This is a genomic window from Pseudomonas savastanoi (genome assembly GCF_020917325.1).
Lineage (GTDB): Bacteria > Pseudomonadota > Gammaproteobacteria > Pseudomonadales > Pseudomonadaceae > Aquipseudomonas > Aquipseudomonas amygdali.
This window is the reverse complement of sequence record NZ_CP076652.1, coordinates 1,092,931-1,150,601: the sequence shown is the minus strand read 5'-3', so window position 1 is coordinate 1,150,601 and position 57,671 is coordinate 1,092,931. Positions and strand designations below refer to the sequence as shown.

General features: G+C 58.4%; 53 protein-coding genes and 1 riboswitch. Of the genes, 32 read left to right on the top strand and 21 right to left on the bottom strand.

Translation table 11 applies throughout. From position 1 onward, the window contains the following. Positions 1-155 precede the first annotated feature (155 nt). The 4 genes from fecA (at position 156) to KP808_RS05080 (ending at position 5,139) form a co-directional block, all read left to right on the top strand. Entirely contained in the window at positions 156-2,504 is a 2,349-nt protein-coding gene (gene fecA / locus KP808_RS05095; RefSeq protein WP_230017575.1) for a TonB-dependent Fe(3+) dicitrate receptor FecA, read from the top strand. Between the two features lie 274 nt (positions 2,505-2,778). Further along, complete coding sequence (locus KP808_RS05090; protein ID WP_002552231.1) at positions 2,779-3,207, top strand: HPF/RaiA family ribosome-associated protein; 429 nt, start codon at positions 2,779-2,781, stop codon at positions 3,205-3,207. 928 nt (positions 3,208-4,135) lie between these two features. Beyond that, positions 4,136-4,468, top strand: coding sequence for a DUF3509 domain-containing protein (locus KP808_RS05085; RefSeq protein ID WP_004663953.1), 333 nt, complete (start codon positions 4,136-4,138; stop codon positions 4,466-4,468). A 338-nt stretch (positions 4,469-4,806) separates the two neighbouring features. Next, positions 4,807-5,139 (top strand): YXWGXW repeat-containing protein, encoded by a 333-nt coding sequence (locus KP808_RS05080; protein ID WP_011167889.1) that lies wholly within the window; start codon positions 4,807-4,809, stop codon positions 5,137-5,139. A 60-nt stretch (positions 5,140-5,199) separates the two neighbouring features. Here KP808_RS05080 and KP808_RS05075 read toward each other — a convergent pair whose 3' ends face one another. Further along, positions 5,200-5,688 (bottom strand): phosphate-starvation-inducible protein PsiE, encoded by a 489-nt coding sequence (locus KP808_RS05075; RefSeq protein WP_054077840.1) that lies wholly within the window; start codon positions 5,686-5,688, stop codon positions 5,200-5,202. 427 nt (positions 5,689-6,115) lie between these two features. Between KP808_RS05075 and KP808_RS05070 the strand changes: the two genes are divergently transcribed. The 7 genes from KP808_RS05070 (at position 6,116) to KP808_RS05040 (ending at position 16,600) form a co-directional block, all read left to right on the top strand. Further along, positions 6,116-6,382, top strand: a complete 267-nt coding sequence (locus tag KP808_RS05070) for a YebG family protein (protein ID WP_005615333.1) — start codon at positions 6,116-6,118, stop codon at positions 6,380-6,382. Between the two features lie 698 nt (positions 6,383-7,080). Continuing rightward, the gene (gene wecB, locus KP808_RS05065; RefSeq protein WP_058400600.1) at positions 7,081-8,337 is read left to right on the top strand and encodes a non-hydrolyzing UDP-N-acetylglucosamine 2-epimerase; all 1,257 of its coding nucleotides are present in this window, start codon (positions 7,081-7,083) and stop codon (positions 8,335-8,337) included. Positions 8,338-8,503: 166 nt separating this feature from the next. Beyond that, a complete protein-coding gene (locus KP808_RS05060; RefSeq protein WP_230017569.1) occupies positions 8,504-10,717 on the top strand; it encodes a cellulose biosynthesis cyclic di-GMP-binding regulatory protein BcsB in 2,214 nt (737 codons plus the stop codon). 12 nt (positions 10,718-10,729) lie between these two features. Further along, positions 10,730-12,850, top strand: coding sequence for a glycosyl transferase family protein (locus KP808_RS05055; protein WP_058400598.1), 2,121 nt, complete (start codon positions 10,730-10,732; stop codon positions 12,848-12,850). Continuing rightward, entirely contained in the window at positions 12,847-14,811 is a 1,965-nt protein-coding gene (locus tag KP808_RS05050) for an NfrA family protein (protein ID WP_230017562.1), read from the top strand. Before KP808_RS05055 ends, KP808_RS05050 begins: the two co-directional genes overlap by 4 nt. Before the next feature lie 31 nt (positions 14,812-14,842). Beyond that, on the top strand, positions 14,843-15,715 hold the full coding sequence (locus KP808_RS05045; protein ID WP_058400596.1) for an alpha-amylase family protein: 873 nt from the start codon (positions 14,843-14,845) through the stop codon (positions 15,713-15,715). A gap of 81 nt (positions 15,716-15,796) precedes the next feature. Further along, positions 15,797-16,600: a SirB1 family protein gene (locus KP808_RS05040; RefSeq protein ID WP_122258153.1), complete on the top strand. Its 804-nt coding sequence runs from the start codon at positions 15,797-15,799 to the stop codon at positions 16,598-16,600. 212 nt (positions 16,601-16,812) lie between these two features. Here KP808_RS05040 and KP808_RS05035 read toward each other — a convergent pair whose 3' ends face one another. From KP808_RS05035 to KP808_RS05025, 3 genes are all read right to left on the bottom strand, one after another. Further along, the gene (locus KP808_RS05035; protein ID WP_005733202.1) at positions 16,813-17,358 is read right to left on the bottom strand and encodes a hypothetical protein; all 546 of its coding nucleotides are present in this window, start codon (positions 17,356-17,358) and stop codon (positions 16,813-16,815) included. A 223-nt stretch (positions 17,359-17,581) separates the two neighbouring features. Continuing rightward, positions 17,582-18,493, bottom strand: coding sequence for an SDR family oxidoreductase (locus tag KP808_RS05030; RefSeq protein ID WP_058400593.1), 912 nt, complete (start codon positions 18,491-18,493; stop codon positions 17,582-17,584). A gap of 111 nt (positions 18,494-18,604) precedes the next feature. Then, positions 18,605-19,057, bottom strand: a complete 453-nt coding sequence (locus KP808_RS05025) for a flavodoxin (protein ID WP_230017561.1) — start codon at positions 19,055-19,057, stop codon at positions 18,605-18,607. Positions 19,058-19,266: 209 nt separating this feature from the next. Between KP808_RS05025 and KP808_RS05020 the strand changes: the two genes are divergently transcribed. The 7 genes from KP808_RS05020 to KP808_RS04990 all read left to right on the top strand — a co-directional run bounded on the left by KP808_RS05020 (position 19,267) and on the right by KP808_RS04990 (position 23,164). Then, positions 19,267-19,872 carry a hypothetical protein gene (locus tag KP808_RS05020; RefSeq protein ID WP_002552218.1) on the top strand — a complete coding sequence of 202 codons (606 nt, stop codon included), beginning with the start codon at positions 19,267-19,269 and terminating at the stop codon, positions 19,870-19,872. 151 nt (positions 19,873-20,023) lie between these two features. Further along, on the top strand, positions 20,024-20,590 hold the full coding sequence (locus KP808_RS05015) for an antibiotic biosynthesis monooxygenase (protein WP_003346204.1): 567 nt from the start codon (positions 20,024-20,026) through the stop codon (positions 20,588-20,590). A 233-nt stretch (positions 20,591-20,823) separates the two neighbouring features. Then, entirely contained in the window at positions 20,824-21,534 is a 711-nt protein-coding gene (folM, locus tag KP808_RS05010; RefSeq protein ID WP_058408870.1) for a dihydromonapterin reductase, read from the top strand. Positions 21,535-21,555: 21 nt separating this feature from the next. Continuing rightward, entirely contained in the window at positions 21,556-22,119 is a 564-nt protein-coding gene (folE, locus tag KP808_RS05005) for a GTP cyclohydrolase I FolE (RefSeq protein ID WP_058400591.1), read from the top strand. Then, positions 22,119-22,490, top strand: a complete 372-nt coding sequence (gene folX / locus KP808_RS05000) for a dihydroneopterin triphosphate 2'-epimerase (protein ID WP_002552214.1) — start codon at positions 22,119-22,121, stop codon at positions 22,488-22,490. The genes folE and folX overlap by 1 nt, the downstream gene beginning before the upstream one ends. 43 nt (positions 22,491-22,533) lie before the next feature. Then, positions 22,534-22,830 carry a DUF1244 domain-containing protein gene (locus KP808_RS04995; protein WP_122281315.1) on the top strand — a complete coding sequence of 99 codons (297 nt, stop codon included), beginning with the start codon at positions 22,534-22,536 and terminating at the stop codon, positions 22,828-22,830. Then, positions 22,823-23,164, top strand: coding sequence for a HopJ type III effector protein (locus KP808_RS04990; RefSeq protein WP_230017560.1), 342 nt, complete (start codon positions 22,823-22,825; stop codon positions 23,162-23,164). Before KP808_RS04995 ends, KP808_RS04990 begins: the two co-directional genes overlap by 8 nt. A gap of 67 nt (positions 23,165-23,231) precedes the next feature. Here the strand turns inward: KP808_RS04990 and trxB are convergent, their stop codons facing one another. Continuing rightward, complete coding sequence (gene trxB / locus KP808_RS04985) at positions 23,232-24,194, bottom strand: thioredoxin-disulfide reductase (RefSeq protein WP_004659967.1); 963 nt, start codon at positions 24,192-24,194, stop codon at positions 23,232-23,234. A gap of 367 nt (positions 24,195-24,561) precedes the next feature. On the opposite strand from trxB, the gene cysZ reads away from it, so the two are divergent. Together cysZ and KP808_RS04975 are read left to right on the top strand one after the other, a co-directional pair. Continuing rightward, a complete protein-coding gene (cysZ, locus tag KP808_RS04980) occupies positions 24,562-25,323 on the top strand; it encodes a sulfate transporter CysZ (protein WP_029240951.1) in 762 nt (253 codons plus the stop codon). A 182-nt stretch (positions 25,324-25,505) separates the two neighbouring features. Beyond that, positions 25,506-25,850, top strand: a complete 345-nt coding sequence (locus KP808_RS04975; RefSeq protein ID WP_230017559.1) for a hypothetical protein — start codon at positions 25,506-25,508, stop codon at positions 25,848-25,850. A 97-nt stretch (positions 25,851-25,947) separates the two neighbouring features. On the opposite strand, the gene KP808_RS04970 is transcribed toward KP808_RS04975, so the two are convergent. Continuing rightward, complete coding sequence (locus tag KP808_RS04970) at positions 25,948-26,544, bottom strand: hypothetical protein (protein WP_122281313.1); 597 nt, start codon at positions 26,542-26,544, stop codon at positions 25,948-25,950. Positions 26,545-26,891: 347 nt separating this feature from the next. Here KP808_RS04970 and KP808_RS04965 point away from each other — a divergent pair, with 347 nt between their 5' ends. Beyond that, positions 26,892-27,380, top strand: a complete 489-nt coding sequence (locus KP808_RS04965) for a hypothetical protein (RefSeq protein ID WP_230017558.1) — start codon at positions 26,892-26,894, stop codon at positions 27,378-27,380. A gap of 41 nt (positions 27,381-27,421) precedes the next feature. Here the strand turns inward: KP808_RS04965 and KP808_RS04960 are convergent, their stop codons facing one another. Then, on the bottom strand, positions 27,422-27,844 hold the full coding sequence (locus KP808_RS04960; protein WP_230017557.1) for a flagellar protein FlhE: 423 nt from the start codon (positions 27,842-27,844) through the stop codon (positions 27,422-27,424). A gap of 341 nt (positions 27,845-28,185) precedes the next feature. Here KP808_RS04960 and KP808_RS04955 point away from each other — a divergent pair, with 341 nt between their 5' ends. Beyond that, positions 28,186-29,406, top strand: a complete 1,221-nt coding sequence (locus KP808_RS04955) for a glycosyltransferase family 4 protein (protein ID WP_230017556.1) — start codon at positions 28,186-28,188, stop codon at positions 29,404-29,406. Here KP808_RS04955 and KP808_RS04950 read toward each other — a convergent pair. From KP808_RS04950 to KP808_RS04940, 3 genes are all read right to left on the bottom strand, one after another. Beyond that, positions 29,375-30,478, bottom strand: coding sequence for an NADH:flavin oxidoreductase (locus KP808_RS04950; RefSeq protein WP_230017555.1), 1,104 nt, complete (start codon positions 30,476-30,478; stop codon positions 29,375-29,377). The two genes, KP808_RS04955 and KP808_RS04950, sit on opposite strands and share 32 nt — an antisense overlap. Positions 30,479-30,662: 184 nt before the next feature. Continuing rightward, positions 30,663-31,151 (bottom strand): glutathione peroxidase, encoded by a 489-nt coding sequence (locus KP808_RS04945; RefSeq protein ID WP_002552206.1) that lies wholly within the window; start codon positions 31,149-31,151, stop codon positions 30,663-30,665. A 132-nt stretch (positions 31,152-31,283) separates the two neighbouring features. Then, a complete protein-coding gene (locus KP808_RS04940; protein WP_002552205.1) occupies positions 31,284-31,769 on the bottom strand; it encodes an FKBP-type peptidyl-prolyl cis-trans isomerase in 486 nt (161 codons plus the stop codon). 14 nt (positions 31,770-31,783) lie between these two features. Here KP808_RS04940 and KP808_RS04935 point away from each other — a divergent pair, with 14 nt between their 5' ends. From KP808_RS04935 to KP808_RS04925, 3 genes are all read left to right on the top strand, one after another. Continuing rightward, the gene (locus KP808_RS04935; RefSeq protein WP_005733216.1) at positions 31,784-32,089 is read left to right on the top strand and encodes a DUF3565 domain-containing protein; all 306 of its coding nucleotides are present in this window, start codon (positions 31,784-31,786) and stop codon (positions 32,087-32,089) included. Positions 32,090-32,166: 77 nt separating this feature from the next. Then, entirely contained in the window at positions 32,167-34,257 is a 2,091-nt protein-coding gene (pta, locus tag KP808_RS04930; RefSeq protein ID WP_058400583.1) for a phosphate acetyltransferase, read from the top strand. A gap of 63 nt (positions 34,258-34,320) precedes the next feature. Continuing rightward, positions 34,321-35,226: an acyltransferase gene (locus KP808_RS04925; protein ID WP_230017554.1), complete on the top strand. Its 906-nt coding sequence runs from the start codon at positions 34,321-34,323 to the stop codon at positions 35,224-35,226. Between the two features lie 143 nt (positions 35,227-35,369). Here the strand turns inward: KP808_RS04925 and KP808_RS04920 are convergent, their stop codons facing one another. The 6 genes from KP808_RS04920 to rutR form a co-directional block, all read right to left on the bottom strand. Further along, positions 35,370-36,059, bottom strand: coding sequence for an OmpA family protein (locus KP808_RS04920; RefSeq protein WP_005733218.1), 690 nt, complete (start codon positions 36,057-36,059; stop codon positions 35,370-35,372). A gap of 113 nt (positions 36,060-36,172) precedes the next feature. Beyond that, positions 36,173-37,099 (bottom strand): ABC transporter permease, encoded by a 927-nt coding sequence (locus tag KP808_RS04915; protein WP_057401703.1) that lies wholly within the window; start codon positions 37,097-37,099, stop codon positions 36,173-36,175. Next, the gene (locus KP808_RS04910) at positions 37,099-38,214 is read right to left on the bottom strand and encodes an ABC transporter permease (protein ID WP_122258143.1); all 1,116 of its coding nucleotides are present in this window, start codon (positions 38,212-38,214) and stop codon (positions 37,099-37,101) included. The genes KP808_RS04915 and KP808_RS04910 overlap by 1 nt, the downstream gene beginning before the upstream one ends. Further along, on the bottom strand, positions 38,207-39,715 hold the full coding sequence (locus tag KP808_RS04905; protein WP_230017553.1) for an ABC transporter ATP-binding protein: 1,509 nt from the start codon (positions 39,713-39,715) through the stop codon (positions 38,207-38,209). The genes KP808_RS04910 and KP808_RS04905 overlap by 8 nt, the downstream gene beginning before the upstream one ends. Further along, positions 39,712-40,803 (bottom strand): BMP family ABC transporter substrate-binding protein, encoded by a 1,092-nt coding sequence (locus tag KP808_RS04900; protein WP_230017552.1) that lies wholly within the window; start codon positions 40,801-40,803, stop codon positions 39,712-39,714. Before KP808_RS04900 ends, KP808_RS04905 begins: the two co-directional genes overlap by 4 nt. 221 nt (positions 40,804-41,024) lie before the next feature. Next, positions 41,025-41,753 carry a pyrimidine utilization regulatory protein R gene (gene rutR / locus KP808_RS04895; protein WP_230018813.1) on the bottom strand — a complete coding sequence of 243 codons (729 nt, stop codon included), beginning with the start codon at positions 41,751-41,753 and terminating at the stop codon, positions 41,025-41,027. A 270-nt stretch (positions 41,754-42,023) separates the two neighbouring features. Here rutR and rutA point away from each other — a divergent pair, with 270 nt between their 5' ends. From rutA to KP808_RS04865, 6 genes are all read left to right on the top strand, one after another. Continuing rightward, complete coding sequence (gene rutA / locus KP808_RS04890; protein ID WP_058400631.1) at positions 42,024-43,106, top strand: pyrimidine utilization protein A; 1,083 nt, start codon at positions 42,024-42,026, stop codon at positions 43,104-43,106. Next, positions 43,106-43,843 (top strand): pyrimidine utilization protein B, encoded by a 738-nt coding sequence (gene rutB / locus KP808_RS04885; RefSeq protein WP_230017551.1) that lies wholly within the window; start codon positions 43,106-43,108, stop codon positions 43,841-43,843. Before rutA ends, rutB begins: the two co-directional genes overlap by 1 nt. Before the next feature lie 10 nt (positions 43,844-43,853). Beyond that, positions 43,854-44,237, top strand: coding sequence for a pyrimidine utilization protein C (gene rutC / locus KP808_RS04880; protein WP_002552194.1), 384 nt, complete (start codon positions 43,854-43,856; stop codon positions 44,235-44,237). Positions 44,238-44,281: 44 nt separating this feature from the next. Continuing rightward, on the top strand, positions 44,282-45,061 hold the full coding sequence (gene rutD, locus KP808_RS04875; RefSeq protein WP_230017550.1) for a pyrimidine utilization protein D: 780 nt from the start codon (positions 44,282-44,284) through the stop codon (positions 45,059-45,061). 13 nt (positions 45,062-45,074) lie between these two features. Beyond that, positions 45,075-45,611 carry an NADH-dependent FMN reductase RutF gene (gene rutF / locus KP808_RS04870; protein ID WP_230017549.1) on the top strand — a complete coding sequence of 179 codons (537 nt, stop codon included), beginning with the start codon at positions 45,075-45,077 and terminating at the stop codon, positions 45,609-45,611. A 287-nt stretch (positions 45,612-45,898) separates the two neighbouring features. Then, positions 45,899-47,086, top strand: a complete 1,188-nt coding sequence (locus tag KP808_RS04865; protein ID WP_230017548.1) for an HD-GYP domain-containing protein — start codon at positions 45,899-45,901, stop codon at positions 47,084-47,086. A 24-nt stretch (positions 47,087-47,110) separates the two neighbouring features. Here KP808_RS04865 and KP808_RS04860 read toward each other — a convergent pair whose 3' ends face one another. From KP808_RS04860 to KP808_RS04840, 5 genes are all read right to left on the bottom strand, one after another. Then, complete coding sequence (locus KP808_RS04860; protein WP_230017547.1) at positions 47,111-49,840, bottom strand: LuxR C-terminal-related transcriptional regulator; 2,730 nt, start codon at positions 49,838-49,840, stop codon at positions 47,111-47,113. 209 nt (positions 49,841-50,049) lie between these two features. Continuing rightward, positions 50,050-51,414: a DUF1329 domain-containing protein gene (locus KP808_RS04855; RefSeq protein WP_005746200.1), complete on the bottom strand. Its 1,365-nt coding sequence runs from the start codon at positions 51,412-51,414 to the stop codon at positions 50,050-50,052. Between the two features lie 28 nt (positions 51,415-51,442). Then, complete coding sequence (locus KP808_RS04850; RefSeq protein WP_005778004.1) at positions 51,443-53,380, bottom strand: DUF1302 domain-containing protein; 1,938 nt, start codon at positions 53,378-53,380, stop codon at positions 51,443-51,445. Positions 53,381-53,693: 313 nt separating this feature from the next. Beyond that, complete coding sequence (locus KP808_RS04845; RefSeq protein WP_122281305.1) at positions 53,694-55,376, bottom strand: fatty acid--CoA ligase; 1,683 nt, start codon at positions 55,374-55,376, stop codon at positions 53,694-53,696. 168 nt (positions 55,377-55,544) lie between these two features. Then, entirely contained in the window at positions 55,545-56,177 is a 633-nt protein-coding gene (locus KP808_RS04840) for a LysE family translocator (protein WP_230017546.1), read from the bottom strand. A 318-nt stretch (positions 56,178-56,495) separates the two neighbouring features. Between KP808_RS04840 and KP808_RS04835 the strand changes: the two genes are divergently transcribed. Then, positions 56,496-57,494, top strand: a complete 999-nt coding sequence (locus tag KP808_RS04835) for a class I SAM-dependent methyltransferase (RefSeq protein WP_230017545.1) — start codon at positions 56,496-56,498, stop codon at positions 57,492-57,494. Between the two features lie 38 nt (positions 57,495-57,532). Continuing rightward, a riboswitch (yybP-ykoY riboswitch) is annotated at positions 57,533-57,671 on the top strand.

Genomic DNA, 57,671 nt, shown 5'->3' with positions numbered 1-57,671 from the left:
CCGTTCGTGACGCTCCGCGTCACACAGCGGTTTTTGGATGTCAGCTGGATTTACGCTAGCCGGCAAAAATTTTTCAAAAAGAGTGAGCCGTTTTTCGATCCTCGCGTGACAGACAGGGAAAGCCTCTCTCAACCTTCCGGTCAAAGGACTCCTGCATGTCAGCCCGCCCTACTCAACTTTCACCGCTGGTGCGTACGTTGCGCCATGTCATTTTCGGTGCCAGCCTTTCGGTCGGCAGTCTGTCGATGGCGCAGGCTGCCGAGGTGGCACCCAAGGCGTATCACATTGCGCCAAGCGAGCTTGAAGCTGCGCTGAGCCAGTTCGGTCGAGAGTCCGGCGTGTTGATTTCCTACGGTTCGCAAATCACCAGCGGTCTGAAGAGCCGTGGTCTGGAAGGTCAATACACGCCCGAGCAAGGCCTCAATGCGTTACTCGAAGGGACGGGGCTGCAGGCCTTGGCCGACGGCAATAACGGCTTCACCCTGCAGCAGGCCAATGCTGCTGGCGCGCCGATCGAGCTGGGTGTGTCCACAGTGGTCGGCGACTGGCTGGGCGCCGCGCAGCAAACCAACGTTTTCGAACACCCCGGCGCGCGTGATGTGATCCGCCGTGAAGAATTCGAGCGTGTCGGCGCAACCTCGGCGCGTGAAGTGCTCAATCGCATTCCGGGCGTCAATGCCCCGGACAACAATGGCACCGGCAGCCACGACATGGCGCTGAACTTCGGCATTCGTGGTCTCAACCCGCGTCTGGCGTCACGCTCCACAGTATTGATGGACGGCATCCCGGTGCCGTTCGCACCTTATGGTCAACCGCAGCTGTCCTTCGCGCCGATCAGCATGGGCAACATGGACGCGGTCGACGTGGTGCGTGGCGGTGGTGCAGTGCGTTACGGTCCGCAGAACGTGGGCGGTATCGTCAACTTCGTGACCCGTGCCATCCCCGACGCACCTACCCTCAAAGGCGGCATACAGACCGAAACCAGCCCGTCGTCCAGCCACGATGGTTTCAAGACCACCGGCAACCTGCTGGCAGGTGGTACGGCGGACAATGGTCTGGGCGGCGCGATTCTGTATTCCGGCGTACGCGGCGGTGACTGGCGCGAGCACAGCGATACCCAGATCGACGACTTGATCCTCAAGGGCAAATACCAGATCGACGAAGCCAACAGCCTCAATGCCATGGCGCAGTATTACGATGGCGAAGCGCAGATGCCCGGCGGCCTGAACGTCAGGGATTACGATGCCGATCCGTACCAGTCGACTCGTCTGAAGGACAAGTTCTGGGGCCGTCGCACCATGTTCAACTTCGGCTACCGCTATGAAAAGGATGCGCGCGTCTTCACCGCCAACACGTTCTTCACCAAAACCCTGCGCAGCGGCTATCTGGATCAGGGCAGCTTCGTTTCCCTGTCGCCCCGCGAATATTGGGTACGCGGTCTGGAAACGCGCTTCTCGCAAGGCTTTGCACTGGGCGAAACCTGGCATGAAGTCGGTGTTGGCTACCGCTACGTCAACGAAGCCGGTCACGAACTGCGCTATCGCGAACCGGTGACCGGTAACCTGCCGACCACCGCCAGCCGCAACGACCGTGACACCCGCGGCGCGACTGAAGCGCATGCGTTCTACATTGATGACCGTATCGACATCGGCAAGTGGACCATCACGCCCGGCGTTCGCTACGAGATGATCGACACCGCGCAGAACAACAACCTGACCAACGCCCGCTATCAAGGCGACTACAGCACCGCACTGCCAGCGCTGAATGTGCTTTATCACCTGACCGACACCTGGAACCTGTACGCCAACACCGAAGGCTCGTTCGGCAGCGTGCAGTACAGCCAGATGCCCAACCGCGTTACCGGCGATGAAGTCAAACCGGAAAAAGCCCGCACCTGGGAACTGGGTACGCGCTACGACAACGGCAACCTGCGAGCCGAGATCGGTGCATTCCTGATCAACTTCGATAACCAGTACGACAGCAATCAGACCAACGACACCGTGATCGCACGCGGCGAGACGCGTCATCAGGGGATCGAGACCAGCGTCAACTATGCGCTGGAAGGCCTGAGCCCGGTATTGGCCGGTTACGATGTCTACGCGAGCTACGCTTTCGTTGACGCGACAATCCGTGAAGACGGCCCGAATAAAGGCAACCGCGTGCCGTTCTCGTCAAAGCACAAGGGAACGATGGGCGTCAGCTACACCGAAGGGCCGTGGAAGCTGAATTTTGACAGCTCTTTCCAGAGCGACCAGTTCGCCGACAACGCCAACACAGCGGCCGAAAGCGCCGACGGCAGCACTGGCAAGATCCCTGGTTACATGCTGTTCAGCACCCGCGCCAACTACGACTTCGGCCCGCAACTGTCGGACCTCAACGTAGCGGTCGGGATGAAGAATATCTTCAACCGCCAGTACTACACCCGCTCGTTCGACGACAACAACCGCGGCAAATACGTCGGCGAACCGCGCACCGTGTACGTACAAACGTCGGTCGCATTCTAGTTCCCGGACGCCAGAGCGTGAGAGAAGTGTTCTCCCGGACACCTCTCGTTCCTCACGCTCCGCGTGGGGGTGCCGTTCTGGACGCTCTGCGTCCGCTCCTGATTCTCAGCCTTGAATCAGGGCGGCCATTTTTTGCTGCGAAATATTTCTTACACATTGGGGTTGAATTGTCAGGCCATTGCCGCCAACACTGTGAATGAGCGCAAACGAAATCGATTCCGCAAGGAATCACGTAGTCCAGCCTCGCACGAGCAAGCCCTAATAAGGATTAACTATGCAAATCCAGGTCAATAGCGATAATCACATCGAAAGCAGTATCCGACTGGAGGAGTGGGTTCGTACCACCGTTGAAAGCACGCTCGAACACTACGATGAAAACCTGACCCGCGTGGAAGTCCACATCCGCGACGAAAACGGCGACAAGCCTGGCCCGCACGACATCAAGTGCCAGATGGAAGCTCGCCCCAAAGGACACCAACCTATTTCTGTTTCCCACAAGGCCGATACGGTAGATCAGGCTGTGGATGGCGCTGCTGTAAAACTCGATCACGCGCTCGAGCATCTGTTTGGCAAACTGCGCGGCAAACGAGGTGCCGCACCGATCATCGCCGAGCAGGATGAAGATCCGGTCAGCCCGGACGCGCTGCTCGAAGAAGAATTTCTGGAAAAAGAGCAGGAGAAAGAAGCCGCTCGTCTGACCTGATGTTCCACTGACACGTTTTGCAAAAAAAGGGCGAACCGGCAACGGTTCGCCCTTTTTGTTTGCCATGGATTGTTCCCCATGAGCAGGCAAGCGCAGCGCTCCACGCACGCCGACAATCTGTCGACCAGCGTGCCCTACACACGGTTGTGCCCCAATCAGTGCGCACCACAAACGCTCGCTGCACAGCTTTGGCCACCTTGCCCCATCGCTCGCCTCGCAGCGATCTCGATCGCCGGTTGCCGTCTATCGAATTTAACATTCAGCACCGGGCAGTCCGAGCACGGCACCTGACAGCCATAGGCGAGCAAAAAATCATGCCCCTTGCCTACATGAGCAGGCGGGTCAGCCCTTCAAACCGACAAGCGTTCAACACTCACCCTGCCGCTCTGCAGCAAGACGCTCAACGTCAGGACCTGGGCAGCAGGCGAGTACGGTTTTGACCCGTCTTTACGAATCTCTGACGCCAGAATTCGGTTGTCGGAGTGTCAGACAATCACTCAAAAAGTCGTACGCAAACTGCATTCGCGAAAGGAGCAGGCCATATCCGGGAAGTGTTCTCCTCCCCTTTTCGAGAGCACGTTTGCCGACCGGATCGACCGGTTCGCATTGCAGCAGAGTAAGCCGTGAAGCAACTGCAATGGGCTCCCGTTCAGCGGCGTCTCGCGCATCACCCCTGCAATATGGCCCGAACCATGCAGTGTCCTGTAGTACGCGCCACGAGGCCGGCCATCAGGACGGCCACCTCCAGGCGCGGACTCCCGCCGTGGGTGCGTTAAAGCGTCTTAAACGAAACCTCTCATCAACGCGAAAGACGACAGCAAACCTGTCAGCAGCAAGCGAAGGAGTAACGCAACCGCTGATCAGTCGTCGAGAACCAAAAGGACTATTACCCGGTCAACTTATGCAGACCATTTAGCAGGTGAATGATATGGACAATCCTTTTCAGATGATCACGGACACTTTTCACCCCGACTATCGGGTGAATCTGAGCATTCAAGGGCTGGACGGCAGCATCATGCTGACCCTGTCCAACGAATGCGGAGTCGTTGCCAAACGCCTGATCAGCGCCGCGCAACGCAATGACCCACAACGCCTGCGCAAGCTTATCGAAAGCGTGCAATTCGGCATCGCCATCGAGCGTGGCGAAAGCGCGATCAAGATTCTTGCAGCGATGACTGATGGTGCCACGCTCAAAAAGACACCCGGCCCGGCCAATGGTCTGTGGTCGCAGAATCAGGCCGCGGTGAATGCCGGGGTTTGACGGGCGCTTTCTTCTTCCGATTCAGTGCCTTTGATGGCGCTGAATCGGGATGGAATTCATTGATGCCGTTTTTCATCAGTTACGTTAACTGAATATCTTCAGCGGCGTGTATCGCGGCCGATTGGTCATCAACTTCAAGAAAAAACCCATACTCGCCATGCCCCCTTGTGCAGCCTGCAAGGCCTGAAAAATCAGGCAGTTCGCCATCAAACTCCCTCCCGCCTCTTCAGCAAAAGTACAGATACATCCTGCTACAACAATCCTTGCGCAGAAACATTCGAGCGACTGGGCACTGCGTTCAGCGCCACTGCACCTGCGGATGATTCCGAGGAGGCAACATGTTCTTAAGGTATGGGGTATTGATCGCATCACTTGCGATAGCGTCAGGCTGTGTCGAAGAGCGGGTAGTCCATGAGCGACCACACGTACATCATGAATACGTCGAAGAAGTCATCGCGCCACAACCACCCCCTGAGCGAGTAATTGAAGTAGAACCGGCGCCTCGTCCCGGCTACATCTGGGCACGCGGTTACTGGCACTGGAACGGGCAGCGGTTCGTACCGGTTCATGGTCACTGGGAGGCGGAACGACCTGGCTACCACTATGTGCATCCGCACTGGGAAAGCGCCGGAGACGGCTGGCACTGGCGTGCCGGTGTGTGGCTTAACTGACAGGCGACTTCCATAGCAACGTACTGGCGGCATCGATCACGGATGCCGCCAGTGTCTCGATCAGACCTCGCCTTTCTCTTCGGTCACAGCGCCTTTGACCGAACTGGACGAATCAGGAATCTTCGCCGACGGGTATTTGTACGACGCGTAGCGCACCACCAGAATTGCAAACGCCAGCAACAGAATGCCGCCACACAGGTAGATGATGCCAATGTCCGGCGGGTTGTGGTGGGATACGTCGGAAATCAGCAGACGGGTCAGTGCAGTGATCGCAACGTAGATCAGGAAGCGCACGGGCATGTGGTTGGTCTTGAAATAAATCCCGGTCATCGCCCCCAGTTCCAGGTAGATGAACAGCAGCAGGATGTCATCGACCGTGACGTTGCCTTTCTCGACCATGCCCAGGAACGCAACCACTGACGCCCAGGCAGTGATCGCGCCAATCGCGAACAGCGCCAGAAAGTGAAAGCTCTCGACGCAGAGATTACCCAGTGACTCGGCCTGGCCATGCACGCGGTGTCTTATCTTTACTGCCCATTTGTTTCCCATGACGCTCTACCTCTGAACCTTCGTTTATGCCGACCGGATAATGCCGGGTGCTGGTGACACCTTTGTGGCCTGCTTTTTAAAGCAGGAACAGGGCCATAGGCTATGGTTGAGAGCGCGACGGGTTGTCGCAAGGCACATTTGCAGCGCAAAAAAGATGCTTAAACGCCACTATTCAGCGAGGGGTTGATTGGTACAGGCTTTTTACTGTATAAAAACACAGTAATCAAGAAATCACCTTCAACGCCGATGCGTCGGAGAGCGGGCTTCATGCAGACCCTCATATGGATATGCATGCAGCGCCCCGCTACACCTGACCGGCATGCTGGTCTTGCAGGATCAATGCTTTTGCATACCCGCTGGTCAGAGCGTGAAGCGCTGAACGTCCGGGTCTAGCCCTTTCAACACTGGATAACACGACGAGGCCAAAATGGCTGTTGAAACCCTTTACCGCAGTACCCGCGATCTGGAGACTACTTTCGTGGACCGTAAACTCGCCGATGCGCACGATCAAATGCTCGAGCTGGCCGAGCTTCTCACCGACGTCCTGATCAAGAACGTGCCGGGGATCTCGGAGAAGCATGCAGAGGATGCGAGTATCTACATGGCGAAAAATCGCGCCGTCTTTGCCGCCGCCTTCAAAAACAACGCGACTGCACTCAGCGAGCTGTCGGAGCCTGCCGAGTCGGAAGGCTGATTGCGTTCTGCACCGCGACCCCCTCATTCGGAGGGGTTCGCTAATCATTCTCATTTAATAACTGGGCAACTGCCCGCATTGCTGCTACAACTCAATAGTGCAGCTCACTTAACTTTAGCGGTATGTAAGCTATTCCTTAACATCTCGTTCACCTGCAGCGAATCAAACTCGATACAAAAGCAAAGTTCCACACTGTCATTATATCAGCGCCATTTTTGTGAACCCCTTCGCTTTTCCTGTCATTAATCAGGCGTCAGTATTCTGCTGTAGTGATGCACGCCACAGCACGGCTATTTTTGTTGGAACTTTTTGCCATCATGGCGACTTTCAGCACATTAGCGACCTTTGAAAACAGCCTGACCGACGCTATCATCCCCCCATAAAACCCCCGCAGCCATTGGGCGAAACGGTTTTTTAAAAAGTTTTAACCTTGAACTGACCACCCCGAAAAACCAAAGTTCCTGAAAACTATTACTTTGAAAAATACTTAATAAAACATTTTGCTTTATTATTTTGTTCTGCTAATAATCCCGACAATTCCGGGTAACAAGGCACATTGCTACATCACATTGAAGTGAATATCGAGCTACGCACTCCGATCTTCCCCGCCCGAGAAACTCATTAACTCGCCAGCTGGCCACGCTGCTCTCAGCCTGGCTTTGCTATTGCGCGGCGCGCTCAAAGCGCGGGAGGAAATAATGGCTGGTCAGCAACCGAGGATGAAGGTCCTTTCCATATTCGGCACTCGCCCAGAGGCCATCAAGATGGCTCCGTTGGTCAGAGCACTGGCCGCAGAGCCGGGTATCGATTCGAGAATCTGCATCACCGGACAGCATCAGAGCATGCTGCAACAGGTGCTGGACATGTTCGAGCTCAAGGCCGATTACAGCCTTGATGTGATGCGCCCCGATCAGACGCTGAACTCCCTGACCGCGGCGCTTTACGCGGCGATCGATCCGATTCTGGACGAGATGAAACCGGACAAGGTGCTGGTTCATGGCGACACCACCTCGGCAATGGTGGCGGCCATGTCGGCCTTTCATCGCCGCATTCCCATCGGCCACGTCGAAGCGGGCCTGCGCACTGGCGATATCCGCCAGCCGTGGCCTGAGGAGATGAACCGCCGCTGCATCGATCTGATTTCCGATCATCTCTTTGCACCGACGGCCGAGTCGCGCCGCAACGTGCTGGGCGAGCGCCTGCAAGGTATCTCGTTCGTGACCGGTAATACCGTGATCGACGCCCTGCACCTGACCGCTCAGCGGATCGACAGCAACCGCCAGTTGCGCCACGCACTGGATCGCCAGTTTTCGTTTCTGGTACCTGAACGCAGGGTGTTGGTGGTGACCGGGCATCGTCGCGAGAATTTTGGCGACGGCTTCCTGAATATCTGCAAGGCGCTGGGCGAACTGGCCCGACGCGACGACATACAAATCGTCTACCCGGTGCATCTGAACCCCAACGTTCTGGGGCCGGTCACCGAGCACCTGGGCGACTTGCCCAACGTGCACCTGATCAAGCCTCTGGATTACCTGTCGTTCGTGCGCCTGATGCAACGCGCCCACGTCATCCTTACTGACTCCGGCGGCGTGCAGGAAGAAGCGCCGTCGCTGGGCAAGCCGGTGCTGGTCATGCGTGATGTCACCGAGCGTCCCGAGGCAGTCGCAGCGGGTACTGTACGTTTGGTAGGCACCGAGACCGACGCGATCATTAGTGGCGTGAACGCCCTGTTTGATGACGACGCCTTGTGGCAGAGAGCCTCCCATGCCGCCAACCCTTACGGCGACGGCAAGGCCAGTGCGCGCATCGTCGATGCCCTGATGGGTCGTCCGGTGGATGAATTTGTCGCCGAGCTGCCGCGTTATCGCACCGACCCGGTCGATGTGCAGCTCGACACGCTTATCCAGCCTCAGCCTCAGCACCAGCATAACCAGATGCGCTCGATGGCAGGTTAGCGAGAACACGCGCAGGTAGCGCAAAAGAACACCAAACATATCCGCAGGAAGCAGTCCGCAGACGATACGGGCACCCGGTTCACACCGAGTGCCCGAAAAACGTTGTAGCAGACCGGCAGCCTGTATCAAGACCCAATGGCCTTGAGCCTTTACCGAGATCTGCACGATGAAATCTTCCGTTGCCGTAAACATGGGCGCGTTTAACGTCCTTGCCTGCGGGATGAGCCTGCTGGCTCTGATGCCTGCATTTGCCCTGGCTGCCGAAAGCCCGTTGACCCAGGCGATCAACCGAATCACTGCCGACAGCCGTCAGGAGCGAGTGATCGAGCTGCGGGAACTGGGCATCGATCGCCCGATCATTCTCAGTGCCACTGATGCACGCCGTGAGCTTTACCTGCCGGTGCCCGCCAATGTGCCGCTGACGGATGCGACGCTGAATTTTGACGCCAGCTATCTGAATGGCGAAGCAGGCCGCAACACGCTGCTACTGTCGCTGGATGGTTATCCGGTGCGCGCGCTGGGCCTCAACGAAGAACAGGGTAATGCCAGCGCCGTACTGGGCGTCGACAAGGCAGCCCGGGAAAGCGGCTCAGTGCGCCTGGGCATTGCCTGGTCCTCTGTGATCTCGAAAGTGCTCTGCGAAGACGAACGCGCCATCGGCAATGTGCTGCGCATCGATCCGCACACGCGCCTGACTTACGGCTATGACGCCAGCCAGTTACAGGATGTGGGTGCAGCGTGGAACGCGCTGCCCGGCAAACCTAGCCTGTTGGTCGCACCCGGCACCTTGTCGAGCGCCAGCTACGACGCCGCCTGGCGTCTGGGCGTAGCGCTGGAACGCATCGGTAAACAAGCGCGTATCCTGCCGTTTCCTGCCGTGCAGGACAGTGTGGACCTGAGCGGCCTGAATATTCCGGCAGAACTCAAGCAGATTCCGGCATTCGCCAGCCTTGACGGCAAAGGCCAATACACCTTGCTCGACCCGGCGCAGATCGGCGCATTGCTGATGCTTGGCCAGACCCCGGCATTGCAGGGCGATCTTGCGATCAGCGATCCGCAACTGCTCAAGGCAATCGACGACGCTCTGAACGCCCTTCAGGCACAGGTACAAGGACTTGACGCAACCGCCGCCGCAGCACTGGGCCAGTGGCGCGAACGTCATATCAAGCAACCGCTCGCCAATAGCACCGAGGACGTGAGTCTGGCCCTGCTGGGCAATCGCGCGCTGCTGATGATCAAGCCGGAGTCGGCGAACAAGGCCATCGGCCTGTTCAGTTCGGCTTGGAACAAACTGGCGCGCAATCGCCAGTTGACCATCGGTGAAGAAACCGCGATGCCGCTCAGCGAAGACGGTCGCGTTGCGCTGACGCGCCTGGGCGGCAAGCCCGGCACGGTGGATGTGCTGGCTAAAACCGATTGGAGCGCCTCGTTCCCGCTGGGCAGCGTGGCCTATGACGGGCGCGTACCGGTAACCGCGATGATTGATGTTGCTGCGGCCCCCGGCGCATCCGGAACGCCACCGGTTGCGACACTGTTTCTCAACGACTACCTGATCGGTGCGATGCAACTGACTGCCGATGGCAAGAAAGAGCGCATCGAAGCAAGAATTCCGCAATATGCACTGGCAGCGCAGAACACCTTGCGCGTCTCGTTCCAGCGTCAGCCGGTCAGCAACCAGTGCCTGGAGACGCCGCAGGCGTTCCCGATCTCGGTATTGCCGACCAGCCATGTGGTACTGGACAAGGTCACGCCTGACGAAAACTTTTCGGGCATGGCAGCACGCTTCGCTACGGACACTCAGATAATGGTGCCCAAGGCCTATCTCGAGCGCCCGGCCAGCAGCCTGCCGCAAGTGATCCGCGTCGCCAGCGCTTCCGGTGTCTCGCCGCTGCGTGCGCAACTCAGCGTCAGCGATGACGCCAGCGTAGCCGTGACGCCCGCCAAAGCGTTTCTGGCGTTCGAACTGCCAGTCAAGGATGGCGCCGAGTCGGTCAAGGCCAGCAACGACGGGCATCTGCTGATCAATCACAAAGAGCAGACGCTGCTCGACCTCAAATCCCTCAACCACCTGGCCTCGTTGCAAGTGATCGACGCGGGCGGCCAGCACGGCATGATCTATCGCACGCTTGGCGGTCAGGCCCCGGTTTTCGAGCGCCCGCTACTGCTGGAGCGCGGCAACGCCACGCTGTTGGCTGACAACGGCCCGATCGCCACCTTTGACGCCAAGGATCCGACCGGCAGCCAGATGATCGAAGACGAGCAAAGCACTGGCCTCGACGCCTGGCGCAAACCGTCGCTGCTGTGGCTGATTCCGGCTGGCATCGTACTCTTTCTCATCCTGTTGCTGGCTGGCCGTAGCGCCCGTCGCAATCGCTCGTAACGGGCCGCCGCAATGACGTCGCTCTATTGGCCTTACTGGCTGGCCCATTACTACAGCGTGCTGGAAGTCGCGACGATCGTTGTCGGGCTGATTATCCTGGTATCGAGTATCGATGACCTGTTCATCGATATCTGGTACTGGGCCAGGCGGCTGTACCGCAAGTTCACCGCCGAACGCCGCTACCGGCCACTGACCGCCGAGCAGTTGATTGCCCGCGACGAGCAGCCGCTGGCAATCATGGTCCCGGCCTGGCTGGAATACGACGTCATCGCGCCGATGATCGAAAACATGGTGTCGACGCTCGATTACCAGAACTACGTTGTGTTCGTCGGCACCTACATCAACGACCAGCGCACCATCGATGAAGTGGAGCGCATGCGTCGCCGTTACAAGCAATTGCATCGCGTGGAGGTGCCGCACGCCGGCCCGACCTGCAAGGCCGACTGCCTGAACTGGGTCATCCAGGCGATTTTTCTGTACGAAAAGACTCACGCCGTACAGTTTGCCGGGACCATCCTGCACGACAGCGAAGACGTGCTGCACCCGCTTGAACTGCGCCTGTTCAATTACCTGCTGCCACGCAAGGACATGATCCAGTTGCCGGTCGTGTCACTGGAGCGCAACTGGTACGAATGGGTTGCAGGCACCTACATGGACGAGTTTGCCGAATGGCACGGCAAGGATTTGGTCGTGCGCGAAAGCATGACTGATACCGTGCCTTCGGCTGGCGTCGGCACCTGCTTCTCGCGACGTGCACTGATGGTGCTGGCCGATGAAAACCAGAACCAGCCTTTCAATACCGAAAGCCTGACGGAAGACTACGACGTAGGCGCTCGGCTGGCGAAATACGGTATGCAGGCGATCTTTGTGCGCTTCCCGGTGCAATTTCGGGTGTTGCGCAAATCGTGGTTCCGCAAGCCGTATGAGTCGACGCTGGAAATGCCGCTGTGTGTGCGTGAATTTTTCCCGGACACCTTCCGTACCGCCTTTCGCCAGAAAGCGCGCTGGACTCTGGGCATCGGCCTGCAGGGCTGGGAGCAAATGGGCTGGACCGGGTCGCTGGCCAACCGTTACCTGCTGTTTCGGGATCGTAAGGGCGTGGTGACATCGTTCGTCAGCATCCTCGCTTACTTTATCCTCATTCAATTGCTGGCCTTGATTGTGCTGCGCTCCAGCGGACTGTGGAACACCAGCTTTCCGACCCCGTTTGAAACCACAGGTCTGATTCAGTACCTGCTGGTGGCCAACGGCATCGCGTTGCTGTGGCGGATCCTGCACCGCTGCTACTTCACTACGGTGCTTTACGGTTGGCAGCACGGCTTGTTGTCCATACCGCGCATGGTGGTGGGCAACTTCGTCAACTTCATGGCTGCGGCACGCGCCTGGCGGATGTTTCTGGTGGGCAAAGTGCTCAACCGCAAGCTGGTCTGGGACAAGACCATGCATGACTTTCCGTCTACCGATCTGGTCGCCGTCGCGCCACGTCGTCTGGGCAGCGTGCTGATCTCATGGCAGGCCATCAACGACGAAAAACTGCAGACCGCGCTGACTGAGCAACAGACTCGCCAAGTGCCACTGGGCCGGATTCTGTTGAGCCATGGCTGGCTCGATGACGAGACCCTGGCTGAGGCCATCGCCTTCCAGAACGACCTGCCGCGGGTCTTCGACGTCGCTGGCAAACGTTCGGCAACCAGTGTCCTGGCCGATGAGTTCTGCCTGCGCTGGCGCGTTGTACCGTTGCAAATGAATGCGCTGGGCCGTCAGGAAATTGCCGTGGCCAGCCCGTTGACGGATGAAGGTCTGCAACAGATTACCGAGCAACTGGGTGCCGAGCCGGTGCAGTTGATTGCGCGTGAAAGCGACATCGTCGCGCAGTTGCGTCAGCTTCAGGTAGTCGAGGGCCAACCATTGCCAGCCACTGCCCCGCTGCTGGGCGACCTGCTGATCGAGCAAGGCCTGTTGGACCGCGAAGTATTCCAGAAAGCCATGCTCGGCTACCGCCCGCATGTGCATGGCCGGATCGGCGATTACCTGGTCGACATCGGCGTGCTGCCCCGAGAAACCATCGAGCAGGCAGTGGCGCGTCAACACAACCATTACCGATCTGACGATCATACGGAGCAGCCACTATGAAGCGCCCCTTCATCCTGTCGCTGCTGGTGAGCGGCCTGAGTCTTGTTGCACCACTCAGCCAGGCAGAAACACTGCCTTTGCCGTTGACCGGTCCTGCGTATGCCATCGCCAACGAAGCCTACATGGCCTACAACCGCAAAGACTACGACCTCGCTATTGCCAAAGCGCGAGAGGCATTGCGCCAGCGTGCGGATGCCGATCAGTTGCGTGATCTGATTGCCCTGGCCGAACGCGACAAATACCGACGCGATCACCCTCAGCGCTTCCCCAAGGCTCGCCCAAAACCGGGCTACCTGGAGGGAAATCAGGCGCTGCGCGCGTATGCCAATCGCGACTACGACGGCTCGGCAAACCATGCGCGCAAGGCCATCGCACAGGCACCGAAAAATCTTGATTACCGCATGATGCTGATCGAGGCGCTGCAACGTCAGCAGCGTCTGGACGAAGCACAGCTGGCCATCAACGATGCAGAGCAGGCAGTCGGTCCACAGCCGGTTTTGACTCGTCGTCGGCAAGCGATTCAGGAACAGGCAGCAGTCGATAAGGCAGCCTCTGGTTATAAGGCACTGGCACGCGGAGATAACGACACCGCTGTCAGCGAGGCGCGGGAGGCTGTGCGCAGTTTTCCCAAACAGATGGCCTACCGCAAGCTGCTGGTCAGCGCCCTGATTGCTCAGGGGCAATATGCCGAAGCGCGCTCTGCGGCTACCGAAGCACTGGCGCTGAATGGCAACGACGCCACCCTGCTCGTCCAGCGCGGACAAATGCGTCAACGCCTGGGCGATCAGGACGGTGCGCGTCAGGACTTCGCTCAGGCACTCGCCGTGGGTAATCTGCCCCTGCGCGAGCAAGCTTCCTTGTACGCAGCGATGGACCAGCCGAGCGAGGCGCTGCAACGTCTGCAGAAAGCTCGCGATGCGGGCGAACTGCAACCCGGCGATGAAGTGCAGATTGCCTATTTCCTCAGCCAGGCGGGCGACGATCGTGGCGCGCTGGACGAGTTCAAACGAGTCGACCGCAGCGCCGGGCTCAAGCCTCGTGAAGTCCAGGACGCGGCCTACAGCGCCATGCGTACACCGGACGACGTGCAGGCCATCGCCTACTTCAAACGCGTGCTCGACTATCAGCAGGCCGGTGATTTGCAGATGCCCGCGCAACAGGTGTTCGACACCCGGCGCGCCGTTTCCGATCTGTCCCGTGAATGGGGTTTGACCAACACCACGACGTACCGCGGTGCCAGCACCAGCAGCGGCCTGAACGGCGCACCGAGCAGCAACACTGACAGTGTGCAGAACAGCACCGAAGTGTTCTGGCGACCACTGGGCTACCGCAATGCGCGCTTCGTCGAGCTTTACGGGCGCGTGACCGACACGTTGTGGAGCAAGGACGGCGACTCCGACACCGGCGCGGATGCATTGCAGGGAGCGCTGGGGGTCAGGGTCAAGCCGTTCAGCTCAGTCAACGTCATCGGTGCTTTTGAGCGTACCTTTCCGTTGGGCAACTCCAACGCCGACGGCGACTGGCTGGTACGTCTGGGCTATGGTTCCAGCATAGGTACTGATTTGCGCGTCGACGTGCCCAGCTGGTGGACCTCGCAGCTGTATGCTGAGGGCGGCCGTTATTTGCAGGACAAGCGCAACTATTTCAACAGTGAATGGCAGGTCGGACGCAGCTTTCGTCTGGACAGCATCAGCCCCAGACTGGTGGTGTTTCCACACGTGGTCGCCGCAGTGGATTACGATTCGAAGATGCGCAGCGAAGTCGACAGCAGTGGCCGCAGCAGTACGTCATCCGGCAACGCTGGCGGGCTGGGTGTCGGCACCGGCGTGCGCTACTGGTTTCGCGAGGACACGTACAAGGCGCCACAGTCGTATGTCGACTTCTCGGTGCAGTACCGCGAGAAAGTCTTTGGCGACGACCGCGCAGAAGGCGTGTTCGCACGCATGACATTCTCGTGGTGACAATCGCGAGTCATCCATCAGGGAGTAATGTTTGAAGGCTTTGGCCGCACTGCTACGACAGACAGCATTGATCAAGACCTCGCTGGCAGCCGCCCTGGTAGGTGCGCTGACCCTCGTTTCAAGCGAGCTGTATCAACTGATACAGCCCAGTGGGCCGGGAATTGTCGGCATCGTCTGGCAACCGGATAACGCAACGGTGGGGATAAGCGGCAACTGGGACAAACTCGGCGCACGGCAGTTGCTCGTGCAATGGACGGCGGTCGATGACCAGTCGTTCATACCAGGTACCCAGATGGCCAACGTGCCGGTGCTGCCGGACTGGGCGCGGATCAGCAAGGAACCTTGGGCGCAGGAGGTGATTCTCGGGCTGGCCGGGTACTTCAGCGAAAACCGCTCAAGGGACAATATCGAACAGTTGGCAGTGCTTTCGGCACAACTGGCCAAAGTGAAAACGCCGCTCAATGTCACCGGCTGGTATTTCCCGGCCGAGGTAGACCCCAGCTGGAGTCGCGCCAAGGAATTACCCGCGCTGCTGGCGAAGCTGCCCAGGCCGTTGTGGATCAGCGTCTACGATGGTGCCAACATCGGCCCCGCCGCCACTGCGGACTGGCTGAAAACCTGGCTGCCGGACGATATCGGCGTGTTCTTTCAGGACGGTGTGGGTGTCTATGCGCGCACCGCTCCGGTTGCCCGAACCTACGCAGACGCGTTACGTAAACGGCTGGGCAAAAATCGCGTCAGAATCATCGTCGAAGCGTTTCGCCCGCAAGTGGGTGGAGGTTTCCGACCGGCGACGGCTGCCGAACTGAAACCGCAAATAGCGGCTTTCGATGGCTATCCGCTGTACCTGTTCGACGGTCCGCACTATGTGACGCCCGACTTGATAAAAGCCCTGAACAAGTAGAAACAACTGGCGCTGGACGAAATTCCCGCGCGGGGCTACAAAGAGTCTTCCTACTGGATTTTCAGTTGCACGGAGCGGTCGATGACTCCACGTCAGCATTGCCTGGCCTGTCTGCAACAGACACCGCCCTCGGTGTTTGAAGCAGCGCTATGGGTGTCGAGCGAGCATGACGCACACTTTGCCCGGCATGCGGTGATCAGTGACATGGACCTGTTACAGCGCCAGATCGACGCTGCGCTGCCGGTCTTGCCAGCCCCTGAACTCGCGCAACCGCTTTTGCGACAACTCAATGCACTGGGTTTTCAGCAAGATGACTGGAACCCGCCCAAACCCGACTCGGCGCTGCTGCACAAGGTTATGCAGCAGCGTCGCGGCCAGCCATTGGGGCTGGCACTGATCGCGCTGGAGATAGCACGGCGGCTGGAGATTGCGCTGGAGGGCGTGAACTTTCCAGGCCACTTTCTGCTGCGTGTGCCAGGTGCCGATCATTTGCTCGACCCCTGCAGCGGGCGCAGGCTTTACCCCAGAGACTGCCGCGAGCTGTTGATCCGGCAATTCGGCCCGACCATGCAATTGCGCGCCGAACACATGACACGCGCAACACCGACCAGCATGCTGCAGCGATTGTCGCGTAACCTGCGGCATCTGCATCAGATCAACGATGACTTTCTCGCTGCGCTCAAGGACGCCGACCGCATCGTCGAGCTGGGTCAGGCAACCAGCGGAGATCACCTGGCCCGCGCCAGCCTTTATCAACGCCTTGAATGCCCGCAGGCCGAACGTTTCGACTTGGAGCGCGCGCTGTTGCTCAGCGAAGACCCCCTGCAACGAATCGAGCTTGCCGAGCGCCTGAGCCGGTTGCCGGCGAACCACAGCGTTCACTGACGCCCTTGCACATTCCCCGCGAATTATTACCTGCGGAGTAATGCTGCATATCCTGTACGGGGATTTTTCAGAACAGTAATGGCAGGTAACCTGCGCCCGTTAAATCGACGTGGATTTGCAAGCTCCCTTGATCCTGCGTTTTGTTTGGCCGCTGCGTGGCGATCTATGCAGCGGCCTTTTTTATTGCCAGACGTTTTAGTGTCGATACACCCTCACGCCTTGGCGTTTGGTGTTTTTTTGACCAGCCCCTTGTTTTCCATATCTTTGATCTTGCGCATCTCGTAACTGTCGCCCGACTCGGCAAACGTCTGAAGATTCTGCATGATATGAATCGTGCGAATGTAATCAGGCAATAACACTTTGGCGTACGGGTCTCCGCTCATTGCCTTTTCTTTCATTTCAATAATTCGATTGGCAAAGAATTCCAGTGCATTGATTTCTTTACTGGGGTCGACCAGCTTGCCCTTCTTGTCGAATTCATCGCCCGCTCGGCTCATGAGTTCGGCCGTATGATTGTCGATCATGCCGAACTTGTACAAGATCATCCCTGCCCTGTTGAGGTCCTTGGGCGTAATCTGCTCGGGGTTGAATCCCTTGAACAGCGGCTTCATCTTACGCTTTTCCATCGCCAGCGAGTTGAGCGCAACGGCGTTCTCACCGACCTCCTGCAACACCTGACTAACCTGCGCTGCGGCCTTCTTGAGCTTGAGTCTTTCGGGCGGCGCAGCGACAGTTACCGGTGGCAGGTCACCCCACATTGTTCTTCCCACGAGATACTCCCTATATGAATGTGTTCAAACTTCATATCGGAGTAAAAACTGCTTAATTAATAGCAACACAGAAATCCATACCGAGCCTACAAAGCCAAAAGACAGTTCTTACAGGACACGGTAACAATTCCGATAAATAACTAACCAGTTATAAAATCGTGCACCTAACAGAGACTTCTTTTCCAAAGCCGCCTCGTATCCCAGAACCTGCTTAATTAGCGTATTTCTGCAGATTGGCCATCATTTCTTTCAACGCCTCGATATTGTCGGCGGGGTGCGCGGCCTGATCGAAATCAGCAATCGTCTGCCATTGTGCAGCAACGTCTTCGGGGCTGAAGCCTGCCTGCGGATCGAAGCATGCTCCCTGACTGCGCTCCCAACGGACCTTGCCGATCCAGCCGCCGCCCACTTCAAACAGATCGCCACTATCCTGACACTGTTCGCTGCCCAGGTACACCACCAACGGGCTGATCAGTTCAGGTTTGAGCAGCTCGAATACGTTGGCAGGAATAAGACCCTCGGTCATGCGCGTGCCCCCGGTCGGGGCTATGGCGTTGACGAAAATCCGGTGCTTGCGGCCTTCCAGCGCGAGGGTGCGAGTCAGTCCGTAAAGCCCGAGCTTGGCGGTTGCGTAATTGGATTGGCCGAAGTTGCCATAGATGCCGGATGTCGATGAAGTGAAGATCACACGCCCGTAATTCTGCTCGCGCAGGTATGGCCAGGCGGCATGTGTGACCTTATAGGCACCCTCGACATGGACGCGGTAAATCAGGTCCCAGTCGGCGTCCTCCATTTTGGCGAAGGTCTTGTCGCGCAGGATGCCAGCGTTGTTGACCAGCACATCTATGCGACCGAAGGCATCAAGCGCGTGTTGCACTATGCGCCCGCCGTCAGTCACCGAGTCATGGTTGGCTACAGCGGTGCCACCGGCTTCACGAATCTCGGCCACAACGCGATCGGCAGCCGAAGCACTGGCCCCTTCGCCATGGGCAGAACCGCCCAGGTCGTTGACCACTACCCGCGCGCCGTGCTGTGCAAACAGCAGCGCATGAGCCCTTCCCAGCCCGCCTCCTGCGCCCGTCACAATCACGACTTTATCTTCAAAACGCACTGACTCACTCATCGCAGGCTCCAGGATCAAAGGAAACGTTGCGATGAGTGTCGTCCAGGCACCTGCCAGTCACAATCAACACGCGCAGTGCTGAATCATGCTCAATAAAGCAGCGGGATGATTTCAGCCCAGGTGTTTGATGAACGCTGCCAGCCAAGGCTCGGCGTCGGTTTCCGGGGTCACGCTTTCACTTCCGTCCAGACGCAGCATGTCCTGCACTTCATTCACACCCAGTTCAGCGAACAATTCACGCATCTGCTCGCCGCCTGCACAAAAGGTGTCGCCGTAGCTGGCATCACCCAATGCGATTACACCACCCGGCAAGCCGCGCAGCTGGGCAGGCAAAAGATCACGAAGCTCTGAATAGAGAGGCATGAGGTTGTCGGGCAGTTCTCCCATCCCGGTGGTAGACGTCACCGCGAGGATGGCCTGCGGCTCGAAAGCCAGCACGTCAGGCAACGCGAGCCGAGGGTTTACGAGTGTGTCGTGACCAGCAGCACGTAACAGTGCAGAGGCGTGTCTGGCAACTTCTTCGGCCGATCCGTAGACCGTTCCACACACGATGGCAACTTTCATGGCTATTCCTGCAGCAGCTGAAAAAAAGTGAAACATTATGCCCTAGAATGCCATCTGAATTTTCTACGGACCCTTTTGCCTTTGGCCGGCACGGAAAAAGCACAGCCAAGTTGAAACATTAAAATGGAAAAATATGATGAGCGGTCCGAACAACTTGCGGAATCAATGGTCTTTGTTCTCAATAACCGGTCAGACCGAGCTTTCCGCCAATGCAACCTGATTCTCTCCTCACACAGGCTGAACTGGATTTTATCCAGAGCATGCAGCGCAATCCGAAGCTGAACGTGCGCGACAGCACGCGTAGCCTTCTGGTCAATGGCGGGGTTCAGATTCAGGATCTGCTGACACGTCTGGCTGCTCACGAGCAGGTCACGATCCATGCGCAGTTCGAAAACCAGCAGATGAATTTCCCTCTGCATCTGGTCGAGGACGAATTCCATGCGCTGCATCTGGAACTGGGCGCACCGAGTATTTTCGAGGAAGGCCCGAAGATTCGCCCCTGGCGGCTCGTGCTTGAAGAGCCGATCCCGCTTGAGACCGAAAAGGGTGCATTGACGGCGCTCTGGGTTCACGAGCTGTCGTTCAAGGGCGTGCTGCTTGAGTACCGCAAGGAAGGCAAGCTGCCGAGAAACTTCTCAGCCTGGTTCAACCCGCCAGGTCAGGCTCCTATCCCGATGCGTGGCAAGCTGGAGCGAATGACCGAACACAGTTTCGGCGCCTATCACTTCAGCAAGCATGGCAAGGACGACGCCGAGCGCTTGCGTCAGTACATCCTGCAAGAGCATCGCCGCAAGCACCCTTCCCTGCACAAGTAATCAGCCAACACCGCAAAGCTCTACCGGTCCGTCAGCGTTTCAGGAATAATCCTTGCTTGCTTTTCAAGTGAAGCTGTCGCGACCCACCACCCCGGATCGCGGCATGTGACCTCCCTACCCGGGAATCTCACGCCTCTACCGGAGATACACAATGTCTACCTCACCCGTCACCTTGATGGTCGCCCGCCGCGTGGCACAGGGTCGCTACCATGAAATGATGGCCTGGCTGCACGAAGGCGAACAGTTGGCCACGGATTTCCCGGGGTATCTGGGTTCCGGCGTGTTGGCGCCTCCGCCTGGCGATGATGAATTTCAGATCATTTTCCGCTTTACCGATGAGCACACCATGCACGCCTGGGAGCATTCCGCCTCTCGACGCTCCTGGCTGGTGCGCGGCAGCGGTCTTTTCGCACAACCCTCGGAGCATCGGGTCAGCGGCATCGACGGCTGGTTCGGCGCAATCGATCAGCGTCCGCCACGCTGGAAACAGGCTGTCGCGATCTGGCTGGCGTTTTTCCCCGTGTCGCTGATCTTCAACTTTCTACTCGGCCCGTTGCTCAATCATCTGGACCTGTTACCGCGCATCATGATCAGTACAGCGGTGCTCACCCCGCTGATGGTCTACCTGTTCATCCCGCTGTCCACACGCCTGCTCGCACCCTGGCTGCAGAGCACGCCTGCACCGGCACGCCCTACTCAATCACCTTCCCCTCGCTAGACTCATAAAGACCTGTACACCTTTACACCTCGGTACAGGTCTTGGTCGCGTCCCAGCGCCGCTCGTTCCCTCAGCCTCCCCGTGCTCAGCGCCTGCGAGCACTGCCTCGGCGAGTTTCATGATGTCCAGGGTTGTACAAAAAAATTCTCTGGTATAACTTTGCCTGTAAACCGGAAGAAACAATCGACCGTACAATCCCCGTCCACTGTGGATAACCGATACGTGAGCTGTCGATGACATTATCTTCTGCACCGATTCTGATCACCGGAGCCAGCCAGCGCGTAGGCCTGCATTGCGCCTTGCGCCTGCTTGAGCATGGACATCGGGTCATCATCAGTTATCGCACTGAACACGCAAGCGTGACGGAACTGCGCCAGGCCGGAGCGGTGGCCCTCTACGGCGATTTTTCGTGCGAAACCGGGATCATGGCGTTCATCGATCTGCTGAAAACCCAGACTTCAAGCTTGCGCGCCGTTGTACACAATGCTTCCGAGTGGCTGGCAGAAAACCCGGGCGAGGAAGCCGATAACTTCACGCGCATGTTCAGCGTACACATGCTGGCGCCCTACCTGATCAATCTGCACTGTGAGCCGTTGCTGACCGCCAGTGAGGTCGCTGACATCGTGCATATCAGCGATGACGTGACCCGCAAGGGCAGCAGCAAGCACATCGCCTACTGCGCAACCAAGGCCGGCCTGGAAAGCCTGACGCTGTCCTTCGCTGCCCGTTTCGCCCCTCTTGTCAAAGTCAACGGCATAGCACCGGCGCTGTTGATGTTTCAACCCAAGGACGATGCGACCTACCGCGCCAACGCCCTGGCCAAGTCGGCCCTGGGCATAGAGCCTGGTGCAGAAGTGATCTACCAGAGCCTGCGCTACCTTCTGGACAGCACCTATGTCACCGGCACAACACTGACCGTAAACGGCGGACGGCACGTCAAGTAAGCCGCCCCGAGGAACATTCTGATGAGCTCATCCCTGCCACAGCATTACCGGGAAATCCTGCTCGGTCTTGGAGAAGATCCAGACCGCGAAGGCCTTCTGGACACGCCAAAACGCGCTTCCAAAGCGATGCAGTATCTTTGTCACGGCTACACCCAGAGCGTCGACGAAATCGTCAACGGCGCCCTGTTCGCTTCGGACAATGATGAGATGGTCATTGTCCAGAACATCGAGCTGTATTCACTCTGCGAGCACCACCTGTTGCCATTCATAGGCAAGGCGCATGTGGCCTATATACCTACCGGCAAAGTGCTGGGCCTGTCGAAGATCGCGCGCATTGTGGACATGTTTGCCCGTCGCCTGCAGATTCAGGAAAATCTGACCAAACAGATTGCCGACGCCATTCAGCAAGTCACCGGGGCCGCAGGTGTAGCCGTGGTCATCGAGGCAAAGCACATGTGCATGATGATGCGCGGTGTCGAAAAACAGAATTCGACCATGAACACTTCCGTGATGCTGGGTGCCTTCCGCGACTCGAGCACCACCCGCATGGAGTTTCTGCAATTGATCGGACGGAGCAGACAATAATGGCAAGACTCGAACCTGGCACCGCGCGCATCCGGGTCAAAGACCTGCGCCTGCGCACGTATATCGGTATCAACGAAGACGAAATCGTCAACAAGCAGGACGTGCTGATCAACTTGACGATTCTCTACGCCGCACAGGAAGCCGTTCGCGATAACGACATCGAGCATGCTCTCAACTATCGCACCATCACCAAGGCCATCATTCAGCATGTCGAGGGCAACCGCTTTGCCCTGCTGGAAAGACTGACGCAGGAAGTGCTGGACCTGGTGATGAGCCACAAGGCTGTGACCTACGCCGAAGTGGAAGTCGACAAGCCGCATGCGCTGCGCTTTGCCGAATCGGTATCGATCACGCTCGCCGGTCAACGCTGAAACTCTTATCATGACGCAAACCGTCTATTGAAAAGAGCCCGTCATGACCGAGCAAGAACGCCTCGAACTCGAAGCTGCAGCCTTCCGTCGCCTGGTCGCGCATCTGGACAGCCGCAAGGATGTCCAGAACATCGACCTGATGAACCTGTCCGGTTTCTGCCGTAACTGCCTGTCCAAGTGGTACAAGGCCGCCGCCGATGAAAAGCACATCGACATCAGCCTTGATGATGCGCGCGAAGTGGTTTACGGCATGCCGTACAGCGACTGGAAAGCCCAATACCAGAAAGAAGCAAACGCCGAACAACAGGCGGCGTTCGCCAAGGAACCCAAACATGACTGATCTGAACTCCCTGCGCACCAGCCTGCGCAGCGGCGAGCATGTGTTCGCTGATACCCTGGCCTTTATCGCAGAAGGTTACGATTATCAGCCTCAGCCGTTCAGAAACGGCGACGTCGACAATGCCGCCGGGCAAAACGAAGGGTCTTGCAAGACTCTGGGCCTGGCGCTACTCGAAGGTTTGAGCGATGAAGAGGCACTGTTGGCATTTGGCGAGCACTACCGCTCGGTGCAAGCCACGCCCAAAGGCAGCGACCACGGCAATATCCGTGCGCTGATCAAACATGGGCTGGCAGGTGTGAAATTCGAAGGCGAACCGCTCAAGCGCAAGGCTTGAGCTGACGGGTTCTCGTGCCAACGCATTGGCACGAGAACCTGGTTGCAGAGTCTTGGAGGGACGCCAATCAGAACGTGGCGTTTGCCAGACCGTCCAGATAACGCTCGACGTCCAGTGCCGCCATGCAGCCTGCACCAGCCGAGGTGATGGCCTGACGGTAAACGTGGTCAGCCACGTCACCGGCCGCGAACACACCTTCAACGCTGGTCGCAGTCGCATTGCCTTCACGGCCACCGTGCACAACCATGTAGCCATCTTTCAAAGCCAGTTGCCCTTCGAACAGCGAGGTGTTCGGCGTGTGGCCGATGGCGATGAATACGCCGTCGACTTTCAGCTCGTCACTGGTCCCGTCATTGTTCTTCAGACGCGCACCGGTCACGCCCATGTTGTCACCCAATACCTCGTCCAGCGTGGCATTGAGCTTGAGCTCGATCTTGCCTTCGGCGACACGTGCGTGCAGCTTGTCGATCAGGATCTTCTCGGCGCGAAAGGTTTCGCGACGGTGAACCAGAGTCACCTTGCTGGCGATGTTGGCCAGATACAGCGCTTCTTCCACCGCCGTGTTACCGCCACCGACTACCGCGACTTCACGGTTGCGGTAGAAGAAGCCATCGCATGTGGCGCAGGCAGAAACCCCCTTGCCCATGAACGCTTCTTCCGAAGGCAGGCCCAGGTAACGGGCGCTGGCACCGGTGGCGATGATCAGTGCATCGCAGGTGTAGGTTGCGCTATCGCCCTGAAGGCTGAACGGCTTGCCGGCCAGATCAACGGAGTTGATGTGGTCGAAGACGATTTCAGTCTCGAAACGCTCGGCATGCTCACGCATACGCTCCATCAGCGCCGGACCGGTCAGGCCATGGGGGTCGCCCGGCCAATTGTCGACTTCAGTGGTGGTGGTCAACTGACCACCAGCCTGCATGCCGGTGATCAGCAGAGGCTTGAGGTTGGCGCGGGCGGCGTAAACCGCAGCGCTGTAACCGGCAGGGCCGGAACCGAGAATGATCACTCGGGAATGACGTACGTCTGACATGACACACTCCTGTCGACCGACTGTTCAAGCCGCAATCGAAACAGCTGGATAAAAAAGGACCGCCGAAACACTTGGGGAAGTGCCATTCACTCGGCGGATCCTGAAAGTTCTGACTCCTGAGACAGGTCCTGAAATTGGTGCCAAGCCTATCGGGGTAGCAAAGGTTAAGGAAATATCGTTTCACAATCCACCCCATAGGTCACTTCTATAGGGTGACTGACCGACAGCAGTGTACTCGCGCGAACATCCGGCCGCGGCAAGCGCGTTCAGGGCTCGGGGAATGGTGCTGAGCGCCGACAGCCATCAACTCTTTCATGGCTATCACAAAGCCGGTAAGGTCACGCCTTTCAAGCACCTGGAGACTGCCATGCCCGCGCCCGCCCTTACCGGCCCGCAATACCTCAGAGAGGGACTGAACCTGGTCCTCAGTCCTGGTTTGCGATTGTTCGTCCTGCTGCCCTTGAGCATCAATGTGGTGTTGTTCTGCGGCCTGATCTATCTGGCGGTGCACCAGTTCGAGCTGTGGGTCGACACCTTCATGCCTACGCTCCCTCACTGGCTGAGCTTTCTCAGCTATATCCTCTGGCCGCTGTTCGTGGTGCTGGTCCTGCTGATGGTGTTTTTCACCTTCACCGTGGTCGCCAACATCATCGCCGCGCCGTTTAACGGGTTTCTCTCCGAAAAAGTCGAAGCCGTGGTTCGTGGCGTGGACGATTCACCGGATTTCAGCTGGGCCGAACTGGTGGCCATGGTGCCACGTACCCTGGCCCGCGAAGCCCGCAAGCTGGGCTATATGCTGCCGCGCATGCTCGGGCTGTTCATTCTGTCGTTCATCCCTGTGGCCAACATCATCGCCGCTCCGCTGTGGCTGTTGTTCGGCGTCTGGATGATGGCGATCCAGTACATTGACTACCCCGCCGACAACCACAAACTAGGCTGGAACGAAATGCTCGGCTGGCTGAAAAGCAAGCGCTGGCAAAGCCTGAGCTTCGGCGGCATTGTCTACGTCGCCTTGCTGATACCAGTGGTCAACCTGCTGATGATGCCCGCCGCAGTGGCCGGTGCGACATTGTTCTGGGTGCGCGAGCGCGGGGCGGATGCGTTGCCGGTGACGCAGGCACGGGGCTGAACCCCGAAATATCACCGGGCCGCGCAATACGGCCCGGACTATCTGATAAAAATCACTCGCTATATATATTTACCGCACAAGGCTCTTTCGACTGAGGCTCAATAGAGCCTCAACCAACCCGTTCATGTGAAGTCCGCTTCCATCGAACATGCGACACATGAACTTAACAAGGAAGTTAAATCATGAATACTCCAGTAAACCCTGCTGCATTTGCCGCTAAAAACGCCACAATCGAAGAAAAGATTCGTGCGTTTCTGGTCAGTGAACTGGCCGAATGGTCGATCAATCCAGACAACGTTTACATCAACGGTGTAAATAACCCGGAAGAACGTTTGGTCATCAGTTCCAGCTCCCTGACTGCCGAGGCAGCCAACCGTGTTTTCGAGAAAGACGCTCCGTCCTACTCTACTCGCACCGCAGGCCTGTTCACCGTGGCATATTCGTATGCCGATGAACATCGCCTGGCTGCGCCGGACCTGGCCAAGGTAGGTGAAGTGATCGGCCAACTGGTCAATGACCTGGGCTGATTGCTCTGAGTGACTGGCTGAGTGACGACAAAGCCTGAAAGAGTGCCGAATAGATAATGGATGATCTGTTCGGCACTTCAATTGGCGTCAGTAGTATCTACGCTGCAGCAGACGCAGAGAGGTAGGTCGGTATACTCATCAACCAGATAGCACACCCGGCAAGAATCCATAGGCCATTGGCCCATGTCAATCTTGAGTTGGTACTTCCGTCTGGATCAAGCGCCGCAGCATTCATCTTCGACTGCACCAGCATTAAATTAAATGTTTGCGCAGTGGCCAGCAGAACCGCCCATACCAGCCAGCCGCCGACCGGTTTGAATTGCACATGCCCAGCGACACCTTGCGAAAGCACCATCCCCGCAATAGTCAACGCCAGCAACACCAGGCCGCTAATCGCCCAGTACGCCATGTGACCACGCCCCTGTCGCCGCAGACTTTTGTCCACAGTGCGAAATAGTGGAAAGGCGTAAATAACGGCGAAGATCACACGCGCAGCGGGCCACACCTTACTGCCTGAAAATTTCTTGTTCAGCGACCAGTTTCGATAAAACCAGTGAATCGCGAAAAAGCCCGATGTCAAAAGATACAGAATGAAGAATTTCTTTAGAGACACGACATAAAATTCCGGACCTCTACTGTCCGTTTCATCTTTTTCCAGGCTGGCTTTCGGTGGCGCATACATTAAATCTGACATTTCATATCCCTTTGAAAAGAGAGCGGATGCTATCAGACGAATCAAAACCCTGCAAAAAATATAGCTATAAAGAAGCTTCCTACAAACAAAAACTTCAAGCCTTACAACCATGACCAAACTCGTCTATCTGACAGTCGGCAAGCGGTTGCCGCTAAAAAACAAACGTTGCCAGCGTTTCAAAAAATTTCATGTAGGCCTTCTCTGTCGGCCAAAAAAATTAACACCCTGCCCACTCGGCTCAAGCGTGTAGGACCAAACTAATATCTCAATATTGGCATTGCGCTTGCTCTGTTGCGTCTAGACAACAGGAGCCATAGAGCAATGGAAATTAAGAGAGGACCGTTGAAATGACCTATATCAACTCTAAGCCGTTTTTGAACGTTACGCCGTTGGGAGTACGACAAAAAACAACACCGCTCACCACCACATCGACACCTGGAATCTTCGCTAACGTGCTCCAAAAAACCATCCTTGAAAAAGAAGCCCCTCATACAATTCTGCGAGGGGGAGAGCTCAGGCACAAGTTGATGGCACAGGCTGAAAACGACCCAAGGGAAGCAAGCTTCCTTGCCACGCAATATGCTCATAACTCACTGAATGGTGAAGCGGTGGATTTATCTGATTATCCTGTCATTCGTTACTGTGCTACTGGAAAAGTCGTAACACCCGAGTCAAGCGCTTACTTTCAGAAAACAGAGGGTTGGATGCATAAAGAGAGAAGAGCCCTTTATGAAGAGGAGTACTTGAAAGGTACGCCGACAGCTAAAATCCTTGAGAAAATATTAAACTTTAATGACGCTCTTCCTAAAGCATTTCGAGACATGGCTAATTGGTAGCATGAGCGCCCTCCCCACTCGAGGGGAGGGCGCCTGTGAAATTACCAATCGACAGTGATTCTTCCTTGCTGTCCCGCCACCGGGACTCTTCCTGTCTCTCCAATCTTCATCGTGTAATAAAACGTGCGACTTGCCAATTGATTGCCAAAGAAAGTTGTGGAGCCCGTTCGCTGGCGGGATACGTTAAGGCACACGCTGGCCCCTTGGCATAAATAGATCTCAAGGCCTTGAGGCCAGCCCGCCACGTTCCAGTTCCAACTGACATTTTTGATCGTTGCCACCGGGGGCACATGCCTGCTTACTGGCAGCGCGGCAGTGTGCATGTAGCCTTTTGAATGAATAACCGGCAAAGCGACCGATGATTGATAGTTTCCAGCCAGTGCAAAATTTGAATAGGCTAAAAGCGCCAAAGCAATTCCTGAGGCCGAATAATTCCACTTCAACTTTTTGTCATTAAATTTCATTTTATTTCCCAGTATAGATATAAGCAGAAATAACTGAAAACTCAGTCTTTCCAACTCAGCGCTAACGAACCATTAAGTTCGATAACCAGACATTACCGGGTAGACCGTTAACATCAACACCTATTGGCGCGCACTACACACCTTTGGGAAATCTTGTAAACTTTTGTAGGACGTCAATATGCTTAATCATGTTTTTTTACAAAAACATTTTACAATTGATCCATTTACCTATTTGCTACTACGCGCTTTTTCACGTCCGCTAACCTATCTCCCAGCGTCCTATCACCAATCCATCACACAACCGCCACATAACCGAAATGTAACCAGCCGAAACTGCTCCCATGAGCAAAATTCTTAACGTCACCCTGATTACTGAAACCTTCATTCCCGAGATCAACGGCGTTGCCAATACCCTGGGGCGTCTTTGTGAAGGGTTGCGGTTGCGCGGGCACCGGGTCGAGCTGGTCCGGCCGCGCCAGAATGACGAGACCAACGCAGGTGCCGCAGAAGACCTGTTGCTATGCCGGGGCTGGCCGATACCGGGCTATCCAGGGTTGCAATGGGGTCAGTCTTCTATGCACAAGCTGTTGCGTCGCTGGCAGCGGCGTCGACCGGATGTGTTGTACATCGCCACTGAAGGCCCGCTGGGGCTGTCGGCGCTACGGGCAGCGCGGCGTCTGGGTATAGCGGTGATCAGTGGCTTTCACACCAACTTTCCACAGTACACGCAGCAATACGGCATGGGTTTTATCACCCGGCTGCTGACCCACTACCTGCGCTGGTTCCACAACCGCTCGCGCATGACGCTGGTGCCGAGCATCAGCCAGAAGATGGAACTGGAGCGGCGCGGCTTTGAAAGAATCGAGTTGTTGTCTCGCGGCGTGGACAGCCAGATGTTCAACCCGTCCAGGCGTTCGCAGGCTCTGCGCGAAAGCTGGGGCCTGCAAGCGGGTGATATCAGCGTCATACACGTCGGCCGCCTGGCACCCGAGAAAAACCTGGGCCTGCTCAAAGCCAGCTTCGAAACGCTCAAGGACAGTTACCCGCAACGTAATATCAAACTGATTGTTGTCGGCGATGGGCCTCAGCGCCAGCAGCTTGAGCAGCAGATCCCGGATGCGATCTTCTGCGGCACTCAGCGCGGTGAAGTGCTGGCCATGCACTATGCCTCGGCAGATATGTTTCTGTTCCCCAGCATGACCGAAACGTTCGGCAACGTGGTCCTTGAAGCGCTGGCCTCAGGGCTGGGTGTGGTCGCTTACGACGAAGCCGCTGCCGGGCAGCATATTCGCCATGGCCACAATGGAGCCCTTGCCATGCCGGGTGACGAGACGGCGTTCATCGACGCGGCGCGCTGGTTGCTGGAAGACAGCGAAACGTTGCGCCGGGTGCGCCTCAATGCTCGTCAACACGCCAGTCGCCAGGGCTGGACGGCAATCATCGATCAGTTCGAACGACAATTGCGTGAGGCCTGCCCGGGCGAAAAACCTGTAAATGTCAAAGAGACCAGGCAGGCAGCTACCAAGAAGATCAGGCCAGTGTCGTCAGTGCCTCTCGACTGAATGGCAGGATGTCCTGCTCGCGCCCCTCACGCACTTTCAATGCCCAGTCAGGATCGACCAGCAAGGCACGTCCCACCGCCACCAGATCAAACTCGTCGTTGCCCAGCCGCTTCAGCAGGTTTTCCAGGCTGGCCGGCTGAGCGACCTTGTCGGTGTTGACCATGAACTGCAGGAACTCACCGTCCAGCCCGACACTGCCGACGGTAATGGTCGGTTTGCCGATCAGCTTGCGCGTCCAGCCTGCGAGGTTCAGGTCAGAGCCTTCAAACTCGGGCTCCCAGAAACGCCGCGTAGAGCAATGGAAGATATCCACCCCGGCGTCAGCCAGCGGTTGCAGGAATTCGCCCAGCGCCTCGGGCGTCTGCACCAGACGTGCGGTGTAATCCTGCTGTTTCCATTGTGAGAAACGGAAGATGATCGGGTAGTCCGCACCAACCGCGACGCGCACCGCCTTGATCAGCTCGATGGCAAATCGCGAACGGTTGGCCAGGCTGCCACCGTACTCGTCACTGCGCTGATTGCTGCCCTCCCAGAAGAACTGATCAATCAGATAACCGTGGGCCCCATGAATTTCGACACCGTCCATGCCAATCGCCTTGGCATCGACAGCGGCCTGAGCAAAAGCGGCCACAACATCATCAATGTCCTGTTTGCTCATGCCATGCACCAGCACTTGACCGTCCTTGACCTTCTCCATCGGCCCGTAGGCAGGCACGCTACCGTCCGGCTCGGTACCGGGACGACGAACCGCACCTACGTGCCAGAGTTGCGGGACGATCTTGCCACCCTCTGCGTGCACCGCCTCAACAACCTTGCGCCAGCCCGCCAGTGGCGCATCACCAAAAAACTGCGGAACGTTCGGGTAGCCGTTGGAAGCCTTGTGGTTGACCGTCGTTCCTTCGGTGACAATCAGCCCGACCCCTGCCGCCGCGCGACGCCGGTAGTACTCGATAACCTTTGAGTTGGGTACATGTCCCGGCGAGAACGAACGGGTCATGGGTGCCATCACCACCCGCGACGACAATTCCAGGCTGCCCAGACGGAAAGGCGTGAACAAGGCTTCTACCGACATGTGAAACTCCGGAAAAATAGTCGATTGCACTACGGCGACAAGCGCCGGATCAGAGGCGCAGAATATCGCCGGGCATCAGCGCTGGCCCAGTACTATTGATTTGGCTGATTTGAGTGCAAAAGCCGCCAAGGCGCAAGACAGCCGGGCGAGCACACGCTAACCCGGTGCTTCCCCGGCGAGGTGATCAGCTTTGTGCCAGGGCCTTTTCAATGGCCTGAATCACTGCAGGATCATCCGGTGCTGTACGCGGAGAGAAACGCGCGCTCACTCCACCGTTCTTGCCGACCAGAAACTTTTCGAAATTCCAGGTGATATCCCCGGGAAACTCGGCGCCTTCGCCAGCCAGCAGGCGATAAAGCGAATGCCGATCAGGCCCGTTGACGTCGAGTTTTTCACCCAGCGTAAAGGTCACGCCGTAATTGAGTTCGCAAAATTCGGCGATCTCTTTTTCGCTGCCCGGCTCCTGCCCGGCAAACTGGTTGCACGGCAGCCCGAGGATCTCAAGGCCCTTGTCCTTGTATTGCTGATAGAGGTTTTCAAGTGCTGCGTATTGCGGTGTCAGCCCGCATTTGGACGCGACGTTGACCACCAGAACCACTTTGTTCTTGAAACCCGCCATCGGCAGTTCCTGACCACCCAGCGCTTTCAATTTGATGTCGTGAAAAGCACTCATGAGAACCCCTTTTGAAACAAGTAACCCAAAGCCACAACCTGAAAAAAGGCACCGTGACCGCACGCGTAACGAAAGTCGTCATCGCAGAACAGCCAGGGCGCCTTTTCAGTGACCTGAGCTTAGCAGCACAAATCAGTGTTGATGACCGCCTTCACCGTGAACATGGCCGTGAGCCATTTCTTCTTCACTGGCATCGCGGATAGCCACAACCTTTACGTCGAAGTTCAGGCGCTGGCCAGCGAGCGGGTGGTTGCCGTCAACAGTGACGTCGTCGCCGTCCAGATCGCGGATGGTCACGATCTGCATGCCGCCGTCCGGGCCGGATGCGTGGAACTGCATGCCGACTTCGAGTTTGTCGACACCTTCGAACATGCTGGCGCTCAGGGTGCTGACCAGTTCGGCGGAGTATTCACCATAGGCATCCTCCGGCTCGACGGCTACCTTCAGCTCGTCACCGACGTCCTTGCCTTCCAGTGCCTTTTCCAGGCCCGGGATGATGTTGCCTGCACCTTGCAGGTAAACCAGCGGCGCACCACCGGCAGAGCTGTCGATGACCTCACCAGCGTCGTTGGTCAGGGTATAGTCAATGGAGACAGCCTTATTGGCGGCGATCGGCATGGGGACAAGACCTTTTGCTTAAGATTGAAGAACGAGCAAGTTTAACCAAGCAATCGCCCGAAAGCGAACGCAACTCTGACAAACGGCCCAGAATGGAAGGTTCAACTGTTATCAACTTGCAACAGGATCAAGAAGGGCACTGGATTGCCGTGCTGTCCTGCGGCCACACTCAGCACCTGCGCCATCAGCCGCCATGGCAGTCGCGAGCCTGGGTTCTTGACCCGATAAAACGCCAACAGATGACAGGTCAGGCCTTTCGCTGCGGCTGGTGTGCTAATGCCGCAGATAACGATAGTCTTGCCGCAGAGAAATCGCGTTAGACGGTTTCCGGACTTTTTTGGTCAGCAGCTGTTCCCTATGTGCTGCGACCCTTGCACTGCTCAATCGAGAAGCCAGTATGCAGACTTTTTTTATCGCCCCCACTGACTTTGGCGTGGGGTTGACCTCTATCAGCCTGGGCCTGGTGCGCACACTGGAGCGCGCAGGCTTGAAAGTAGGTTTTTTCAAACCGATTGCCCAGCCGCACCCCGGCGATCTGGGCCCCGAACGCTCGACCGAACTGATGGCCCGCACCCACGGCCTGAAACCGCCCAAGCCTCTGGGGCTGGCGCATGTCGAGCGCATGCTCGGCGATGGTCAGCTGGATGAACTGCTCGAAGAGATCATCAATCTTTATCAACAGGCAGCGGTCGGCAAGGACGTGCTGGTGGTCGAAGGCATGGTCCCGACCCGCAGCGCGAGCTATGCCGCGCGGGTCAATCTGCATCTGGCCAAGAGCCTGGATGCTGACGTCATTCTGGTCTCTGCCCCGGAAAACGAAGTGCTTGCCGAGCTGTCGGGCAGGGTCGAATTGCAGGCCCAGCTGTTTGGTGGCCCCAAGGACCCGAAGGTGCTGGGCGTCATACTCAACAAGGTGCGCACCGAAGAAAGCATGGAAGTCTTCGCCTCACGCCTGAAAGAGCACTCTCCACTGCTGCGCAGTGGCGATTTCCGACTGCTGGGCTGCATTCCCTATCGTGCTGAACTGAATGCGCCGCGGACTCGTGATGTGGCCGAATTGCTGGGCGCGCAAGTGCTCAACGCAGGCGATTACGATCAGCGGCGCATGTCCAGAATCATCATCTGTGCCCGAACGGTGCTCAATACCGTTCCGCTGCTCAAGCCGGGCGTGCTGGTCGTGACGCCGGGCGACCGTGACGACATCATTCTGGCGGTGAGCCTGGCGGCAATAAACGGCGTACCGCTGGCGGGCCTGCTGCTGACCAGCGATACCGTGCCCGACCCGCGCATCATGGAACTGTGCCGAGGTGCATTCCAGGCCGGTCTGCCGGTGCTGTCGGTCAGCAGCGGTTCCTATGACACGGCAAACCGGCTCAATCAGTTGAACAAGGAAATTCCCATCGATGACCGCGAGCGCGCGGAAAACATCACCGATTTCGTGGCCAGCCATCTGGACGCAAGCTGGCTGCACCAGCGCTGCGGCACCCCCCGCGAGCTGCGCCTGTCGCCTGCCGTGTTTCGCTATCAACTGATCCAGCGAGCGCAGGCAGCCAACAAGCGTATTGTCCTGCCCGAAGGCAATGAACCGCTGACCATTCAGGCGGCGGCCATCTGCCAGGCGCGCGGTATCGCCCGCTGTGTGTTACTGGCCAGACCCGAGGAAGTGCAGGCCGTGGCTCAGGCACACGGTATCGAGCTGCCACCGGGGCTGGAGATTCTTGACCCGGAGCTGATTCGCGAGCGCTATATTGCGCCGATGGTGGAACTGCGCAAAAACAAAAGCCTGAACGCGCCCATGGCCGAGCAACAGCTCGAAGACCCGGTGGTCATCGGCACCGTAATGCTGGCGCTGGACGAAGTCGACGGGCTGGTATCGGGTGTCATTCACTCCACCGCCAACACCATCCGGCCAGCCCTACAACTGATCAAGACCGCGCCAGGCTGCACGCTGGTGTCTTCAGTGTTCTTCATGCTGTTCCCCGAGCAGGTGCTGATGTACGGCGACTGCATCATGAACCCGCACCCGAGTGCCAGCGAGCTGTCCGAGATCGCCTTGCAAAGCGCCGACTCAGCCACTGCGTTTGGCATTTCGCCACGGGTAGCGATGATCAGCTATTCCAGCGGCAACTCGGCCAGCGGCGAAGAAGTCGAGAAGGTCCGCGAAGCAACGCAACTGGCACGGGAAACCCGGCGCGATCTATTGATCGACGGGCCGCTGCAGTATGATGCGGCCGCCAACGAACATGTCGCCCGACAGCTGGCTCCGGACAGCCCGGTGGCAGGACGTGCCAACGTGTTCGTGTTCCCGGACCTCAATACTGGCAATACTACGTACAAGGCGGTGCAACGCAGTGCCGACTGCGTAAGCCTTGGCCCGATGCTGCAAGGCCTGCGCAAGCCAGTGAACGACCTGCCACGTGGCGCACAGGTGGATGACATCGTCTATACCATCGCACTGACGGCGATACAGGCCGACACGCTGTCCTGATGCCTACTCACGATGCCGCAGCCCCATCTGCGGCTTCCGATAACTTGCGGAGCCATCACCTTCATGGATTTCCTGCCTGCCCCGTTACGCGGCGTCATTGCCTCGCTGTTATTGGCGCTGAACACCATCGTCTGTTGCACGGTGCTGTTCGCGGTCACGATCTTAAAGATCTGCCTGCCCTTCTCTGCGGCACAACGCTTTACCGACTGGCTGATGAGCCACATCCATGAAACCTGGATCGGCAACAACAATGCCTGGATCAAGCTGCTCTGCCACACCCGCTGGCACCTGAGCGGGCTGGAAGGGCTGGATTACAAACACTCGTATCTGGTCACCAGCAATCACCAGAGCTGGGTCGACATCATGGTCTTGCAATACGTGCTCAACCGGCGCATTCGCCCGTTGAAATTCTTCCTCAAGCAGGAGTTGATCTGGGTCCCGATCATCGGTCTGGCGTGGTGGGCGTTGGGTTTTCCGTTCATGAAGCGTTACTCCAAGGCTTACCTTGCGAAACACCCGGAAAAGAAAGGCAAGGACCTGGAAACCACCCGCCGCACCTGCGCGAAGTTTCGTCACAACCCGGTGGGGATTTTCAACTTCGCAGAAGGCACGCGCTTCACCGCTGGCAAACACGCGCAGCAGAACTCGCCGTTCCGCCACTTGCTAAAACCCAAGGCTGGGGGCATCGCTTTCGTGCTCGACGCGATGGGCGAACAGCTGGAGTCGATCATCAACGTGACCATCCACTATCCGGGCGGGCAACCTGGCTATTGGGACCTGCTGTGCGGCAATGTCAAGGAAGTGGTTGCCCACTTCGAAGAGATCAAGATTCCGCAGCAGTTTCTCGGCAAAAATTACGACCAGGACGGCGAGTACCGCCTGGAATTCCAGCAGTGGATCAATGCGCTATGGGAAGAAAAAGACCGGCTGCTGGACCGGCTGCATGAGCAGTATCCAGCGCAGCATTGATAGTGACTTGTGGGAGCGAGCTTGCTCGCGAAGAGGCCATCAAGGCCGCCGCAAACCTCGCGTTTGAGCCATCGCCTTCGCGAGCAAGCTCGCTCCCACTTTGCCCCGCATTCAACCAGTCCGCGAAGCGACGGTGGTGTTGATCAGTACTGCTGACCCGGAATCGGCTTGAGGTTGACCTCTACGCGGCGGTTCTGGGCGCGGCCGTTGACGTCGGCGTTGCTGGCAATCGGTTGGTCGGGGCCCGCGCCTCGCACGGAGAGGTGCGATTGATCAACGCCCTGCGAAGTCAGGTACGTCGCAACGCTTTGTGCGCGCTGTTGCGACAGGTCCATGTTGTGCTGACGGCTGCCGGTGCTGTCGGTATAGCCGACGATTTCAATGTTGTTCTGGTTGAACTGCTTAAGCGAATTCGCCAGGTTGTTCAGCGGCGAATAGAAGCTGCTGGCGATAGCCGAAGAGTCCGTTGCGAAGGTGATGTTACCCGGCATGATCAGTTTGATCTGGTCACCCTGACGCTGCACCTCGACGCCAGTATTGGCCATGCTCGCGCGCAATGCTGCTTCCTGCTTGTCTGCGTAATAGCCATACCCCGCCGATGCAGCGCCCGCAACAGCAGCGCCAATCAATGCGCCCTTGCCACGATGATTGTGGTCGATGGCGGCACCAGCTACTGCACCGGCCAATGCGCCGAGTCCGCCGTACTTGGCTGTTTTGCTCATGCCACCGGAGCTTTGCGCCTGGCCTTGATTGTCATAGGGATTGGATGTTGCACAGCCCGACAGCATGGCTACGGCGGTGGCAACAATGATCAAACGACGCGAGGTAAACATTCAGGAGCTCCTGGTTTTGACGAACGCTGGTAACCGGATTAGAGCATGCCGGCTGTCAAAAATTCCTTAACCCGTGCTGAACCGCCCGTATTACGGCGCTTGAAGTGTTTTGCTCAGCGTCGTTCCTCACGAATATAAGGCTCGCCCAACGCACCCGGCTGACTGCTGGATTGACGCTTGCCGCTTGCCACCCAGACCATCACCAACAACGTGACCGCATAGGGCGTCATCAGTACGAAATACTGAGGCAGGCGCACCCCCGTGGCCGCCAATTGCGGAATCAGCGCTTCGATACCACCGAACAGCAAGGCACCGGCCAGCGCACGCCAGGGTGACCAGCGCGCGAAGATAACCAGCGAAACCGCAATCCAGCCACGTCCGCCTGTCATGTCCGCGATCCACATCTTGGTACTGAGTACGGCAATGAAGCCGCCCGCCAGGCCCATCAATGCAGAACCGGCGACAATCGCCGCCAGACGGTAACCCAACACGGAAATGCCCGCGGCATCGGCAGCCTGCGGGTTCTCGCCAACTGCCCGCAAACGCAGCCCGGTTCGGGTGCGGTCAAGCAGCCAGACCACCGCAATGAAAATCACCACGGTCAAATACACCAGCGGGTTCTGGACAAACACACGGCCCACCACCGGTAGCTCGGACAACGGCCACAGTTCCACCGCTTGCAAGCCGCTGACCGGACGATTGGTCCAGCCAAGCAGCGTGCCCAGCAGCCCGGTCAAGCCCTGACAGAAGAACACCAGCGCCAGCCCGGCAATCACCTGATTGATCCGCAGCACCAGTACCATCAGCGCAAACAGCAACGACACCAGACCTGCCGCCACCATCGACGCCAGCAACGAAAGGCCAGGCGAGCCCAGGCTCAATTGCATGCCGATGCCCGCCAATGCGCCGACCAGCATCAGCCCCTCGACACCCAGCGCCAATACGCCACTGCGCTCGATGAGGATCAGGCCCAGCGCGGCCAGGGCGAACGGCACGGCAAAATCCGGTGCGCTGCCCAGCCAGTGGGAAATAAGCTCCATCAACGTTCTCCTGCCTGAATGCGCCGCAGGCGATGGCGGATGAAAAAGTCCGACGACGCGACGCAGATCACCAGGATTGCCTGGATCAGTTGCACCATCGAAAACGGAATCTGATAGAACACCTGCAGGTTGCGCCCGGCCACGAACAGCATGGCGATCAGCAGCGCGACCACGGTGGCGGCCACCGGGTTATTGCGGGCCAGAAAGGCGATGAGAATCCCGGAAAACCCGTAGCCCTGATAGAACGACTGGGTAAGGCGCCCTTCCTGCCCGGACGTCACAACGAAACCAGCGAGCCCCGCCAGTGCACCTGAAAGCAGCACAGTGCCAATGATCATCTTGCGCACCGGCACACCCACAGCCCCGGCGACCTTCGGGTTGGCATCGACGAAGCGCAGGTACAGCCCGGCCCGCGAGACGCCGACAAACCACAGGGTCAGGCCGGTGACCAATAGCGCCAAGGGGATCGCCGCGTTATACCCCGCAAACAGATCAGGCAAACGCTCAAAGCTTTGAAACGCAGGCGAGTAGGGAAAGTTGTCTCGCGGGTCCTTCCAACTGCCATAAACCAGATGCAGAAGGAAGTTGGCGGCGATGTAATTGAGCATCAGGGTCGAGATGATCTCGTTGACCTGCCACTTGAGCTTCAACAGCACCGGCCCCAGGCTCCACAGCAACCCGCAGATCACAGCCGCCGCCATCATCAGCGGCAGGCGCAGAACTTCCGGCCCCACCTGGAACAGCGAAATCGCCGTGGCGCCAATCGCTCCCCAGATCATCTGGCCTTCCAGCCCCAGGTTCCAGAAGCGCGCGCGAAACGCCATGCACCCGGCCAGGCCGACCATAATCATCGGCGATGCCTGAAACAGCACAGCCTTGAAGTTCTGGGCATCGAACACCGTCTGAACGACGAATTCGTTGAGTAACTCGTCAGCAGGCACCCCGGCAAGAATCAGGATCGTGGTACAGATCGCCAGGCCGACCAGCAACGCCACGGCTATGATCAGCGCCTGCAAGGGCCAGCCAGTCTGCTGACGAAGTTCCAGCGTGTAGCGGCGAGACAGCAACGGTTGGCGTGCCGGAGCAGTCTGTTGCAATGCAGTTGTGTCACTCATGGCTCACCATCGCTTTGCCGATGGCCTGACGGTCAGCGGGGTAATCGAACTCGGCGACAATACGCCCGCCGTTCATTACGCCAATACGGTCAGCCAGGCTCAATACTTCGTCCAGGTCTTCGCTGATCACCAGCACCGCAGCGCCTGTGTCGCGTGCTGCGCGCAGGCGGGCATGCACCGCCTGTGTGGCACGCACGTCCAGGCCCCGGCTCGGGCTATGCACCAGCACCAATTGCGGGTCGCGGCTGAATTCACGGGCGATCACCAGTTTCTGTGCGTTGCCGCCCGACAGCAGTGCAGCTTTCTGATCGAGAGAGCGCACGCCCTGCACATCGAAGTCCGCCACCGCGCGTTGCGCGTCCTGTTTCAGGCGCTTGTAGCCCAGACGCCAGAAAGAACCGTATTGCCCGCTATGGATGTTGCCGATGCCGAAGTTTTCGGCCACCGACAGCGATCCGGCCAGCGCCGCGCCGTAGCGGTCCGCCGGGATGGAAGCGATGCGCAGTTGCCGACGCTGATCAGCCGACGCACTGCGCAGGTCGCCAAAAGAGGTCATGTGGATTTCACCCTCAGTGGCCTGCGGCAGCCCCATCAATGCGTTGGCCAGTTCGGCCTGACCATTGCCGCCAACGCCTGCAATACCGTAGATCTGCCCGGCGTGCAGGGTCATGTTCACGCCGTTGAGTGCGCCGCCGACGCTGCGCAAATCGCGTACCTGTAAACGCACCTCACCTGGCGTTGCGCAATGATGCTCTGCGACCGGCACCGATTCGCCCACGGTCAGTTGCACCAGTTGCTCGACACTCACCTTCTGCGGATCAACAGTCTGCACGGTGCGCCCGCCGCGCATCACGGTCACCCGGTCGGCATAGCGTTTGACGTCGGCCATCTTGTGCGTCACCAGAATCACCGCAGCGCCCTGCCGCGCAAAGGCCTGAACGGTCAGCAGCAAACGTTCGGCCTCCTGATCGGTCAGGACCGCGGTCGGCTCATCAAGGATCAGAATGCGCGCACCGGCCAGCAGCACCTTGAGAATCTCGACGCGCTGCTGCTCGGCAACCGACAGGCTGTCGACGGTCCGGGCCGGGTCAATCGCAAACCCCAGTTCGTCCGCCTTGCTGACAATCTCTTGCTCCAGCGCACGCAGACGCTTGCGATAGCTGCCTTCGCCCGGTTGCTCGGGCAGTGCCAACAGAATGTTTTGCGCCACTGTAAAGGGCTTCACCAGCTTGAAGTGCTGGTGAACCATGCCAATCCGGTAACGACTGGCGTCCCTGGGCCCCTGAAGCTGAACCGGGTTGTCGTCCAGCAGCAGCGTGCCGGTTTCCGGTGCGTACAGCCCGGCTGCAATGTTCATCAGCGATGACTTGCCTGCACCGTTCTCGCCCAGCAACGCATGCACTTCGCCCCAACAGGCGGTGAAGTCGGCATCGATCAGCGCCTTGAAGCCATCGAACGATTTACTGATACCTGTGAGTTGCAGCGCGTTGACCTGACTCATTGCTGAGTCTTCACGCCTTCGACAAACCAGTCCATTTTCCACAGATCCGGGTCAGACAATTGCTGATTGGCCGCAACACGCTCTTTGCCGTCACGGTCCGCCAGCGGCCCGCTGCAGATGATTTTCCTGCCTGCCAGCAACTCGTCACGCTCGGCCATGATCTTCTTGCGATTGTCTTCCGAAATGATCGGGTCTTTGCTCAGCGTGATATCGGTGCCGCCCTGCTGCATCGACAGCAGTGCACCGTTGGCGGGCGGGGTCCAGTTGCCCGCGATGACCTTCTTGAGCTCTGGCCCCAGGAAGCGGTCCCAGACCCACAACGAAGAACAGACGGTCGCCTTGGGGGCAAACTCGCTCAGGTCCCGATGATGGCCGGTGCCATGAATGCCGCGCTCCTGAGCGACGATCTGCGGTGTCGGGCTGTCGACGTGCTGGCCGACCACATCGACGCCGTTGTCGATCAACGCCATGGTTGCCGCGCGCTCCTTGACAGGGTCGTTCCAGGCCCCGGTATAGACCACGGTGACGGTGGCTTTCGGATTGATCTGCCGGGCGCCCAGCTCATAGGCGTTGATGGTCCAGTTGACCTGGCCGAACGGGTTGGCGGCGACGAAGCCTAGCTTGCCGGTTTTCGACGCAGCACCAGCGGCCATGCCGCACAGGTACTGGCTCTCGTAGGTACGGCCATAAAACGATTCGAGGTTGGCCGCGTTGGTGGTGCCCGAACCGTTAAGAAACGCGACATCAGGGTATTTTTTGGCCAGCGCAAGGAAGGTGTCGGAATAGCCGAATGCAGTGCCGACGATGATGTTGGCACCGCGTGCGATGAGTCGGTCGACCACGGGGGTAATGGCAGCGGCGTTCTCGGGCACGCTTTCCACGAACTGGATTTTTGTGTCCAGATCCTTCTCAAGCTTCACGCGCGCCTCATCGAATGCCTGAGTCCAGCCGCCGTCATTGCGCGGGCTGATGTAGACCATGGCGATTTTCGCGGGTCCCTTCAGGGTCAAGCCCTCGGCCTGAGCGAAGCCGGCGGCCCCGAACGCTACAGCCGCACACAATGTCCCGGGCAACAGTTTCTTGTACATAGACGTTTTCCTGAGGGTAATGGCCAATGAGGGCAGCACGCGGCCGACTCTCAGGCCATAGCAGCATCCATGCCACTACCGGAAAAACGCTATGGAACAACGGTCTGACTCGATTGCATCGAACAGAACAGATCAAACGGTCTGAATCAGAGCACTTGGTTTGTGCATGACTTGCATTCGCTGCGCGTCCGGGGTGCGCGTGTCGGGGCACGCGCAATTTTTCAGGCAGTCCGCGGCAGGATTCCGTCCAGGATCATGCTGCGCAGGCTCGCCAGCACTTCTTCGAAAAACACTGGGTCGTCCAGCGTCTTGCCGGTAACCGCCTCGACCTGAGTGCGGAAGTCGGCGTAATGCTGAGTGGTCGCCCACAGGGTAAAAATCAGATGGTGCGGGTTGATCGGGGCCAACTGGCCGCTGTCGATCCAGTGCTGAATGACTGCCACCTTGGCCTGCACCGTGTCGCGCAACGGGTGCTGCAACTCGCCCTGAATCAGCGGCGCGCCCTGCATCACTTCCATGCAGAACAGCCGTGATTCGGCCGGGTGATCGCGAGACATTTCCAGCTTGGCCTTGATGTAGGCACCGATAGCCTGCACCGGCTCCTTGTCGGCAGTGAAATGCACCAGCGGGCTCAGCCAGACCTCAAGCAACTGACGCAGTACGTTGAGGTACAGATCATCCTTGCTGCTGAAGTAATACAGCAGGTTGGTCTTGGAAACATCCGCCAGGCCCGCGACCTGATCCAGGCTGCTGCCGTGCACGCCATAGCGGGAAAATATCTCCAGCGCCGCATCGAGAATCAGCGTGCGCTTGCCTTCCATCAGGCGCATGCGCCGCTTCAGGGAAGTAGCACTGGGCTCGCGAGTGGTCTTGACCACGGTTTCGGGCTTGACCTTGCGTCCGCGCTTGCTCGCGGGCTCCGTCACAGGAGGTTTCTTGTTCACGCACATCCATCCAGTGATGCCGAAATGAGCGGGCATCTTAACGGGCGCAGCTGTTTTGTCGATATGGGTTACCAAGCCGGTCGACTCTGCCCCATCTGCGTGCGCCCTGCACAAACCAAGTGCTCTGATTCAGACCAAATGGTCTGCAAAAAATGAGTTTTATTTGTAAGCAATTGAATAAAAACAATAAAAAATTATGGCCCGCTTAATGCAATGGCGAATTAAGAGATGAATCAAGTGCTCTGGCACGCATCGACCAACGCAGAGAGGCCTTATATGGACATCGGTATCTTCATCCCCATCGGCAACAACGGCTGGCTGATTTCCAGCAACGCACCGCAGTACATGCCGACTTTCGAGCTGAACAAACAGATCGTGCAGACGGCCGAGGGCTACGGTTTCGACTTTGCGTTATCGATGATCAAACTGCGCGGCTTCGGCGGCAAGACAGAGTTCTGGGAGCACAACCTGGAGTCCTTCACGCTGATGGCTGGGCTGGCCGCAGTGACCAGCAAGATCCAGCTGTTCGCCACCGTCGCCACCCTGACCATTCCACCTGCCATCGCTGCACGCATGGCCTCGACCATCGATTCGATCTCCAACGGCCGCTTCGGGATCAACCTGGTCACCGGCTGGCAGAAGCCGGAATACGAGCAGATGGGCCTGTGGCCGGGCGATGAGTTCTTCCACACCCGCTATGAATACCTGGCCGAGTACGCTCAGGTTCTGCGCGACCTGTGGGCCACCGGCAGCAGTGATTTCAAGGGCGAGCATTTCAGCATGCAGGACTGCCGCGTCAGCCCTCGTCCAAAGGCCGACATGAAGCTGATCTGCGCCGGTCAAAGCGAAGCAGGCATGGCTTTCTCGGCGCAGTACGCCGACTACAACTTCTGCTTCGGCAAAGGCGTGAACACCCCTACAGCCTTTGCGCCCACCGCACAGAAACTGATCGAAGCCAACGAAAAGACCGGCCGCAACGTTACCTCCTGTGTGCTGTTCATGATCATCGCCGACGATACCGATGAAGCAGCAAGGGCTCGCTGGGAGCACATCAAGGCGGGTGCCGACGAAGAGGCCATCGCCTGGTTGAGCGAGAAGGGCTCGGCGGATAAAAGCGCTGGTTCGAATCTGCGGCAGATGGCCGACCCGACCTCGGCGGTCAACATCAACATGGGCACGCTGGTCGGCTCTTGGGCCACCGTGGCGCGAATGCTTGATGAAGTCGCCAGTGTGCCGGGGACTCAGGGCGTGATGCTGACCTTCGATGACTTCGTGAAAGGCGTCGAGGATTTCGGCGAGAAAATCCAGCCGTTGATGACCAGTCGCAAGCACATCGCGCAGCTCAAGGAGGTGGTCTGATGAATGCTACGGCAACTGTCGCAGGCGTTGACCTGCCGGACGGACAACCCGCCCGCGTGCTGCCCGCCCGTCCCGAGCCGCTGCGCATGAAGCCCGGCGAAACCGCGCTGGTGGTGGTCGACATGCAGAACGCCTACGCATCGCTGGGGGGTTATCTGGACCTTGCCGGGTTCGATGTCAGCAGCACCGGGCCGGTCATCGCCAATATCAACAAGGCCTGTGCTGCCGCACGTGCGGCAGACATCCCGGTGATCTTTTTCCAGAACGGCTGGGACCCGGCCTATGTCGAGGCCGGAGGGCCCGGCTCGCCGAACTGGCATAAGTCCAATGCCCTGAAAACCATGCGCAAGCGCCCGGAGCTCGAAGGGCAACTGCTGGCCAAAGGCGGATGGGACTATCAACTGGTCGATGAACTCAAGCCACAGCCTGGCGACATTGTGGTGCCGAAAATCCGTTACAGCGGCTTCTTCAATTCCAGTTTCGACAGCGTGTTGCGCAGCCGCGGCATTCGTAACCTGGTATTCACCGGCATCGCCACCAATGTGTGCGTTGAATCCACCCTGCGTGACGGTTTCCACCTGGAGTACTTCGGCGTAGTGCTGGCCGATGCAACCCATCAGGCAGGCCCCGACTTCGCTCAACAAGCCGCGCTGTTCAACATCGAAACCTTCTTCGGCTGGGTTTCCAGCGTCGATGACTTCTGCACCACCTTCAGCCCTGTCGGGCAACCCTCGTGAGGACATACGCATGACCAAGAAAGCGATTATTCCTGCTGGCACCACCAAGCCCATTGCTCCGTTTGTGCCGGGCTCCATGGCCGATGGCGTGCTCTACGTTTCGGGCACGTTACCGTTCGACAAGGACAACAACGTGGTGCACGTCGGCGATGCGACCGCCCAGACCCGTCATGTGCTGGAAACCATCAAAAGCGTGGTCGAAACCGCTGGCGGGACAATGGACGATGTCACCTTCAACATGATCATGATTCGCGACTGGGCCGATTACGCCAAGGTCAACGAGGTGTACGCCGAATACTTCGCGGGCGAGAAACCGGCGCGTTACTGCATCCAGTGCGGCCTGGTGAAACCCGAGGCGCTGATCGAGATCGCCAGCATCGCCCACATTGGCTGAGCACCGACTTAAAAACCGACCTGAAGCCCACCCGGAGAACGTGCATGTTTCATGAAATTCATCGATGTCAGCATGCCGATGCGCCCCTGTTGGTGCTCAGTTCCGGGTTGGGCGGGTCCAGCCGTTACTGGGCGGATGACCTGGCAGCGCTGACCCGCGACCATGACGTACTGGTCTACGATCACGCCGGGACTGGACGCAGCCCTGCGGCTTTGCCGGCAGACTATTCGATCCGCCATATGGCCATGGAATTGCTGACCCTGCTCGACTCGCTCGATATCCAGCGTTGCCATTTCATTGGTCATGCGCTGGGCGGGCTGGTGGGCCTGGAGATTGCGCTGTTGCGCCCCGAATTGTTGCAAAGTCAGGTGCTGATCAATGCGTGGAGCAGCCCCAACCCACACAGCGCGCGCTGCTTTTCAGTGCGCAAAAAACTGCTGTTGAACAGCGGGCCGGACGCCTACGTGCAAGCGCAGGCACTGTTTCTGTACCCGGCAGACTGGATCGCCGCCAACGGTGCCCGGCTGGCCGATGACGAGGCCCATGCGCTGGCGCACTTTCCCGACACCGACAACCTGCTGCGGCGTATTCATGCACTGCAAACCTTCAACGTCGAGGCTAGCCTGGCTCGTATCCAGACACCCACCCTGCTGATTGCCAACCGCGACGACATGCTGGTGCCCTGGCAACAATCGCAGCATCTGGCCGAGGCACTGCCCAACGCCAGGCTGGTGTTGCTGGAATATGGCGGCCACGCCTCGAACATTACCGACCCATTGCCCTTCCAACGCACCCTGCTCGACTTTCTCAACGCACAGACCTGAAAGGACTCATCCCATGCATGCCGACTCTGAAACCCTTGCCACCCTCCCTGCTGCCCCGGTCAGCCAGCTGGCGTTTCGCGATGCGATGTCCAGCCTTGCTGCAGCCGTCAACGTCATTACCACCGATGGCCCCGGCGGCCGCGCCGGTTTTACTGCGACAGCGGTCTGCAGCGTGACCGATCAGCCTCCGATGCTACTGGTTTGTATCAATCGCAGCGCATCGGTATACGAAACCTTCATCGAGAACGGCCTGTTGTGCGTCAACACACTGGGCAACGGTCAGCAGGACTTGTCCAACCTGTTCGGCGGCAAGCGTTCACAGCAGGAGCGTTTTGACGGTGGCCAGTGGGAAAGCGGAGTGACGGGTGCGCCGATACTGAACAGCGCCAAACTGGCCCTCGACTGCAAAGTGACCCAATCCGTCAGCGTCGGCACGCACGACATTCTTTTTTGCCAAGTGCTGGATATCAGGCATCAGGGTGAGTCAGACGCCTTGGTGTACTTTGCCCGTCAGTATCATCACTTGCCAGGTGCGGCACCCGCTGCCTGAAGATGCTTTTCAGCACTTGAACGCGTCAGAAAATCTACACTGCGCCTGTTTTGCACAGGGCACTGCGGGCTGCCTGACGGGTTGCTGACACACAACAAATAGACAAGATTTTTTCGCAAGCAGCGCCGTATACTGGCACCTTGAGATCAGGATGATCCTTGCAGTCAACGAGGTGAAATCATGTCGATCGGTAGCTGTTGCACTCTGCTGGCCTCAGCCGGTAGTCGGCCGTCTGCTTTCTTCGCTTGCCCGTTGCCTGCCATGCCAACGCACCCGGGTGACTGAGCATGCTGAAAAAAATCCCCGTCGCTGACCTTGCCCTTGGCATGCACATCCATAAAATCTGTCGCCGCTGGACCAACGATCCGTTCTGGATAGGCCTGGTCGAAGTCATGCTTGATGACGTCGAGGTGCTCAAGCGCATCCAGCAATCGGGCACCCGGGAAGTCTGGATCGAAACCGGCAAAAGCCGAGTACTGACACCTCAAACCGCAGCAGCCTTCGCATCAGCCATAGATGACACCGCGCCAGCCAGTCTGGACAAGGAAGTCCTGCGCGCCCGGGCCATTTGCGGTAGAGCCAGAAACGCCGTCATGGCCATGTTTACCGAAGCCCGCATGGGCCAGGCGATGGATGTGGATAACGTGCAGTTGCTGGTGGAAGAAATCTCCAGTTCGATCCTGCGCCACCCGCACGCGCTGATCAGCCTGTCACGCCTGAAAACGTCCGATGAGTACACCTACATGCATTCGGTGGCGGTCTGCGCGCTGATGGTTGCGCTCGCCAGACGCATGGGCCTGCCTGATGACCAGGTGCGCGAAGCGGGTGTGGCCGGGCTGATGCACGATGTCGGCAAAATGATGATTGCTCCGCACGTACTCAATAAACCGGGCCGCCTCACCCATGACGAATTCGAGATCATGAAGGCTCACCCCGAACTGGGTCTGAAGATCCTCAAGGAAAATCAACCCGTGGCGGCGACGGTGATGGATGTGTGCTTGCACCACCATGAGAAGGTCGACGGCTCGGGCTATCCTCACGGCCTGAAAGGCGACCAGATCAGCATCTTTGCGCGCATGGGCGCAGTCTGCGATGTGTATGACGCCATCACCTCCGACCGTCCCTACAAAAAGGGCTGGGGCGTTGCCCATTCGATTCGCGAGATGGCTTCATGGAAAGGCCATTTTGATGATGTGGTGTTTCAAAGCTTCGTCAAGACCGTAGGCATTTACCCGACCGGTACGCTGGTGCGTCTGGAAAGCGGGCGCCTCGGCGTTGTGGTCGAGCAAAGTGAAGCGTCGCTGCTGAAACCGAGGGTGAAGGTCTTCATGTCGGCGCGGACCGGCAAGACGTTCGCTGCGCAGATCATCGATCTGGGCAGTTTTGCCGACCCGGACGCGATCGTCAAAATCGAAACGCCGACCGACTGGGGGCTGGAAGAGGTTGATACGCTGTGGGCGGGCAGCCCGGCCTGATCAGTTGATCAGTCGCCCTGCCGGCTAACCCAGCAAGCCCAGTACCTTCGCCCTCGCCACCGCCTGGGTACGCCGCTCGACGCCCAGCTTGCTGTTGATGTGGCTGGCGTGAGTCTTGACGGTGTGCAGGGAAATGAACAGTTGCTCGCTGATCTCCTGGTTGGAACAGCCCTGTGCAATCAAATGCAGTACGCCCAGCTCACGCACACTCAGGCAGTCGTTGCCATGCGCAGGCTCGGGTGTCGGCGTGCAAGAGGCCGGGAGCGCTTCCAGCAAGGCCTCGCGAACCTTGCAGGACGGCAGTTGCAGCAGTTGTTCATTCAGCCACTGGGAATGCTCGCCCAGCAGCGTTTTAAAGGGAATAAGAGCCCCTCCGGCCGCTGACTGCAGGCTGCGCAGTAACAGCTCTCGCGCTTCGTCGTACCGCGTCTGGCTCAGCAGCAGACCAATTTGCTGGGTCATCGCTATAAGCCCGAGCAGTTGCGCCCCCACCTCCTCAGCGCGCAGCTCAAGCGCCTGCAAGCGCTGCTCGCAGGCAACGCCGTCACCCAGCAACCGTTCGAGTACGGCACGCTGCAACTCGATGTGTTGCGGCAGTTGTGGATGGCATTCGGGGGCCGCAGCGCCGAGACCGCCGTTGTAGGTCTGAGTCAGGCGCAGCAGCCACGCTTCGGCAAGGTCCATGCGCCCTTGCAGCAGCCACAATTCGCATTTCACCAGAGTCACCATCGCCAGGTAGTAGATCGGTGGCACATCCCAGATGTGCATCAGACGTTCGGCCTCGGCGAGTTCGGCGAAGGCTTCGGCAAACCTACCGGCGCAGCCCTCCATGGTGGCAATCACGCAGTGGCCGATCAGCACACTGATGTCGCGACAGGCGCGCGCTTCGGCCAGCCCGGCCAGCAATAAAACCCGCCCTTGGTCCACTTGCAGGCGCAGGGTCAGCAAATAGCCTTCATACAGTGTCAGGCGCGCGCGAACTGCGTATAAGCGCACGGTGGACAACCCTTTGAGGCGCTGCTGCCCCCGGCGTACTTCATCAAGCGCACGCAGAATTTCGCCCCGAGCCTGCAAAACCCTGGCGCGGTCGTAATGCGCCAGCGCTTCGAACAGTGGATTGGCAACCCGCTGTGCCAGCTCCAGCGCATCACGATTCAACAGGCGGGCGCGCCACAGATCACCATTGGCAACCGCAAGGTTGGCCAGCGTCGACAGGCAGACAAGCCGTTGGCCATAGCGTTTTTCCGGCAAGGTCAGCAGGGCTTCAGTGCAATAGCGTTCGGTCTTTTCACTGTCTCCACGGCCACGCGCGATGATGCCGCTGAGCGCCAGCCACTGGGCAAGCATGGATTTTTGCGCGGTCGCCGACGGCGCTGGCAGGAACCGGCTCAATTGATTGGCCAGTTCCTCGGCGGCGTCCAGTTGGCAGGCCAGCCCCAGCGCCCAGGCGTAGAGCACAATCAGGCGTGGCGTGCTGGTCAACAGATCATCCGGCAAGTCCATCTTCCAGCGCAGCAACATGCCGACATTCTGCTCGGCCAGCAATTGCTCTTCAGAGAGGTTCTGCACCAGATTGGCTGCTACATCCAGATGCCCGGCGCGCAATGCCTGTTCCACCGCTTCATCCAGCTGGCCCTGAGCGCTGAACCAGCGGCAGGCGTTGAGGTGCAGGCGAGTCGGTTGCGCACCGCCAGCCTGGCGGGCGCGCAACAGATCGGAAAACAGATGGTGATAGCGAAACCAGTGGCCCTGCTCGTCCAGCGGCACCAGAAAGACCTGATGCGCCTGTAGATAACGGAGCATCTCGGCACTGTCATGGCTGTCCCGCGCGGCGTCGCACAGCTCGGCGCAAAAGCGCTCCAGACACGCAGTGTCATAAAGAAACGCCTGAACATCGGCTGGCAGACAGTCGATCACCTCTTCAAGCAGGTACTCGCGAATCAGCACCTCACTGCCGCGCAGCGCCTGCGACAAGGCGCTTTCGTCACCCGCTTCGGAGGCCGCCAGCAACCAGAATCGCAACCCGGCCACCCAGCCTTCACTGCGCTGAATCAGGTTTTTCAGCACCTCACTGTCGAGCGAGCTGCTATGCCGGTCCAGTACTGCCATCGATTCCGCGTGCGTCAGGCGCAGATCCTGCTCGTTGATTTCCAGCAACTGGCGCGTCAGACGCAGGCGTGCCAGGTGCCAGTCCGGGCGCTGTCGGCTGGTCACCATGACCACCAGCCCAACTGGCAGATGATTGAGAAAAAACTGCAGGCAGCGGTCAAGCACCGGGCCTTGGGCCAGATGATAATCATCCAGTACCAACAGCAGCGGCTTGCTCAGCATCAGGTGCATGGCCAGTTCGTCGAGCAGGCCGTCGAGCCATTCCTCGAACGCGAAAGGCTGATGACGCTGGCGCATTTTCAGCAGGCCCATTGCCTCGATGCCCAGTTGCGGGAAAAACTGCTGAAGGCTGCCCAGCAAGCGTTCGAGGAAACGGCCCGGATCGCTGTCACGTGCGCTCAGGCCCAGCCATACGCTCTGCCATTTGTCCGGCAAGCCCTGACAGAATTCAACGGCCAGCGAACTCTTGCCAAACCCGGCCGGGGCGCATACCAGCAGCAACCTGCCGCTCAGCCCCTCATCAAGGCGTTGGCACAGGCGGGAACGAGGGACGTAACCCTCAGGGAGTGGCGGGCGAAAAAATCGCCCCTCCAACGCAGGAATCGCGCTGTCTGCGAACCCTTGCATTCGGGACAGATCAGTCATGGCCGGCTCGTGTGAAAATCGTTGTCGCGGCATAGCGGTGTTCGGAGACTAGCGGGTAAATCGCCTCTTTTGAAAGGTCATCACGGAAAAGACTGTAACAAAATTCCTACAGCTTATAAGACCATGTCCTCTACGTGAAAAAGCCCCATTAAAGGGGCTTTTCAAGCACATGGCCATGACATTGATTTACAGCGTGTATCGGTCAGGTATCAACGAACCCCTTCCTGACGCAGCGCGTTGGGGGTGAAGTCGCTGGTGCCGGCAGTGAAGCCGAACTCGTACGCCCTCTTCTCTTCGTTTTTCATGCCCAGTGCCACGTAGCGACCGGATTGCAGGTCGTACAGGGTTTCAATCGCGTACCAAGGCACTTGTTTGTCGTAGTAGTTTTCCGAGTGTGCCTCGGCAACGCGCCACAGCTGGCCACGGCCGTCATAGTGGTCGATAACGGCGGCCTGCCAGGTGTCTTCGTCGATGAAGAAGTCACGTTTGGCGTAGATATGACGCTGACCTTCCTTGAGGGTCGCGGTCACGTGCCAGACGCGACGCAGCTCATAGCGGGTCAGGTCCTGGTTGATATGGCCAGCCTTGATGATGTCAGCGTACTTGAGCGTCGGATCGTCCAGCTTGTGGCTGTTGGAGGCGATGTACATTTCCTGCTTGCCGATCAGTTTCCAGTCATAGCGATCAGGCGCGCCGTTGTACATGTCCAGGTTGTCGGAAGTACGCAGACCATCCGACGCGGTGCCCGGCCCGTCATACGAAACCTGCGGCGCACGCCTTACACGGCGCTGACCGGCGTTATACAGCCATGCCGAGCGCGGTTCGGCGACCTGATCCAGGGTTTCATGCACCAGCAGCACACCGCCCGCCAGACGTGCTGGGGCGGTCACCTCCTGTTTGAAGTAGAACAGGATGTTGCCCGGGTTTTTCGGATCGAAATCCCTCATCTTGTCGCGAAACACGAATTGATCGGAGAAATACACCAGGCTGTACGAGCCATTGGGCTGTGGCGTGGCCTGGGTAACCAGACGCTTGACGCTGCCGCCCCGGTAACGGGTGATGTGGTTCCAGATAACCTCGACGCCACTGGCCGGGATCGGAAACGGGATGGCCGTATCGAAGTTTTCCAGACCGCTGCCGCCACCGACCAGTTTGGTGGTCGTCGCGTTCTTTTTGATGGCGGCAAACACTTCATCCGGCACGGTGGCACCGCGATGGGTCGGGTAGACCGGAATCCGGTAGCTGTCCGGATAACGTTTGAACATCGCGTACTGGCCCGGCGCGAGTTTGTCCTTGTACTGCTCTACATTGGCCGCGGTGATGGTAAACAACGGCTTTTCGCTGGCATACGGGTTGGCGAGGAACCCTTTGCTGTCCACCGCTCCGGCATTTTTCGGCAGCGGGCTCCAGGCAGGGATGGTGTTGGCCGCATTGCCAGCCTTTTCAGCGCCCATCGGCGTCAGCGAGGTACCCAGCTTTGCCGCTTCGGAGGCGGAGACCGCCGCCATCACACTGGTCGCCAGCAACGACATGCCCAGAACCCCGGCTTGCAACAGACTTTTTGTTATTTTCATATTCATCGTCATCCTGAAAACCATGCTCTTAGAAGTTCATGCCAAAGCTGAGCGCCACGAAATCCCGGTCATCAACCGTGGTGTATTTGCCATCAAAGAAGTTGGTATAGGAAAGGTTCGCGGTGTAGGTGTTCTGGTACTCGGCATCGAGCCCCAGGCTGACGGCCTTGCGTCCCTCTTCGAAGTTGCCGCCAGGGCCCGGCGAATAGCCTTTGACGTCGTGCGACCAGGCCACGCTCGGCTTGAGGTTGACCCCGGCAAACACACTGTTGTAATCCCAGATGGCACGGGCGCGGTAGCCCCAGGAGTTGGCCGTGGTAAAGCCGTCGTCTTCGCAATAACGGGTCAGGTTATTCTGCTCGGCACCGGTCAGAGTGCCTGCGTTGAGCGTCGCGCATTGGCCGCCAGGCAGCGGGCCAGGACCATACACAGGGTCACGGCCGTAGCGAATTTTGGAAGTGCTTTCCAGGCCACCCACGTGGGTCCAGCCCACTTCACCGACCACCGTCAGACGCTCTGCGCCCATGACCTGGTCGAAGAACTGGGTGAACGTGGTTTGCAACTGAGTGATTTCCTTGCGGCGATAACCGGGCTGATCGGTATTGGGCTGCCCGCTCAGCAGCGAAACGTTGGGGTTGAGCGGCGAAATACCCGAATACAGGATGTCGGTGGTGTTGACCTGAATCGGTGCATTCGGGCGGTAGCTGATCTCGCCGCTCCACGCGGTGCCGGTAGGCAAGGTGGTCGAGAAGCTCAGACCGTACAGACGGATGTCTTCCGGGTATTCGACGTAGTAACTGGAGTTGCCTGCCACGACAACCGGCAGTAGCGTGGGTGCGAGTCGCGTCGCCGTTGCTGCCGGTATACCGTTACGGACCAGCGAGCCCACCAGGCCTTGAGGGCTGAACGAAGCAGCCGAGCCGCCGCGTCCGCTGAAGATCGGCGCACGGCTGTGGTAATTCATCATGTAGGCACCGAACTCGGTATCCAGAGGCTCGAAGTTGTAACGCAAGGCAAAGCCGAACTGGCCACTGTCACGCGCATCGCGGTCAGGCCCACGGCGCACCACAGCGCCCTCATCCGGGTTACCGAACACTACGCCCTGCTGCGACAACGAGTTGAACACCGCGCCGCGTGCGCCTGCTGGCAAACCGGCAGCCGTCAGCGAACTGTTCAGGCCGCTGCGGCTGCGCAATACCGCGAGGTTGTTGTTGCAGCCATCGGCGATCACGTCCGGCTGCGAGAAGAAGGTGCCGCAGTTGTCGACGACAGTCTGGTCCCACTCCAGCTGGTAGAAGCCCTCGGCAGAAAGGTTGTCAGTCAGGCTTTGCGACAGGTAGAACATGTTGACCGGAATCAGGCCTTCCTTGATTTCAGAGCCTGGACGCCGAAAGGCCGAGACATCGACCGGGTTGACGCTGTTGATACCGCCCTGAATGAAGGTACTTTCACCCCAACTGATGACCTGCTTGCCGAAGCGCACGGCACCCGGCTGATCAGCGATCGAATAATTGTGGTAGACAAACGCATCCAGCAACTGGAACCCGGACGACTTGGCGCCCTCTTTGCGGCCTGAGTCGCTGATGTCCTTGAACTCGCGGTTTTCATCCTTGAGCTCAAAGTCGTACCAGTATTTGCCACGCAGGAACACGCCGGTATCGCCGTACTTGAGTTCCAGGTCATGGATGCCCTTGAAAATCTTCGAAAACGTTTCCCCACGCTTGAAGTTCAAGTGGCCGTCATCGGAGGTCTGCGACAGACCACGCCCGCCATTGTTGGCGCCGATCAGGTTTTTATTGGGGTTTGCAGTCGACCAGCTGGCGCCTACCGACAGCGATGAGTCGAAACTGCCTTCGATTTCACCGACGTTGAAGGTCACGCCAAAGGCGGGGCCGGCGAGCGAGGAAGCAAGGCTGACGGCCAGAGGCAGCCTGGCCCGACGCCAGAATGGGGGTGTGCTTGTCATCGACGCTACTCCTTGTGTTTTATTGTTATGGCAGTGGGGAAATCCAAAAACGACTCTGTCTTCGAATCACTACACACAGCCAGCTCCGCTCTTGCTCATTCCCTGTGCTGACTATAGCCAGCACGCCCTGACGCTAGATCCCTCTAAAGTGTGATTTGCAGGACCAACGCCTCTGGCCCGCCCGTTTCCGGAAGGCCGCTAAAAAACCTGTGGCGGGGAGGATGGATTAAATTGGAAATTTGGCAAGTCGCAGAACAGGACCTGCGACGCAGACACTTGCCGCGCCCGATGGGCGCGGCAAGATAAGAAGGTGTCACAGCGTGGAAAGGAACGTGCTGTTGCTGTTCTGCCATTCCACAATATCCAGACGCATGCGCTTCTTGTCGAGCTTGCCGACGCTGGTCTTGGGAATTTCAGTAACAAGCGCGATCTGGCTGGGAATTGCCCACTTGTTGATGTGACCTTGCTCGACGAACGGTTTGAGATGCTCCTTCAAGCCCTTGGCATCAAGCTGATGGCCGTCGCGAATCACCAGCAAGGCAAAAGGCCGCTCACCCCATTGCGGGTCGGCGATACCGACCACAGCCACTTCGCGCACAGCCGGATGCCGGCTGCACAGGTCTTCAAGCTCCAGCGAAGAAATCCATTCGCCACCGGTCTTGATCACATCCTTGATACGGTCGCGAATATCGATGAAGCCCATACCGTCCAGCGTTGCCACATCGCCAGTGTGCATCCAGCCGCCCGCCCACAACTCAGCACCTTTCTCGGGCTCGCGGAAATAGCTTTCGGTCAGCCAGGGCGCACGCAGAACCAGCTCACCCTGGGTTTCTCCATCGGCCGGAAGGAAGTTGCCTTGCTGATCGACGATGGCTGCTTCTACCAGCATGCCAGGCACACCGGCCTTGATGCGGTAGGTAATCTGCTCGTCTTCGCTGCCGGCCTTCAGCTCGTCGTTGATGTGCGCAACGGAAATCAGCGGTCCGGTTTCAGACATGCCATACGCGGCGGTGAGCTGGATGCCCCTGGCCTTGGCGGCCTGGTACAGGCTGCGGTTCAGCGAGCTGCCGCCAATGATGATTTTCCAGCCGCCAAAGTCCGCATCCTGCGCAGACTTGGCGTTGAGCAACATTTGCAGGATGGTCGGCACGCAATGCGAGAACGTGACTTTCTCCTTGCGCCAAAGCTCTACCAGCAATTCGGGCTCGTAGCGGCCGGGGTACACCTGTTTCAGGCCCAGCATGGTCGCTACATAGGGAATGCCCCAGGCATGCACGTGGAACATCGGTGTGATAGGCATGTAGACGTCATCGTTGCCCAACTGCCGCGGACTTTCGACGCACCCCAGGATGGCCGCCACGCCCATGGTGTGCAGTACCAACTGGCGATGGGTGAAATAGACGCCTTTGGGGTTGCCCGTAGTGCCTGTGGTGTAAAACGTGGTCGCGACCGAGTTCTCGTCGAAGTCCTCGAAAGCGTACTCGGGGCTGGCTGCCGCCAGCAGGGTCTCGTATTCGCCGACGAGGTTTGGCAAGTCGGCGGTCTTGTCGGGCAGGTCCGTCAGCAGCAGGGTCTTTTCAACGGTGGTCAAATGTCCGGACATAGCCTGATACAGGCCCGTGAATTCGCTGTTTATCAATACCAGCCGGTCATCGGCATGGTTGATGGTATAGGCGATCTGCTCGGGCGATAGCCGCACGTTGACGGTGTGGATCACTGCGCCAATCATCGGGATGGCGAACATGCATTCCAGATAGCGATGGCTGTCCCAGTCCATGACTGCCACGGTGTCGCCAGCTTTCACGCCTGCCGCCGTCAAGACGTTGGCCAGGCGGCAGATGCGCTCGTTGAGGGTCGGGTAGGTATAGCGAACGGAGTCGCGGTAAATAATTTCACGCGTCTTTTCATAACGACTGCCGGACGACAACAGGCGCTTGATCAACAGAGGGTACTGGTAAGCGCCATCGGCGGGCGCAAGAACGCGAGTCTGTAACATATGAGTCCCTTTTCAAAGTCCACAGGCGGAGCTGGAAATATGGACTCTAGAGCCCTCGCCTGCCAGTGAAATCAGTAAAAGGGATGATTTTTCGAAGCGCCTCTCGCTGTCTGCAAGAGGCGCTCGCACTCGTTATACGCTTTGCAAAAGCGTTGTTGAATGCAGGTTTCAGTGCACTTCGGTGAACGCCAGTTTGATACCCAGCGCGACCAGCACTCCGCCCATGGCCCGATCGAACCAGTGGCCCATCCGCGCAAAACCCGCGCGTACCCGCGCCTGGCTGAACAGCCGCGCCACCAGGCAGAACCACGCAGCCGTCGCCACTGCGAGGTAGACCCCATAACCGCCCTGCACCAGCAGCGGCGTGTGCGGATTGATCACTACGGTGAACAGCGAGAGGAAAAACAGCGTGGCCTTGGGGTTAAGGCCGTTGGTGACGAAACCGCTGATGTAGGCACTCTTTGCTGTGCGCTCGCCCGGGACTGCCTTGATGGCGGCATCGCCCGTCGCCGCAGCCGGTCTGGCACGCAGGGCCTTGATACCGATGTACAGCAGGTACGCGGCTGCCGCCCATTTCAGCGCGTTGAACAGCACGATGGACTGGGAAACGATAATCCCGATACCCAGCAGCGAATAGCCCACATGAAGAAAGATGGCCGAGCCGACGCCAAGCGCTGACCAGGTACCGGCCTTACGCCCATGCGTGACGCTTTCGCGCACCACCACCGCGAAGTCCGGACCGGGGCTGGCAACGGCCAGCAGGTGGATCAGCGCAACGGTAAGAAATTCTGCCCAATACATGTGGGACCTCCTGGAGGATTGACGTCAGACCCGGCAGATTACGCTGTCTGATGTCTGCGCAACAGTTACTGACAACGATCACCTCAACTATCGTGCGATCATCGCAATTATCGTGCGGCGCTCCGCGTCGCATGCCGTTCCGGACGCTCCGCGTCCTCTTGACGACGCAGAGCGTCGTGAACTGCATCCCCACGCTGGAGCGTGCGGAACGATCATCTCAACTATCGTGCGGCGCTCCGCGTCGCATGCCGTTCTGGACGCTCCGCGTCCTCCTGACCCATATCCTGTTAGACTGCGCGCTTTTTCAGGAGCCATTCCATGGACCCGCGCAGTGAAGTGTTACTCCGTCAGGCCGAGCTGTTTCAGGGGTCGCTGTTGCTGGTCGGGCTGCCCGCCGATGACCTGCTCGGAAAACTGCCGGACTCGCGTGGATGGTGCTGGCATGCAGGTGACCAGGCCGCGCTGGATGCGCGGTTTGAAGGCCGTGTGGATTTCGGCGTTGAAGCGCCAGAGGCCGCCTTCGAAGCCGCCGTGCTGTTCCTGCCCAAAGCCCGCGATCTGACCGACTACCTGCTCAATGCCCTGGCTTCCCGCCTGGCCGGGCGCGAGTTGTTTCTGGTCGGCGAAAAGCGTGGCGGAATCGAAGCCGCTGCAAAACAACTGAGCCCCTTCGGCCGCGCGCGCAAGCTCGACAGTGCCCGCCACTGCCAGCTCTGGCAGGTCACTGTCGAGAACGCACCACAAGCCGTTACGCTGGAAAGCCTCGCCAAGCCCTACCAGATCGACCTGCAGGACGGCCCGCTCACGGTTGTTAGCCTGCCCGGCGTGTTCAGCCATGGCCGCCTCGACCGTGGTTCAGCCCTGTTGCTGGAAAACATCGACAAGCTGCCGAGCGGCAACCTGCTCGACTTCGGCTGTGGTGCCGGCGTACTCGGTGCAGCGGTCAAGCGTCGCTACCCGCACAACGACGTCATCATGCTGGACGTGGATGCGTTCGCAACCGCAAGTTCGCGCCTGACCCTGGCCGCCAATGGCCTGCAAGCCCAGGTGTTGACCGGTGACGGAATTGACGCAGCGCCAATGGGTTTGAACACGATTCTCAGCAACCCGCCGTTCCATGTGGGGGTTCATACCGACTACATGGCAACAGAAAACCTGCTGAGAAAAGCACGCCAACATCTTAAATCAGGCGGCGAACTGCGCCTTGTCGCGAATAACTTTCTGCGTTATCAGCCGCTGATCGAAGAGCACGTCGGGCAGTGCGAAGTCAGGGCTCAGGGCAGCGGTTTTAAAATCTACAGCGCTAAACGCTCCTGAAATAAGCACTTGCCGAAACGTTTTTGCGGAGGCAGAATCCGCTCCGTCCTAGGGGAGTAGTCTCCCACGAGCGCCATGCTCGTCCGGCACGTATCAACATACTTGGTCCTCAGACCATGGTACGTGCGACCCGGAATCCGCTCAGACGGATCGGTGGTTTGACAAGACCTATGACAC

Coding starts and splice junctions, on each gene's coding strand:
- fecA (WP_230017575.1), top strand. CDS start 156: ATGTCAGCCCGCCCTACTCAACTTTCACCGCTGGTGCGTACGTTGCGC.
- KP808_RS05090 (WP_002552231.1), top strand. CDS start 2,779: ATGCAAATCCAGGTCAATAGCGATAATCACATCGAAAGCAGTATCCGA.
- KP808_RS05085 (WP_004663953.1), top strand. CDS start 4,136: ATGGACAATCCTTTTCAGATGATCACGGACACTTTTCACCCCGACTAT.
- KP808_RS05080 (WP_011167889.1), top strand. CDS start 4,807: ATGTTCTTAAGGTATGGGGTATTGATCGCATCACTTGCGATAGCGTCA.
- KP808_RS05075 (WP_054077840.1), bottom strand. CDS start 5,688: ATGGGAAACAAATGGGCAGTAAAGATAAGACACCGCGTGCATGGCCAG.
- KP808_RS05070 (WP_005615333.1), top strand. CDS start 6,116: ATGGCTGTTGAAACCCTTTACCGCAGTACCCGCGATCTGGAGACTACT.
- wecB (WP_058400600.1), top strand. CDS start 7,081: ATGGCTGGTCAGCAACCGAGGATGAAGGTCCTTTCCATATTCGGCACT.
- KP808_RS05060 (WP_230017569.1), top strand. CDS start 8,504: ATGAAATCTTCCGTTGCCGTAAACATGGGCGCGTTTAACGTCCTTGCC.
- KP808_RS05055 (WP_058400598.1), top strand. CDS start 10,730: ATGACGTCGCTCTATTGGCCTTACTGGCTGGCCCATTACTACAGCGTG.
- KP808_RS05050 (WP_230017562.1), top strand. CDS start 12,847: ATGAAGCGCCCCTTCATCCTGTCGCTGCTGGTGAGCGGCCTGAGTCTT.
- KP808_RS05040 (WP_122258153.1), top strand. CDS start 15,797: ATGACTCCACGTCAGCATTGCCTGGCCTGTCTGCAACAGACACCGCCC.
- KP808_RS05035 (WP_005733202.1), bottom strand. CDS start 17,358: ATGTGGGGTGACCTGCCACCGGTAACTGTCGCTGCGCCGCCCGAAAGA.
- KP808_RS05030 (WP_058400593.1), bottom strand. CDS start 18,493: ATGAGTGAGTCAGTGCGTTTTGAAGATAAAGTCGTGATTGTGACGGGC.
- KP808_RS05025 (WP_230017561.1), bottom strand. CDS start 19,057: ATGAAAGTTGCCATCGTGTGTGGAACGGTCTACGGATCGGCCGAAGAA.
- KP808_RS05020 (WP_002552218.1), top strand. CDS start 19,267: ATGCAACCTGATTCTCTCCTCACACAGGCTGAACTGGATTTTATCCAG.
- KP808_RS05015 (WP_003346204.1), top strand. CDS start 20,024: ATGTCTACCTCACCCGTCACCTTGATGGTCGCCCGCCGCGTGGCACAG.
- folM (WP_058408870.1), top strand. CDS start 20,824: ATGACATTATCTTCTGCACCGATTCTGATCACCGGAGCCAGCCAGCGC.
- folE (WP_058400591.1), top strand. CDS start 21,556: ATGAGCTCATCCCTGCCACAGCATTACCGGGAAATCCTGCTCGGTCTT.
- folX (WP_002552214.1), top strand. CDS start 22,119: ATGGCAAGACTCGAACCTGGCACCGCGCGCATCCGGGTCAAAGACCTG.
- KP808_RS04995 (WP_122281315.1), top strand. CDS start 22,534: ATGACCGAGCAAGAACGCCTCGAACTCGAAGCTGCAGCCTTCCGTCGC.
- KP808_RS04990 (WP_230017560.1), top strand. CDS start 22,823: ATGACTGATCTGAACTCCCTGCGCACCAGCCTGCGCAGCGGCGAGCAT.
- trxB (WP_004659967.1), bottom strand. CDS start 24,194: ATGTCAGACGTACGTCATTCCCGAGTGATCATTCTCGGTTCCGGCCCT.
- cysZ (WP_029240951.1), top strand. CDS start 24,562: ATGCCCGCGCCCGCCCTTACCGGCCCGCAATACCTCAGAGAGGGACTG.
- KP808_RS04975 (WP_230017559.1), top strand. CDS start 25,506: ATGAATACTCCAGTAAACCCTGCTGCATTTGCCGCTAAAAACGCCACA.
- KP808_RS04970 (WP_122281313.1), bottom strand. CDS start 26,544: ATGTCAGATTTAATGTATGCGCCACCGAAAGCCAGCCTGGAAAAAGAT.
- KP808_RS04965 (WP_230017558.1), top strand. CDS start 26,892: ATGACCTATATCAACTCTAAGCCGTTTTTGAACGTTACGCCGTTGGGA.
- KP808_RS04960 (WP_230017557.1), bottom strand. CDS start 27,844: ATGAAATTTAATGACAAAAAGTTGAAGTGGAATTATTCGGCCTCAGGA.
- KP808_RS04955 (WP_230017556.1), top strand. CDS start 28,186: ATGAGCAAAATTCTTAACGTCACCCTGATTACTGAAACCTTCATTCCC.
- KP808_RS04950 (WP_230017555.1), bottom strand. CDS start 30,478: ATGTCGGTAGAAGCCTTGTTCACGCCTTTCCGTCTGGGCAGCCTGGAA.
- KP808_RS04945 (WP_002552206.1), bottom strand. CDS start 31,151: ATGAGTGCTTTTCACGACATCAAATTGAAAGCGCTGGGTGGTCAGGAA.
- KP808_RS04940 (WP_002552205.1), bottom strand. CDS start 31,769: ATGCCGATCGCCGCCAATAAGGCTGTCTCCATTGACTATACCCTGACC.
- pta (WP_058400583.1), top strand. CDS start 32,167: ATGCAGACTTTTTTTATCGCCCCCACTGACTTTGGCGTGGGGTTGACC.
- KP808_RS04925 (WP_230017554.1), top strand. CDS start 34,321: ATGGATTTCCTGCCTGCCCCGTTACGCGGCGTCATTGCCTCGCTGTTA.
- KP808_RS04920 (WP_005733218.1), bottom strand. CDS start 36,059: ATGTTTACCTCGCGTCGTTTGATCATTGTTGCCACCGCCGTAGCCATG.
- KP808_RS04915 (WP_057401703.1), bottom strand. CDS start 37,099: ATGGAGCTTATTTCCCACTGGCTGGGCAGCGCACCGGATTTTGCCGTG.
- KP808_RS04910 (WP_122258143.1), bottom strand. CDS start 38,214: ATGAGTGACACAACTGCATTGCAACAGACTGCTCCGGCACGCCAACCG.
- KP808_RS04905 (WP_230017553.1), bottom strand. CDS start 39,715: ATGAGTCAGGTCAACGCGCTGCAACTCACAGGTATCAGTAAATCGTTC.
- KP808_RS04900 (WP_230017552.1), bottom strand. CDS start 40,803: ATGTACAAGAAACTGTTGCCCGGGACATTGTGTGCGGCTGTAGCGTTC.
- rutR (WP_230018813.1), bottom strand. CDS start 41,753: ATGTGCGTGAACAAGAAACCTCCTGTGACGGAGCCCGCGAGCAAGCGC.
- rutA (WP_058400631.1), top strand. CDS start 42,024: ATGGACATCGGTATCTTCATCCCCATCGGCAACAACGGCTGGCTGATT.
- rutB (WP_230017551.1), top strand. CDS start 43,106: ATGAATGCTACGGCAACTGTCGCAGGCGTTGACCTGCCGGACGGACAA.
- rutC (WP_002552194.1), top strand. CDS start 43,854: ATGACCAAGAAAGCGATTATTCCTGCTGGCACCACCAAGCCCATTGCT.
- rutD (WP_230017550.1), top strand. CDS start 44,282: ATGTTTCATGAAATTCATCGATGTCAGCATGCCGATGCGCCCCTGTTG.
- rutF (WP_230017549.1), top strand. CDS start 45,075: ATGCATGCCGACTCTGAAACCCTTGCCACCCTCCCTGCTGCCCCGGTC.
- KP808_RS04865 (WP_230017548.1), top strand. CDS start 45,899: ATGCTGAAAAAAATCCCCGTCGCTGACCTTGCCCTTGGCATGCACATC.
- KP808_RS04860 (WP_230017547.1), bottom strand. CDS start 49,840: ATGACTGATCTGTCCCGAATGCAAGGGTTCGCAGACAGCGCGATTCCT.
- KP808_RS04855 (WP_005746200.1), bottom strand. CDS start 51,414: ATGAAAATAACAAAAAGTCTGTTGCAAGCCGGGGTTCTGGGCATGTCG.
- KP808_RS04850 (WP_005778004.1), bottom strand. CDS start 53,380: ATGACAAGCACACCCCCATTCTGGCGTCGGGCCAGGCTGCCTCTGGCC.
- KP808_RS04845 (WP_122281305.1), bottom strand. CDS start 55,376: ATGTTACAGACTCGCGTTCTTGCGCCCGCCGATGGCGCTTACCAGTAC.
- KP808_RS04840 (WP_230017546.1), bottom strand. CDS start 56,177: ATGTATTGGGCAGAATTTCTTACCGTTGCGCTGATCCACCTGCTGGCC.
- KP808_RS04835 (WP_230017545.1), top strand. CDS start 56,496: ATGGACCCGCGCAGTGAAGTGTTACTCCGTCAGGCCGAGCTGTTTCAG.